At 60.6% G+C, this 57,671-nt stretch carries 48 protein-coding genes and 1 pseudogene (1 of these 49 running past the window's edge); 21 read left to right on the top strand and 28 right to left on the bottom strand.

Translation table 11 applies throughout. The features are described from left to right. Both AC1U7K_RS03825 and AC1U7K_RS03820 read left to right on the top strand, forming a co-directional pair. Window positions 1-526: the final stretch of a nucleotide sugar dehydrogenase gene (locus AC1U7K_RS03825; protein WP_480249469.1), read on the top strand. Its footprint begins 773 nt before the window's first position; only the last 526 of its 1,299 coding nucleotides appear in the window; the start codon falls outside the window, past its left edge; the stop codon is at window positions 524-526. Window positions 527-733: 207 nt separating this feature from the next. Beyond that, window positions 734-1,852: a DegT/DnrJ/EryC1/StrS family aminotransferase gene (locus AC1U7K_RS03820; RefSeq protein ID WP_480249468.1), complete on the top strand. Its 1,119-nt coding sequence runs from the start codon at window positions 734-736 to the stop codon at window positions 1,850-1,852. On the opposite strand, the gene AC1U7K_RS03815 is transcribed toward AC1U7K_RS03820, so the two are convergent. After that, window positions 1,849-2,514: a hypothetical protein gene (locus AC1U7K_RS03815; protein WP_480249467.1), complete on the bottom strand. Its 666-nt coding sequence runs from the start codon at window positions 2,512-2,514 to the stop codon at window positions 1,849-1,851. The two genes, AC1U7K_RS03820 and AC1U7K_RS03815, sit on opposite strands and share 4 nt — an antisense overlap. A 180-nt stretch (window positions 2,515-2,694) precedes the next feature. Here AC1U7K_RS03815 and AC1U7K_RS03810 point away from each other — a divergent pair, with 180 nt between their 5' ends. Then, entirely contained in the window at window positions 2,695-3,549 is an 855-nt protein-coding gene (locus AC1U7K_RS03810; protein WP_480249466.1) for a DUF6279 family lipoprotein, read from the top strand. Between the two features lie 327 nt (window positions 3,550-3,876). Further along, entirely contained in the window at window positions 3,877-4,191 is a 315-nt protein-coding gene (locus AC1U7K_RS03805) for a hypothetical protein (protein ID WP_480249465.1), read from the top strand. Window positions 4,192-4,220: 29 nt separating this feature from the next. Here AC1U7K_RS03805 and AC1U7K_RS03800 read toward each other — a convergent pair whose 3' ends face one another. From AC1U7K_RS03800 to AC1U7K_RS03765, 8 genes are all read right to left on the bottom strand, one after another. After that, window positions 4,221-5,297, bottom strand: a complete 1,077-nt coding sequence (locus AC1U7K_RS03800) for a hypothetical protein (RefSeq protein ID WP_480249464.1) — start codon at window positions 5,295-5,297, stop codon at window positions 4,221-4,223. A gap of 412 nt (window positions 5,298-5,709) precedes the next feature. Continuing rightward, a complete protein-coding gene (gene ilvD, locus AC1U7K_RS03795) occupies window positions 5,710-7,383 on the bottom strand; it encodes a dihydroxy-acid dehydratase (RefSeq protein ID WP_480249463.1) in 1,674 nt (557 codons plus the stop codon). Between the two features lie 454 nt (window positions 7,384-7,837). Further along, entirely contained in the window at window positions 7,838-8,170 is a 333-nt protein-coding gene (locus tag AC1U7K_RS03790) for a PepSY domain-containing protein (protein ID WP_480249462.1), read from the bottom strand. Between the two features lie 14 nt (window positions 8,171-8,184). Next, on the bottom strand, window positions 8,185-8,814 hold the full coding sequence (locus tag AC1U7K_RS03785) for a Spy/CpxP family protein refolding chaperone (protein WP_480249461.1): 630 nt from the start codon (window positions 8,812-8,814) through the stop codon (window positions 8,185-8,187). 52 nt (window positions 8,815-8,866) lie between these two features. Further along, a complete protein-coding gene (locus tag AC1U7K_RS03780) occupies window positions 8,867-9,502 on the bottom strand; it encodes a MarC family protein (protein WP_480249460.1) in 636 nt (211 codons plus the stop codon). A 15-nt stretch (window positions 9,503-9,517) separates the two neighbouring features. Continuing rightward, window positions 9,518-10,576 carry a DnaJ C-terminal domain-containing protein gene (locus AC1U7K_RS03775; protein ID WP_480249459.1) on the bottom strand — a complete coding sequence of 353 codons (1,059 nt, stop codon included), beginning with the start codon at window positions 10,574-10,576 and terminating at the stop codon, window positions 9,518-9,520. A gap of 97 nt (window positions 10,577-10,673) precedes the next feature. Further along, window positions 10,674-11,612 carry a PP-loop family protein gene (locus AC1U7K_RS03770; protein WP_480249458.1) on the bottom strand — a complete coding sequence of 313 codons (939 nt, stop codon included), beginning with the start codon at window positions 11,610-11,612 and terminating at the stop codon, window positions 10,674-10,676. 7 nt (window positions 11,613-11,619) lie between these two features. Further along, on the bottom strand, window positions 11,620-11,856 hold the full coding sequence (locus AC1U7K_RS03765) for a MoaD/ThiS family protein (RefSeq protein WP_480249457.1): 237 nt from the start codon (window positions 11,854-11,856) through the stop codon (window positions 11,620-11,622). Window positions 11,857-11,947: 91 nt separating this feature from the next. On the opposite strand from AC1U7K_RS03765, the gene AC1U7K_RS03760 reads away from it, so the two are divergent. After that, window positions 11,948-12,244 carry a hypothetical protein gene (locus tag AC1U7K_RS03760; RefSeq protein WP_480249456.1) on the top strand — a complete coding sequence of 99 codons (297 nt, stop codon included), beginning with the start codon at window positions 11,948-11,950 and terminating at the stop codon, window positions 12,242-12,244. A 351-nt stretch (window positions 12,245-12,595) separates the two neighbouring features. Here the strand turns inward: AC1U7K_RS03760 and galT are convergent, their stop codons facing one another. Next, window positions 12,596-13,600: a galactose-1-phosphate uridylyltransferase gene (galT, locus tag AC1U7K_RS03755; RefSeq protein ID WP_480249455.1), complete on the bottom strand. Its 1,005-nt coding sequence runs from the start codon at window positions 13,598-13,600 to the stop codon at window positions 12,596-12,598. Window positions 13,601-13,750: 150 nt separating this feature from the next. Further along, window positions 13,751-15,922 carry a glycoside hydrolase family 57 protein gene (locus AC1U7K_RS03750; protein ID WP_480249454.1) on the bottom strand — a complete coding sequence of 724 codons (2,172 nt, stop codon included), beginning with the start codon at window positions 15,920-15,922 and terminating at the stop codon, window positions 13,751-13,753. 199 nt (window positions 15,923-16,121) lie between these two features. Here AC1U7K_RS03750 and AC1U7K_RS03745 point away from each other — a divergent pair, with 199 nt between their 5' ends. Beyond that, window positions 16,122-16,529: a hypothetical protein gene (locus AC1U7K_RS03745; protein ID WP_480249453.1), complete on the top strand. Its 408-nt coding sequence runs from the start codon at window positions 16,122-16,124 to the stop codon at window positions 16,527-16,529. A gap of 200 nt (window positions 16,530-16,729) precedes the next feature. Next, window positions 16,730-17,158, top strand: a complete 429-nt coding sequence (locus AC1U7K_RS03740) for a VanZ family protein (protein WP_480249452.1) — start codon at window positions 16,730-16,732, stop codon at window positions 17,156-17,158. A gap of 10 nt (window positions 17,159-17,168) precedes the next feature. Here AC1U7K_RS03740 and AC1U7K_RS03735 read toward each other — a convergent pair whose 3' ends face one another. From AC1U7K_RS03735 to AC1U7K_RS03720, 4 genes are all read right to left on the bottom strand, one after another. Then, the gene (locus AC1U7K_RS03735; RefSeq protein WP_480249451.1) at window positions 17,169-18,137 is read right to left on the bottom strand and encodes an aldo/keto reductase; all 969 of its coding nucleotides are present in this window, start codon (window positions 18,135-18,137) and stop codon (window positions 17,169-17,171) included. Between the two features lie 297 nt (window positions 18,138-18,434). Beyond that, window positions 18,435-19,253, bottom strand: a complete 819-nt coding sequence (locus tag AC1U7K_RS03730) for an SHOCT domain-containing protein (protein ID WP_480249450.1) — start codon at window positions 19,251-19,253, stop codon at window positions 18,435-18,437. Between the two features lie 67 nt (window positions 19,254-19,320). After that, window positions 19,321-20,781, bottom strand: coding sequence for a hypothetical protein (locus tag AC1U7K_RS03725; protein ID WP_480249449.1), 1,461 nt, complete (start codon window positions 20,779-20,781; stop codon window positions 19,321-19,323). A 42-nt stretch (window positions 20,782-20,823) separates the two neighbouring features. Next, complete coding sequence (locus AC1U7K_RS03720; protein ID WP_480249448.1) at window positions 20,824-21,645, bottom strand: peptidase associated/transthyretin-like domain-containing protein; 822 nt, start codon at window positions 21,643-21,645, stop codon at window positions 20,824-20,826. A 243-nt stretch (window positions 21,646-21,888) separates the two neighbouring features. On the opposite strand from AC1U7K_RS03720, the gene AC1U7K_RS03715 reads away from it, so the two are divergent. Next, window positions 21,889-22,608: an HAD family hydrolase gene (locus tag AC1U7K_RS03715; protein ID WP_480249447.1), complete on the top strand. Its 720-nt coding sequence runs from the start codon at window positions 21,889-21,891 to the stop codon at window positions 22,606-22,608. After that, window positions 22,605-22,847, top strand: a complete 243-nt coding sequence (locus AC1U7K_RS03710; protein WP_480249446.1) for a hypothetical protein — start codon at window positions 22,605-22,607, stop codon at window positions 22,845-22,847. The genes AC1U7K_RS03715 and AC1U7K_RS03710 overlap by 4 nt, the downstream gene beginning before the upstream one ends. A gap of 13 nt (window positions 22,848-22,860) precedes the next feature. Here AC1U7K_RS03710 and AC1U7K_RS03705 read toward each other — a convergent pair whose 3' ends face one another. From AC1U7K_RS03705 to AC1U7K_RS03685, 5 genes and pseudogenes are all read right to left on the bottom strand, one after another. Next, window positions 22,861-23,415 carry a nucleotidyl transferase AbiEii/AbiGii toxin family protein gene (locus AC1U7K_RS03705; protein ID WP_480249445.1) on the bottom strand — a complete coding sequence of 185 codons (555 nt, stop codon included), beginning with the start codon at window positions 23,413-23,415 and terminating at the stop codon, window positions 22,861-22,863. Further along, window positions 23,375-23,599 (bottom strand): hypothetical protein, encoded by a 225-nt coding sequence (locus AC1U7K_RS03700; protein WP_480249444.1) that lies wholly within the window; start codon window positions 23,597-23,599, stop codon window positions 23,375-23,377. Before AC1U7K_RS03700 ends, AC1U7K_RS03705 begins: the two co-directional genes overlap by 41 nt. 39 nt (window positions 23,600-23,638) lie before the next feature. Further along, a pseudogene (locus AC1U7K_RS03695) lies at window positions 23,639-26,626 on the bottom strand (type I restriction endonuclease subunit R); the annotation flags it as partial. Further along, window positions 26,563-27,684, bottom strand: a complete 1,122-nt coding sequence (locus AC1U7K_RS03690; protein ID WP_480249443.1) for a restriction endonuclease subunit S — start codon at window positions 27,682-27,684, stop codon at window positions 26,563-26,565. The pseudogene AC1U7K_RS03695 and the gene AC1U7K_RS03690, both read right to left, overlap by 64 nt. After that, window positions 27,681-29,780: a type I restriction-modification system subunit M gene (locus AC1U7K_RS03685; RefSeq protein ID WP_480249442.1), complete on the bottom strand. Its 2,100-nt coding sequence runs from the start codon at window positions 29,778-29,780 to the stop codon at window positions 27,681-27,683. Before AC1U7K_RS03685 ends, AC1U7K_RS03690 begins: the two co-directional genes overlap by 4 nt. Window positions 29,781-30,304: 524 nt before the next feature. On the opposite strand from AC1U7K_RS03685, the gene AC1U7K_RS03680 reads away from it, so the two are divergent. From AC1U7K_RS03680 to AC1U7K_RS03660, 5 genes are all read left to right on the top strand, one after another. Further along, on the top strand, window positions 30,305-31,057 hold the full coding sequence (locus tag AC1U7K_RS03680; RefSeq protein ID WP_480249441.1) for a PEP-CTERM sorting domain-containing protein: 753 nt from the start codon (window positions 30,305-30,307) through the stop codon (window positions 31,055-31,057). A gap of 133 nt (window positions 31,058-31,190) precedes the next feature. Beyond that, window positions 31,191-32,267 carry an aminoglycoside phosphotransferase family protein gene (locus tag AC1U7K_RS03675; protein WP_480249440.1) on the top strand — a complete coding sequence of 359 codons (1,077 nt, stop codon included), beginning with the start codon at window positions 31,191-31,193 and terminating at the stop codon, window positions 32,265-32,267. Window positions 32,268-32,417: 150 nt separating this feature from the next. Further along, window positions 32,418-33,149, top strand: a complete 732-nt coding sequence (locus AC1U7K_RS03670; protein WP_480249439.1) for a nucleotidyltransferase family protein — start codon at window positions 32,418-32,420, stop codon at window positions 33,147-33,149. 20 nt (window positions 33,150-33,169) lie between these two features. Beyond that, window positions 33,170-33,946 carry a DUF72 domain-containing protein gene (locus tag AC1U7K_RS03665; RefSeq protein WP_480249438.1) on the top strand — a complete coding sequence of 259 codons (777 nt, stop codon included), beginning with the start codon at window positions 33,170-33,172 and terminating at the stop codon, window positions 33,944-33,946. Next, entirely contained in the window at window positions 33,943-35,598 is a 1,656-nt protein-coding gene (locus AC1U7K_RS03660; RefSeq protein WP_480249437.1) for an alpha-glucosidase, read from the top strand. Before AC1U7K_RS03665 ends, AC1U7K_RS03660 begins: the two co-directional genes overlap by 4 nt. Before the next feature lie 105 nt (window positions 35,599-35,703). On the opposite strand, the gene AC1U7K_RS03655 is transcribed toward AC1U7K_RS03660, so the two are convergent. The 6 genes from AC1U7K_RS03655 to AC1U7K_RS03630 all read right to left on the bottom strand — a co-directional run bounded on the left by AC1U7K_RS03655 (window position 35,704) and on the right by AC1U7K_RS03630 (window position 44,806). After that, window positions 35,704-35,862: a hypothetical protein gene (locus AC1U7K_RS03655; protein ID WP_480249436.1), complete on the bottom strand. Its 159-nt coding sequence runs from the start codon at window positions 35,860-35,862 to the stop codon at window positions 35,704-35,706. A 24-nt stretch (window positions 35,863-35,886) separates the two neighbouring features. Next, window positions 35,887-37,743, bottom strand: coding sequence for an AsmA family protein (locus tag AC1U7K_RS03650; RefSeq protein WP_480249435.1), 1,857 nt, complete (start codon window positions 37,741-37,743; stop codon window positions 35,887-35,889). Between the two features lie 73 nt (window positions 37,744-37,816). Continuing rightward, window positions 37,817-40,363, bottom strand: coding sequence for a heavy metal translocating P-type ATPase (locus AC1U7K_RS03645; RefSeq protein WP_480249434.1), 2,547 nt, complete (start codon window positions 40,361-40,363; stop codon window positions 37,817-37,819). Window positions 40,364-40,507: 144 nt separating this feature from the next. Continuing rightward, the gene (locus AC1U7K_RS03640) at window positions 40,508-41,893 is read right to left on the bottom strand and encodes a sigma-54-dependent transcriptional regulator (protein WP_480249433.1); all 1,386 of its coding nucleotides are present in this window, start codon (window positions 41,891-41,893) and stop codon (window positions 40,508-40,510) included. Between the two features lie 105 nt (window positions 41,894-41,998). Then, entirely contained in the window at window positions 41,999-43,321 is a 1,323-nt protein-coding gene (locus AC1U7K_RS03635; RefSeq protein WP_480249432.1) for a DUF1015 domain-containing protein, read from the bottom strand. 480 nt (window positions 43,322-43,801) lie between these two features. After that, the gene (locus AC1U7K_RS03630) at window positions 43,802-44,806 is read right to left on the bottom strand and encodes a polyprenyl synthetase family protein (protein ID WP_480249431.1); all 1,005 of its coding nucleotides are present in this window, start codon (window positions 44,804-44,806) and stop codon (window positions 43,802-43,804) included. Between the two features lie 206 nt (window positions 44,807-45,012). Between AC1U7K_RS03630 and gltB the strand changes: the two genes are divergently transcribed. The 5 genes from gltB (at window position 45,013) to AC1U7K_RS03605 (ending at window position 53,811) form a co-directional block, all read left to right on the top strand. Then, on the top strand, window positions 45,013-49,557 hold the full coding sequence (gltB, locus tag AC1U7K_RS03625) for a glutamate synthase large subunit (protein ID WP_480249430.1): 4,545 nt from the start codon (window positions 45,013-45,015) through the stop codon (window positions 49,555-49,557). Beyond that, on the top strand, window positions 49,550-50,980 hold the full coding sequence (locus AC1U7K_RS03620; RefSeq protein ID WP_480249429.1) for a glutamate synthase subunit beta: 1,431 nt from the start codon (window positions 49,550-49,552) through the stop codon (window positions 50,978-50,980). Before gltB ends, AC1U7K_RS03620 begins: the two co-directional genes overlap by 8 nt. After that, window positions 50,977-51,969: a PIG-L deacetylase family protein gene (locus AC1U7K_RS03615; protein WP_480249428.1), complete on the top strand. Its 993-nt coding sequence runs from the start codon at window positions 50,977-50,979 to the stop codon at window positions 51,967-51,969. The genes AC1U7K_RS03620 and AC1U7K_RS03615 overlap by 4 nt, the downstream gene beginning before the upstream one ends. A 13-nt stretch (window positions 51,970-51,982) precedes the next feature. Continuing rightward, complete coding sequence (locus AC1U7K_RS03610) at window positions 51,983-53,101, top strand: hypothetical protein (protein WP_480249427.1); 1,119 nt, start codon at window positions 51,983-51,985, stop codon at window positions 53,099-53,101. Window positions 53,102-53,247: 146 nt separating this feature from the next. Beyond that, window positions 53,248-53,811, top strand: coding sequence for a peroxiredoxin (locus AC1U7K_RS03605; protein WP_480249426.1), 564 nt, complete (start codon window positions 53,248-53,250; stop codon window positions 53,809-53,811). A gap of 73 nt (window positions 53,812-53,884) precedes the next feature. Here AC1U7K_RS03605 and AC1U7K_RS03600 read toward each other — a convergent pair whose 3' ends face one another. Beyond that, complete coding sequence (locus tag AC1U7K_RS03600) at window positions 53,885-55,114, bottom strand: PD-(D/E)XK nuclease domain-containing protein (RefSeq protein ID WP_480249425.1); 1,230 nt, start codon at window positions 55,112-55,114, stop codon at window positions 53,885-53,887. 136 nt (window positions 55,115-55,250) lie between these two features. Then, window positions 55,251-55,871: a hypothetical protein gene (locus AC1U7K_RS03595; RefSeq protein WP_480249424.1), complete on the bottom strand. Its 621-nt coding sequence runs from the start codon at window positions 55,869-55,871 to the stop codon at window positions 55,251-55,253. 309 nt (window positions 55,872-56,180) lie between these two features. On the opposite strand from AC1U7K_RS03595, the gene AC1U7K_RS03590 reads away from it, so the two are divergent. Then, complete coding sequence (locus AC1U7K_RS03590; protein ID WP_480249423.1) at window positions 56,181-56,756, top strand: hypothetical protein; 576 nt, start codon at window positions 56,181-56,183, stop codon at window positions 56,754-56,756. Between the two features lie 156 nt (window positions 56,757-56,912). Further along, window positions 56,913-57,554 (top strand): MBL fold metallo-hydrolase, encoded by a 642-nt coding sequence (locus AC1U7K_RS03585; RefSeq protein WP_480249422.1) that lies wholly within the window; start codon window positions 56,913-56,915, stop codon window positions 57,552-57,554. The last annotated feature ends 117 nt before the right edge of the window (window positions 57,555-57,671 follow it).

The following is a 57,671-nucleotide window of genomic DNA, read 5'->3' as shown; positions in this document are numbered from 1 at the left end:
GTTCTACCCTGGACCCGGGGTCGGGGGCCATTGTATTCCGCTCGATCCCTATTACTTGGCATGGAAGTCCAAGGAGTACGATCTCCATACCCGGTTCATCGAACTTGCCGGTGAGATCAATGAGGGCATGCCGTACTATGTTGTGGCGAAGCTACAGCGGGTGCTGAACCGGTTCGGTCGATGTCTGAATGGCGCCAATGTGTTGGTCCTCGGCGTGACGTACAAAGCCGATGTTGGCGATCCTCGGGAGACACCGGCCATCAAGGTGATGGAATTATTGCAACGCGAAGGCGTCAAGCTCTCGTATGCGGATCCGTTTGTCCCTCAGGTGACGCTGGAGGGACGCACCTACGATGGCACGCAGCTGACGAAAGACACCGTCGAAAAAGCCGATGCGGTGCTGATCCTGACGGCGCATTCAGCCTTTGATTATGAGTTGGTCGCCCGCCATGCCAAAGTCGTCTTCGATACGAGAAACGCAACCAAGCAGGTGAAAACTAATCGGGACAACATCGTCCTGCTCTAGTGCTCGCATCCGCACCTCTTCAAAACAACCGCCGGCCGACGCTGCAGTCGTCGCGCCGGCTCCCTCCTCCGTCACTCAGCTACCGTAAAGAGACCTGACTCTCGCCATTCTTCACACATCGCCACAGCCCTGTCTTGACGGCAATTGCAAATGCGGGTAATCGTGGTAGCGTCGTGTGGTGGCACGGTTTCTAACCAGGGAGATCCCGTGAATATTCCGCTCCTCGATCTCAAAGCCCAGTATCGGTCCATCCGCGCCGAAGTGCTCGCGGCGATTGAAGCGGTCTGTGACGAACAAGGTTTCATTCTCGGCCCACGGGTCGCCGACTTCGAACGCGCAGTTGCCGACTATACCGGGACTCGGCACGCCATTGGCGTCGCGTCGGGCAGCGACGCGCTGTTGCTCTCATTGATGGCCCTTGGCGTGGAGGCCGGTGATGAGGTGATTACGGTGCCGTTCACGTTCTTCGCCACGGCAGGAGCGGTATCGAGACTTGGTGCGAAGCCGGTGTTCATCGATATCGTGCCGGACACGTTTAACATGGACCCGCATCTGCTCGAACGCGCGATCACGCCCCGAACCAAGGCGATTATTCCCGTGCATCTGTTCGGCCAATGCGCCGATATGGAGGCGATCCTGTCCATTGCCCGGCGGCGAGGCGTGCCGGTGATCGAGGATGCGTGTCAGGCGATTGGCGCATCACGAAACGGGCACCGGGCGGGAGCGATGGGAACAACCGGATGTTTTAGCTTCTTTCCCTCAAAGAACTTGGGAGGCTTTGGCGACGGCGGTGTGATTACGACCCAAGAGGCGGCACTGAGTGAACGACTGGGCATGCTGCGCGTGCACGGGAGCAAGGTCCGCTACGTGCATGAAGTGATCGGCATCAACAGTCGTCTGGACGCGCTTCAGGCGGCGGTGTTGCACGTGAAGCTCAAATATTTGGACCGATGGGCGGACGGTCGCCGGCGAAACACCGCCCGCTACGAGCAGCTCTTCAGAGACGCCAAGCTGACCGAACGCATCACCTTGCCGACCACCGAGAAGGGCAATGAACACGTGTTCAACCAATATACGATTCGCGTTCCCAACCGTGATGCGCTGAGGGCGTATTTGAAGGAACGCGGCGTCGGAACCGAGGTCTACTACCCCGTCCCGTTACATCTCCAGCCGTGTTATCGTGACCTCGGCTATCGAGCCGGCTCGCTACTGGTCTCGGAGCGAGCGGCGGAGGAAGTGTTGTCGCTCCCCATCTATGCCGAGCTGTTGGATCGGGAGTTGACGTACGTGGTGGAGACGATCAAATCGTTCTACGATCGGCACTAACGACCATTCGGATCAATGGGGAGCTGAACCGGCTTCGTGATGGCAAGGCTGGAACCGATGGTTTCCGGAGAGGGCGCGGACCCGATAGGCCTCCACCCCGCCACGAGGAACTGCCGATCAAACTCTACGATCAATCCCACCCGTCGATATTCCCACGTGAGTTGATTGCCCCTTCGTAACGTGAGTGAGGAGGGTCGACCAAGGCGATCGAAGACTTGATCACGGGTCATTCCGATCCAAAGGGCTGGCGGCTGAGTCGCCGGCTTGGTGTATAACGTGTTTGGGCTCTTCGCCTCTCCCCGCCATGTCAACCGGCCCCCGCGCATCTTCACGAGGCGCCACACGCTGACCGTCCCGCTCTCACAGCCGCGGCTGTTCCATTCCTCATAAGTCATTTGGGTCTCCGCGAGCGCCGGCACGGCGGTGCTCGCTTGGCTGTAGTTTCGAAATTCCTGAACCGCATGAAGGAAAGCCCGCTGTCGGCCTTCTTCCACGCTGGCGGCGCACGACGCCTGGCCGACGAACAAGAGGTCGTCCCCGAACCGAAGCATCGCCTGTTCGGTCCAGAAGGGCCGGCTGGTGTCGCTGGCGAAGATGGCGGTGGGGGAGAGAGCCAGCACCGTGCCAAGTACGGCAACCGATCTCAGAAAACGGCCGGCCATAGGCGTACTCACGTGGAGGCGAAGGGACTGAGATCTGCTGCATCGTACTCTCGTTCGACATCCATCGGCAAGCGCTTCTCTCGATGAATACGACAAAAGTCTTAAGTGAATCAATCTGAAGATGGTCTCAGGATCCGCATGGTACGATACAGGGACCCGCTAAGGCGGGCCTTCCACTCAATGTTCAGAGCTTCTCCTGCCCGGTCGGCCTGTATTTTTTGCCTGCTCGTGCTCGTTCTGTTGGCGTCGTGCGCGCCAACGTTCCTGTATCGGCATGCGGATCGGCTCGTCACCTGGAAGGTCGACGACTACTTTGACCTGCGATCCGAGCAAAAGCAGTTCGTGCGCAGCCGGGTGCAGTCGATCCTTGCCAGCCATCGTCGAGAAGCGCTGCCGGTCTACGAGGCCTTTCTCGCCGAGGTGAAGCACCGGAGCGCCGACGGGATCACCCGCCAAGAGGTCGACTGGGCCTTTGCACGCTACGAGCAATTGAAGCAGGATCTCTTTCAGCGCGTCAGCGGGGATGCGGTGCTCTTCCTGACATCGATCAACGAGGGGCAGGTCCGGTACTTGGAGCATGTCTTCCGGAAAGAGCAAGACAAGTGGCAACATCTTCTCGGCGTCCCGGTAAGCGAGCGGTTGGACCGGCGCGCCTCGGATACCGTGCGATGGCTCACGGACTGGCTCGGGACTCTTACCAAGGACCAACGTGACCGCGTGGTGGAGTTAAGCCGGCGGTTGCCGGATGTTCAGCGAATTCGCCTGGAATACCGGAGCGCGCGACAGCGGCAATTCGTCGAGACGCTGTGGAAAACGCGGGAGCCGGCCGCGCTCATCCACGGCTTGGCCAATTTGATGCTCGCCCCCATGAACGAGGCGCCTCCGACCTATCGCGTCGCGATGGAGCGCTTCGAGCACGCGGTGCGTGACATGATCGTCGAAGTGGATCAGATCATTACGCCGCAACAGCGTAGCCATGCACTCGGGAAACTGCAGGAATTGATCGATGACATTCATCAATTGCGGGTCTCATGACGCGCTATGGTAGCCACGGCACCGTCTCGCCGACCGGAGAGTTCTCGTTCCCTTCCGGAGTGAGTGTCAGAGATGCGAGGATGGTTGTGTCAGTGCCAGGCCGGATTGACGGCGGTTCGAAGAGGGATTAGAGTGGTGCCAGATTCAGGGTGAACGATTGAGCAGGGGTTGCGTGGGTGTGACGACCCGGGACCGGCAATATTTTATTCCTTCAGAACCAAGGGGCGAGTCTTGAGGAACAGAAGCGGCCCATCACTGCTCGCGTGGCTCTCTCTGCTGGTCTGTATGGGGATACTGGGCTGTGCCGGCGCGCCGTCAGAGAGAGTGGTGCCCGCGTCTTCTATCCAGCAAGCGCTCATCGGAAAGACGAAGCACGAGTTGATGAATTGCACGAGCAGCCCGCCGGTTGAGGAGCGCACCGTCGGTGATGTGGTGGTGCTCAGGTACTACCAGGAAGCCTCGGTCCTCGAAGAATCATTTGCCGCTTCCAAAAGCAGCGTCCCGCGCGTACACCACGGCTGTTGGGCCACGCTCGGACTCAAGAATGATCGCGTCGACGGTGTACAGTACGACTCCGTCCCTCCCTTCTATCAGGATGAGGAGCATTGCGACGACATCTTCGAGAATTGCGTCGGCAAGTGATGCGGTGACATACAGAGGGAACGGCGCTCCTATTTTCCTAACGCGCCGAGCTTCCGCATGGCCTTTTGTACAACCCCCTTTGGCAGATCGAACGCATAGCGAAGCTGGACCGCGTAATAGGCTTGGATGAACCCTGATCGATCCACGGGTCGGTCCTGCTCGCGGTAGACGCTCAGTTCTACATCCCTCCAGCGAACGGCCAGTCCCACGATCCAATCGAGCTCGGACGGTCGAATCGCATGCCCATTCGTTCGGTCCGTGAACATGTTGATATCCCCGTAGAGGATGATCCGCTCCCGATAGAGGTCCAGATCCACATGGGCGACGTACCGGTAGAGAGCCGACCCCGTATTATCGGGTCGCGCAAAGTAATTGTGGTTGAAGAACAGCCAACCGACGCCGGCGTACGCGGTCAGATTTTGATTGGGAAACTGTTTGCGAAACCATGTCCAATCGTGTTCCGCTTGCAGCCGATAGGTGACGAGCGTGTCAGCATAGATCTGTTGCAAGCCGCTCTGATCCAGGGGTTTATCGCGCTCGTACTGAATCCGCCAGTTCCAATGATGAATGATCCCGGTTAGCGCGTAGGTATCGTCCCATTCACTCAGCTTGATCCATCCGGTGTCTCGATCCGAAAAGAAGTTCTGGTCCGTGTAGAACGTCAGATATTGCTTGTACAGGTCCGTCTCCAAGTGCAGCATGTGCCGCATCGCCACTCGGCCGGTGTTGTTCGGGCGCGCGGTAAACGAGGGATTGGAGACAAAGGGGGCGGTCAGGAAATAGCCGCCAAGAAACGTTTCCTCTTCCTCTCGCCCATTGGGCGTCTGTTCCTCCTTGCCTGGTTCCAACCCGGGCAGGGGGCGGCCATATTTTTCGAGCGCATACGCTGCAACGCCCCCCATCCCGGAAATCATCCACACGAGGCTAGGGATCATGATGCCAAGCTGCAGCCGCGTGAGCACGGTCTCGCGAATCAACTGGACCGGGGACTCAGCAACGAGATGTCCGGGTTGTGGCGTTGCGCTCGAACGCTTCAGGTATCCCTGCGCTCCCAATGCCCCGAGAATCCGATTCGGTGTGATGAGACTATCATTGAAGCGGATCAAGACATTCCCCGTCAGAGGATTGGCGTTGATATACCTGATTCCATCGAGACCGGAAAGCGCACGTTCGAATCGCCCGCACGCCGGAGCTCACAGCTTGTCGGCTCCTCTTCTCCACGCAGTGTCGTCGTCCGCTGTACGATAGCAAAAGCAAGAAGCCTGTCCAGAGGATAACCAGAGCGAACAACGATGCAGAGAGGCAATCAACCTCCCCTTCGGCTCACCGGGCGGAGAGGTCAGAGGCGGGCTACGAGGCGAGGATCTGAGAGACGACCTCTAAACCGTTCCTGACTCTGCTGGCGGCGCAAGCGGAGGCTGAATTCGTGCCGACTATCACCGGCATCATTCATCGTGAGCAACTCCATTGACGAATCGAGCGCCGTCGCTCGTACTTCAGCACACGCGTGACGTCAACTCAGCTCGTGACGGCCCCTTCGGAGGCTGAGGAGACGTGGCGGGCGTATTTCGCCATGACGCCGATGGTGTAGCGGGGAGTCGGCGGCCTCCATTGACTGAGACGTTGCTTGATCTCGTCGGTGGAGAGCTCGACCTCGAGGCGTCGCTGGCCGATGTCGAAGACGATGATATCGCCGTTGCGGACGGCCGCAATCGGCCCACCCTTTGCCGCCTCGGGCGCGACATGGCCCGCCATGAGCCCCCGCGTCGCGCCAGAAAAGCGGCCGTCGGTGAGCAGCGCCACGGATTCACCCAAGCCCTCGCCGACGATCGCCGCGGTCACGCCCAGCATCTCTCGCATGCCGGGCCCTCCGGATGGGCCTTCATAGCGGATGACGACGACGTCGCCCGCCTCGATCTCGCGACGCTGGACGGCGGCAAAGGCGTCCTCCTCGCGATCGAACACTTTCGCCGGGCCGCGGAACGTCATCATGCCGTGGCCGGCGACTTTGACCACACAGCCCTCCGGCGCCAAGTTGCCCTTCAAGATGACAAGACCGCCGGTCGACTTCAGCGGGTTGGACAGCGGGCGAAGGACCTGCTGCCCCGGCGTCTCGGTGGCCTGCTTGGCTTCCTCGCCGATGGTCTTGCCCGTGACCGTCGGCTGATTGGGATGGAGCAGGCCGGCATCGAACAGCCGCTTGGCCACGAGCGTCGTGCCGCCCGCGGCGTACAGGTCGGCGGCCATGAACCGACCACCGGGCTTGAGGTCGGCCAACAGCGGGACGCGACGGTTGATGGTATCAAAATCATCAATCGTGAGTGGCACACCGGCTTCCCGCGCCACCGCGAGCAGGTGCAGGACGGCATTCGTCGAGCCACCGGTCGTCGCAACCGCGGCGATCGCATTTTCCAAGGCCTCACGCGTGATGATCTGTTTGGGCCGGAGATCCTTCCGCAACAGCTCCATCACCAACTGGCCGCAGCGTACGGCCACTTCATCCTTGCGCGGGTCCATCGCCGGGATGCCATTGAAGCCCATGGGCGACACGCCGAGAAATTCGAACGCGATCGCCATGGTGTTCGCCGTGAATTGCCCGCCGCAGGCGCCAGGCCCCGGGCATGCGTGGTCCTCGAGGTCCTTCAATTCCTCGGTGCTCATTTTCCCCGCTGCATGGGCGCCGACCGCTTCGAAGACATCCTGAATGGTGACGTTGTGTCCTTGAAACTGCCCGGGCATGATCGAGCCGCCGTACAGCATCAGCGACGGAACGTTGAGGCGGGCGAGGGCCATCACGGTACCGGGAATGGTCTTGTCACAGCCGGAGAGCGCGATGACCGCATCGAACAAATGGCCTCGGGCGACCAGCTCGATCGAGTCGGCGATGACTTCTCGACTGATCAGCGACGCCTTCATGCCTTCGGTGCCCATCGAAATGCCGTCGGAGACTGCGATGGTGTTGTACTCGATCGGCGTCCCGCCGGCGGCGCGAATACCCGCCTTCACTTGTTCAGCCAACCGCCGCAGGTGGTAGTTGCACGGCATGACCTCGATCCAGGTATTCGCGACCCCGATCAACGGACGTGCGAGGTCCTCGTCGGTGTAGCCGACTGCCTTCAACATAGCGCGGGCGGGCGCGCGGCCCGGTCCTTCTGTCAAGTCGTGACTCTTGTGTTTCAATCGATCCATCATTCCTCCTGGGCCGCCGGCGTGCCGGAACATGGTTACGACGGCCAGCCTAGGGCAGACACTGTCGCACAGACGACGCCGAAGGGTCAACGGCGCAGAGCCGATGTGAGCGGGTGTTGAGGCGAGAACCCGATCTCAAAATCATCTTCCTGCAGTCGGAACGCGGGCAGTGGCGGAGCGACATCAGAGGTCCGCGACGCGAAGAATAATGAGCGTCACGCCTTGCGGACGCCGGCGAATGGTGAGCCGGCCGTGTCTTGGTCAGGCGCCAAGCCGTCCCGAGCGTCAGAGCGATCCACGCCGCTCTGTCTTCAAGCGGAGTCATTGCCCCCGTTTCGAGTACTCTCCGCGGTTGTAAATGACTTTGAGATAAGTTCGAGGACGAACGGAGAAACCGCCTTGGATGCCGATGGGGTGAGCGACGCGCGCGGCAGCGCCCGGCGCGTCGCTCCCGTCACTATTTCTTTCCTTTCTTGCCTTCCTTCTTCTCTTCCTTCTTCTCGGTATCGATCACGTCGCCGGTCGAGGCATCGATATGGACTTCCATCACGGTGTTGGCGGCGTCCACGATTTCCACTTCCCAGACCGTCTTGTCGTGCTTCTTCTCCAGCTCCGCTTCCACGACGGTTCCCTGTACCTTCTCGGATGCCGTCTTGATGGCTTGGTCGATCGTGACCTTGGCGTCTTTCACGAGATCCGTCACCTTGGCCTTCTGATCGCTCCAAGCGGGGACTGTTGCCACGAGGGCCATGGCTCCGACGAGCAATGCAACGAGGCTGACCGGCTTCATGTGCGCACCTCCTGTTATTGTGGTTTCTGCTGCGTGCCGCTCTCTTTCTTCTCGCCCTTCGATCGCTGGCCACCCATCATCATCCGATGCTCCTGCATCATCTTTTCGTGCACGGCCTTTTCCTTCTCGCGCTGCTCGGGCGTCAGGAGCGCCATCGCATCGCGCCGGGTCTTGATCGCAAGCATCCGAAGCGCAACCTCGAGGTCTTCGCTCTGCTTCAGCTTGGATTCGATGGCCCCCAGGTCCGATTTGTCGTCTTCCATCAGCGCCTTGACCTCGCGCTGGAGCACCATGATGTCCGCTTCCATCTTGATCCGGGCCTTGTCCAAGTTGAGCTGCATGTCCTTTAGCTTGGCGACTTGATCCTCCTTGAGCCCGATGTCCTTCTCGTGCTTGATCATGTGGCGGAGCAGATGCGTCGTGCTGCCGTGCATCATGCCGCTCATCATGCCCATACCATAGCCGTGGCCACCATCTTTCTCGTAGCCGCCGTCGCCGTATCGGCCGTGTCCGTATTCGCTTTCCCCGTACCCCTTCCCGTCACGGTGCCCATCGGGCGGATCCGCCCACACCGGGCTTGCGACAACCAGCGCACATAGGGCCACGCCGATGCTCACTGCTCTGCCGATTCCTGTCCTCCGCATAGCTCCTCCCTTTCCTGGTTGAATGCCTGTTTCATGGTACTCCATCGCCGCCTCATCGCGCGAGCAAGCCACCCTCGCCCCGGAGCGCATTGATGATGAATTGAATGGCGACCGCCGCCAATAGCAGTCCCATCAACCGCGTGATGATCTTGATGGCGATCGGTCCCAGCCACTGCGCGCCCCGGCCGGCAATGGCAAACGTCAAGTAGCTCGCCACGCCGACGGCGACGAGGGAGAGCAACAGAACCACCTGCTGCGCCCACGTCTGAGCTTGCGCGTCGAGGAGGATGATCGTGGACAATGCGCCGGGGCCGGCGAGCATGGGCATCGCCAACGGTGTGATCGCCACGTCGTCCTTCGTGACGCCCTCCGCGGTTTCTTCCGCCGTTTCCTGGACCGCCGACCGTTGCGCGCGCAACATGTCGAGGGCGACGAGCAGGAGCACGAGGGCGGCCGCAATCTCGAACGCCGGCATGGTGATGCCTAAAATCCGGAACAAGGTCGGGCCGAGCAGCGCAAAGCCGGCCAAAATGCCGACCGCGGCCATGCAGGCGACACGGGCCGTCCGCAGGCGACTCATCACGGGTTCGCGGGCCGTCATCGCGAGGAAGGCGGGCACGGCGGCGATCGGATCGACGATGATGAAGAGCGAGCCGAAGGAGAACAGGGTATATTCGACGAGGGTCACCGGCCGGCCTCCAGCTCAGACTCGGGCGGTGCGAAGGAGGTCGGCGCGGGGGTCGGGGTGCGGGATCCGCGCGAGCTGCTCGTAGAGCTTGCGCTCCTCATCGGTCACGGCGGGTGACATCGCGATCTGGAGCGTGACGAAAAGGTCGCCGTGCCCGCCGGATGCGGTGGGGAGTCCTTTTCCCCGGAGTCGGAGCTTGGCCCCGGCACGGCTGGCCGGCGGGACTTTGATGCGGACGGGATCGGTCAACGTCGGCGCGAGGACGTCCGCGCCCAAGGCGGCTTCCCATGGCCAGACCGGCAGGCTCACATGAATATCGGAGCCCTGCCGTTGGAAGACCGGATGTGCCTCGATGTGGACCAACAGGTAGAGATCGCCGGGCTTCCCGCCATTGTGACCGGGCGCGCCCTTGCCCGCCACGCGGACGCGCGTGCCTTCCTGCACGCCCGCCGGAATTTTCACGTCGATGGTTTTGAGTTCCGTTCGGGTCCCGCTCCCACCACACGTCGGGCAGGCCTTCCCGCGGACCACGCCGCTGCCCTGACACGTCGGACACGGTGTGGGCTGGGAAAGTTGTACCCGCCGACTGACGCCGGTCAGCACCTCTCGTAACGTCAAGCGTACCGTGGCCTCGAGGTCTTCGCCCTGCACGGCAAAGCCTTCGAACGGCGAGCGCGCCCGTGCCCGACCGCCGCCGAAAATATTTTGGAAGAAGTCGCCGAAGTCCTGCCCCTCGCCGCCGGAGTATTCTTGGCTCCACTGAAAGCCGCCACTCGGCCGTGCGCCCGACCAGCCGGCCGCGCCCGCCTGCTCGCGCGCCTTTTCATACGCCTCGGCTTCCTGCCACCGGTGGCCCCAGCGATCGTATTTCTTGCGCTTCTCCGGATCCCCGAGCACCTCGTTCGCCTCGTTCAATTCTTTGAACTTCTTCTCCATCTCGGTCTTCTTCGCGCCCGAGTGGAGATCGGGATGGTATTGGCGGGCGAGGCGGCGGTACGCCTTCTTGATGTCATCCGCGCTCGCCGTGCGCGGTACGCCGAGGATCGCGTAATAATCACGTTCAGTCGTTGGCATCAGACACTCCGATCAACGTCTACGTAAAGCTTACGGGCTGCCCGGGACGTTTTCAAGGCAGACGGCCGCGCGGTGCAGCACACAGATCGACGGGACTTCAGGAGTGCCGCCCCGCCTTCGCGCGCGCCATCATCTTACAGTAGGAGCAGACGTTCGCCGTGGTCGGTTGGCCGCATGATGCACACGGATGGAGCGCGGCTTGATCTTTCTCCGTCATCGACGCGGCCGAGCCGGCGTCCGCGTTCCGGCGATCGAGGAATCCCCAATAGAAACGCTGCTTGGTGCCCGGCGATTCCGTTTCCAACCGGTTGAGCACGTCCTTGTACAGGAGCATCTTGGAGCCCTTCGCCATCGGACATTCTTCGACGATGTAATCGATGCGGTTCAGCACGGCATAGGCGGCGATTTCACGCTCCGAGAGGCGGTAGAGCGGCTTGACCTTCTTGGCAAATCCTTCAACCGACGCCGGCAAGCTCGGCCCCTGCTTGTCCAAATAGTCGGTCTGCCAGTGAAGCACGTTCCCGAGCAGGCGCGCGGCTTCATCGTCCAGGTTGTGCCCGGTCGCCATCACGTCGTAGTCCGCCTCGACTGCGGCACGGTTGAATTGATACCGCTTGATCGTCCCGCAGGTCGAGCAGGTCGGGCGATGGATCGCCATCGCGAGCTCCCGAATGCCGGCACCTTCTTCCTCCTGTACGGTGTGAATCAGCAGCTTCGCGCCATGCGCGGCCGCCGTCGCCTGTGCAAATCGTTCGACTTTCTCCCGCGACTGCTCCGAGTAGTTCGGGATGCCAAGATCGACATAGAGCGCGTCCGCCCGGTAGCCGAGCGCGAGCAGAATGTGCCAGAGTGCAAGGCTGTCCTTCCCGCCGGAGACTGCCACGAGAATCCGATCCTCCTTGCCGAACATGCGCTCCGACTTGATGGCTCGCACCACTTGGTCGTGCGTGAACTCATTGAAGCAGGGCTTACAGAAGGAGGCATTGTGCCGGGGAAGGCCGATGACGGCTTTGGTATGGCACTTGGTACAGTTCATGTGAACGTCAATGATGAATGTTCAATGTTGAATGATGGACCGGCGGTGCTGCGCCGCCAGAGATCACCGGCCTGATCTCCACGTCATCGGTGTCTTTGAGGACTTCGTCCTCCGTCACGAGTTCATCGCCGCGGATGACGAGATGGGCCTCTTGGACGAGTTTCAGCTCGCGCAAGAGGTCTTTCACGCGTTTCGGGCCTGGCACCTCCACGGTCCGGTGCGGATAGCTGAGCTGCACGCGCATGGGACGATGATACGGTGATTCTTGGATGGCCAGCAAGGGGATTCGGCAAGAACCTGTTATACTGCGCTTCCTACAGTGAACAGGAGGGCCTATGGATTTCAAAGCCGCGCGTACCATGCTCCAAGGGCTGATCGACGAAGCGGGCGAGCGGCCGACGCTCGCCGTGCCGGTCGAGGCGCTCAAAGAGATCCTCAGCGGGTTTGACAACGACGAGCAGGTCCTGATCATGCACAACACCGCGGTCTCCTTGCTGCTAAAGCTCGGCGGTCGCGCGGAGCTGAACGCGAAGGACACGTTGGAGATTCACCGGCGGTTCACGATGCAATTCGGTAAGGCGGCGGAAGGTGTGATGGTGCTACAGGCGGTGGAGAAGGTGCAGCAGAACTAGAGCAGGATGTTGAAAAAGGCCGCCAGCTTCAAGACACTGGGCGCTCACCAACTCGCGCCCGTGCGCGAACGTGAGGCGAGTTACTCCTTGCCTCGCGCACCTCGCCTCGCTCGGAGGCTCAACGTACCTCGCCCCAAGACACGGCCGGCTCACCATCTCGCCGGCGCGCACAAACGTGGCGTCACTTATCCGTGACGCCGTGCGCCTCGCTGGGGCCTTGGCCGGGAAGGGGCGCGTCTTGGCGCGCCTGGGGCGGGCGGGTGAAATATAGGCCTTTTTGAACATCCTGTAATATTCAGATGAGCACTGATGGACGTCTGAGATTTCCAATTAGCAGGACCGCGACAAACATCACAACTCCACTTCCTGCAAAAACTTCGCGGACTCTTCCGGCGTGACGGGATTGATGTAGAAGCCCGTCCCCCATTCGAAGCCGGCGACCTGGGTCAGTTTCGGAATTACTTCGAGATGCCAATGGAAGAAGTCGCCGGTCTTCTCGTGCAGCGGCGAGGTGTGCAGGATAAAGTTATAGGCCGGTTTGGCGAGCGCACGATCCAGGCGTCGCAGCGCCTCGGACAGCACCCGCGCGAGCAGTTCGAATTGCATCTTTTGGCTCTCTTCGAAATAGGCCGCGTGCCGCTTCGGGAGGATCCACATCTCGAACGGAAAGCGGGCCGCAAACGGCGTGACGACGATGAACTCCGCATTGTCCGCCACCACCCGCACTCGATCCTGTAGCTCCTGGCGGATGACATCACAATAGATGCACCGCTCCTTCTGTTGAAAATGGCTGCGGCAGCCGTCGAGTTCACCCATGACACTGGTCGGCACGATGGGCAGCGCGATCAATTGCGAATGGCTGTGCTCCAGCGTGGCGCCTGCGGCCGCGCCGTGATTCTTGAAAATCAGAATGTACCGAAAGCGAATGTCGCGCTTGAGATCGACGATCCGGTCGCGGTACGCCCACAGGACGTTTTCAATTTCCTTCGGCGTGAGATCCGCCAAGGCCGTCTTATGGTCGGGGGTTTCGATGATGACTTCATGCGCGCCAATGCCGTTCATCCGGTCGTAGAGTCCGATGCCTTCGCGGCCCATCTCTCCTTCCACTTTGAGCGCCGGGAACTTGTTGGGCACGACCCGAATGGTCCAGCTCGAACCATTGGGATGGCCGTTGTGCTGACGATAGGCAAGGACCTCGCGCGGAGTCAGATGCTCCTGGCCCGGACAGAACGGGCAGATGTCGGCGTGCGGATGGAGCGCGTGACTGGTCTCGAGAAAATCACGCGGCCGGCCGGCTCGGTCCGTTGAAATGATCACCCAACGTCCGACGATGGGATCACGTCTCAGCTCCGGCATTGCCCTCCCTATTGCGAAGTGCTGAGTGCTGAGTGCTGGGTGATGAGCGATCGGTCGTAGTTACTCTTCGACTTGACTCATTACTGGTACGCTTCCGCTGCCTTCGGAAAATGTCCGTTAACTCAGCACTCAGAACTCACCACTCTCTTCTCACACTCGCCACATCCGTGCCTCGAAGTTGTGATCCGGCACGGTCGCGGCGACCGCCTGATAGCGCGGGTGGCGTTCGACCTCACGGCCGCGTTCGGTCACGACCAGCACGAACGTGAAGGCCTGACCGGGTTGAAGGCCCAAGTCTTTGAACGGCACGGCCACCTCAACGATCTTCCGCCGCGCGATCGTACGATAGGTGCCGATGAGGACCTCTCGCTCGCCGTCACGGCGGGAGAGCGTAAAACCGTTCGAGCCTGAGACCCGAAGGGGAAAGACCGCTTTGTAGTGCTGTCCCCCTCCAGACAGGTGAATCTCGGCATCGAGGCTCGGTTGCACGGTGCCTTTGATGTCGAGCCGTAGGTACAAGGCCTCTACATTGTAGCCGAAACCCAAAAACGTGAAGACGTCGCTCGCGCGCCACATGGCGCCGAGGGGAGGCGCGGGGTCGATCCAGCCCGCCCCGCGCCACTCGAAAAAATCCGTGACCACGCCGTCCACCGTTGGGTTCAGGAGACGCACCGGATAGCGAACGGGCTGTGCCTCGGCGGCGTGTGCCCCCGTGACGGGCGTGAGGAGCGAATCGGGAACCGGCTCATCGAGTCGCAGAAACACATTACGGAGGTGCGCGCGAAACAGGGCGTCGAATTCGGCCTTGTAATCGGTCTGAAAGTCATCGCCGTACCACCAAAACCAGTCGCTGCCCTCCGCCGCATACAGCTCGTCCCACGCCTGCTGCACCCGCGCTTCGGGGACGCGGGAGGCCGCTTCCATGAGCCGCCCTCGTGTATCCCGGAGCAGTTCCCACCCGCGATTGTCTTCCGGATGGCCGATCCAAATTTTGTAGTCTGCATTGATCCAGGAGCCGGAGTGGAGATGATGGAGCGACTTGGTAGCGGGGTGACGGTGGAGAGAGTCGCTGACCGTGCTCGTCTCAATCCGATGGCCCGCCGTGTGCAGGCCGTTCTGGAGTGCCTTGTACAAGCCGGTGAGAAACGGCTCTCCCCCCTCATGATAGTGCTCCCACGGATTTTCGCCGTCGAGAATGATGGCGATCAACAGATGATCCGCGCGGCTGTGTTCTACGATCCCAGTCAGGCGCCGGAGCACGTCCTCCACGGCCGCATCGGGCGTCCATTTCGAGTAGACGAAACCAAACGCATCCGAGATTTCGCGGTCGCGAAAGATCATGGTGATGTCCTGTCCTTCGTGCGCCACGCGATAGGGATGGTAGAGATCGTCGGCTCGATTCCAGTGCCCGAGCGAGCGGGCGAGAATCCCTTCATCTGTCGCCATCCACGAGAGCCCCGCCTTCCGCACCAATGGCACCATTTCGGGACACACCGATCCTTCCGCCGGCCAGAGGCCGTGCGGCCGATGGCCGAACACCGACTCGTGCAACGCAATGGCCCGGTGCAGGTGGGCCTCGGCATCGCGTGGCGCCTGAAATCGAGGCGGCAACGTCGCGTGCGGCTGGCAGCGCCGTGCGATCTCCGTATCGAGAATCAGCGGGAGAATGGGATGGTAGAACGGCGTCGTCGTGAGCTCGATCTGTCCGCGCTCCGTCAAGCGCCGGTACAAGGGAACAATGTCGGCGATGACCTGTTGCTGAAGGGCGAGGACCTCTTGCTTGTGCTCCTCGGTAAAACCGCGATCCTTCAGCCGCAGCGCCGCAAGCCGCGGATAGCGGGCCACGGCGCCATAGCCAAACCACGCGAGGTTGTGCCAGACCTGCAAATCGAGGAACTCCTGCGTGGTAAAGTGGCGGGCGAGCCGCTCGAGGTCCTGGCCCTGCACGTCGAGGCCCCGCTTCACGAGCAACTCGTGATAGCGCGGATAGGGCCGGACCATCGTCGTCCAGTTGGCCGAGAAAAAATGTCGCAACAGGAACGCTTGCTCGACGAGCGACAGGTCGGCCGCCGGGCGCTTGGCGTATTCGAGGAAGAGATCGACGACGGTGCCCAATGCCAATTCTTGAAGTTGCAGGAGCAGGGATGGGGTAAAGTTGAACGTCGCCTGCACGCCGGGAAATCGTTCCAGCGCGGCCGCCATGTCGTAATAGGCCTTCACGGCATGGAGCCTGACCCACGGCATGCTGGCCGTCCCGGCCACGCGATCGGTGTAGTAAGGCTGATGCATGTGCAAGAGAAAGCAAAGGTCGGCGGTTTTCATGGTTCTTATCTGCGCGAGGATGGTGACAAGCGTGAGGCGAGTATGTCATAGGGGGCACGGGCTTTCAACGAACCGCGCTCAATGATACAGGGAGTTAATTCGTACACATCACTAAGTCCATCCATAGATAACGATGATTAGACGTCCTCTCATTGACGGCTACCACGGCTCTTGGTACTGTTCGTTACGGTGAGTGTAGATGCTGATCCTGATCGTAGCGTTTGTGCTCAGTCTGACGCAGTCAGTCCTTGCGATAGCTGAAGCCGAAACCCCGAGACATGTCATCGATGGCAATGAATGGCTTCACATGCCTGAAGGTCCACAAGTTTCCTTCGTGGTCGGCGCACTAGAAGCCTGGACACAGGCGGTGTTGATGATGGAATTGGGGCACGAAGCTCTAAAGCGGCAAGGTGTCGACGCGCCACTTTCATCGCCGGAGACGATGTACAAGAATATCGTCTACTGCATTACTCAACGCCAGAATTCCTATAGTCAGCTCCACAGTATGGTTAAGAAGTACGTCGATGACCATCCGCAGGACTGGGATTCCCTAATGTCGGTCCTCGTGATCTCTGCGTTCCGCGCAATATGCAACGAGGGACATTGATAGCGTCAGCAGTGACTGGTCCGTAGCGCCTCCTAATCTTCGGAGATCGACGGGTAGATTCACCACCTAGAGTGCGGCTTCATTGAGAACTGCTCAGTCTGTTCATGGTCGGCGCCACGTCATTCGGCTCTCCACCAAAGTCAGCACATACCACAACTACGGAGGAACGGTTTTCGCTTAGAGCGAGAAAGAGACGAGACATGGAGAAGTCATTCGATGGCACGACGGGACCGCAGTGGGGGCAACTCGGCTATTGGCTGCCGCCGATCGTGTACGCGGCGACCATCTTTTATCTGTCCTCGCTGAGCCATCCGGAAACGCTCGTGCCCGGCCTCCTGCCCCTGTTCGGCGATAAGCTCATCCATGCCGGGGAATACGGCCTGCTCAGCATTCTCTGCTATCGCGCGTTTCGGTATGGAAGCGGTCTGGCTGCCGGGACGGCTGTGCTGATGGCCATCGCGGCGGCCACGCTCTATGGCGTGACGGATGAGATTCATCAGGCCTTCGTTCCGTTGCGCGAGGCCGATCCCTGGGACCTCGTTGCCGATCTGGCCGGGTCCACCGTCGCGGCTTTGCTATGGATGTGGGGGAGCGAAGCGGCTGTGTCGACAGGCAGCCCAGTGCCGTAGCAATCAGAGATCACCAGGCATAGGCTTCAGGCGCGGGCCCACCGGGCCCGGGGAAGATCGCATCCAGCCGCGCCAGCGTTTCACGCGTCAGGGTCAGCTTGAGCGCGCGAACCCCGCCGTGGAGCTGTTCAATGGTGCGAGGACCGATGATGACCGACGTGATGCCACGCTGCTGCAACACCCAGGCATGAGCGACGTCGGCGGGCGGGGCACCGATCTCCTCGCACAGCGCTTCATAGGCGACGATCTTCGACTTGTGTCGCTCCAGTTCCTTTTGAATGTCCTCCGAGGCGCGCCGGCCCTCCTTCACGCGTTGCAACACGCCACCGAGTAGCCCGCCCGCCAAGGGGCTATAGGGAATGACACCGACGCCGTAGGCCTCGCAGGCCGGGATCACCTCCAGCTCGATCATGCGATCACGCAGGTTGTAGAGGCTTTGCTCCGACACGAGGCCCATGAACCGGCGCGCTTTGGCCATCTCTTGTGCTTGCGCAATATGCCATCCGGCGAAGTTGCTGCTGCCCACGTAGAGAATCTTGCCTTCCCGGTAGAGTTGCTCCATTGCCTGCCAGATCTCGTCCCATGGCGTCTCGCGATCGATGTGGTGCATTTGATAGAGGTCGATGTAGTCGGTCTTGAGACGGCGCAGGCTTCCTTCACACGCCTGGCGAATGTGGAGCGCCGAGAGCCGCGAGTGATTCGGCCAATCCCCCATCCGCCCGTAGACCTTGGTCGCGAGCACGATCTTGTCACGACGGCCGAGCTGCGCCAGCCACCGCCCAATGATCTGCTCCGTGATCCCTTCACCGACCTTCCACCCATAGACGTTCGCGGTATCGAAAAAATTGATCCCCGCTTCGAGCGCCTGGTCCATGATGCGGCCGCTGTCGGCTTCGGACGTCTCCGGGCCGAAATTCATGCACCCTAGGCAGAGCCGGCTCACCTTCACGCCTGACCGACCGAGATGGACGTATTCCATGGCGTCTATCGTGCGGCACGCAGGCACGAATTGCAATCAGACGGCTGGCCGAGAGGATCGAAAATGATGCAGCGGCATCATTGGGGAGCGGCGCTCAAGCGAGTACAAAGAAGGCACCACGATAAGAGGCGAGCTTCAAAAGAGAACGAGCATCCGGCGTGGTCTGAGGTGACGTATGGTGCCGTGGAGCCATCTCTCTGTCCCATGTGACTCCTCGATTCCCGCCTCGGCCCACAGGCGCCCTGGCCGCGGCGTTGGCCTACGGGCTACAGGGACGCTTGGTGTAGTGCCGCGCTACTAGAGCGAGTTGAGGATTTCGCGCCGCTTGCTCTTGTATTCCTCCTCCGTGATCAAGTTCCGCTCCTTCAAGCGTTCCAGTGTTTGCAATCGCTCTTCTATGTGCAAAGGGGAAGGAGCGGAGCGCTGGGATGATCCCATGGCTTCCTCCGACGCTGGCTTTGCGCTCAACATCGCATGGTAATCAATGGCCACGTGCGTGGGATGACCTTGCACGGTCCCGCGAAGTTGCGGCGGCGGAGAGCTCACGACATGTTGCGCATCCGGGACAAATTCATAGGAGTCGTCGCCGCTGGCCCGCAGCGGATGATCCCGCAAGAGTGACTGGACTGTCGGAAGCGTCACCGCGAATCGGTACTGCGTGAGCGTGAGATGGAGAGAACCGCCTTCCGTGAACCAGACGCCGCCTGTCAGCGAGCGCACGTCCGCCGTACGGGGCTCATTGAATCCGAAGAGGACCCATTCCTCGCTTCCGCAGGCCGCGAAGGCGCGCTGAAGCTGCTCGCTCAGATACTCGATTTCCTCATCGGTGAACGGTACTGCGAGCGTCCCATCCCCGGCTTGAAGCGGAAGCAGAGACGCCGGCCGAGATTTCAGGCGAAGGCTCTTCAGAATCATTCGCCAATGCTCGCGAGACAAGACCAAGGGATGCTCGAAATGCGCGTCGGTGCGTCCGGTGGAGGGGACGAGTGCGATTCGAACATACCGATCCGGGCCCTGGCACGTCGGGCATGGCTTGGCCGCGCTCGCGCAATTCGCCGTGAGGAGCAGAACGATCCCGAGGCCGAGGTGCGCAAGGCCACGAGTCAGCTGGATCACGTGCTTCTCCCCATGTGAGATCCTGCGTGCTCTCTCGAAAAGGGCGCGGCGTGGCTTCCCATTCTGGTTACAGCGCAAAGTCGAACCCAATGAGCATTGTTTGCCCGAGCAAGTCGCCCCCTCCCGTGCCCACGCCCTTCGTCCGATAGGTATTGTACTCCGCATGAATGGCGAGCGCCGTCCGGGCCGATTGATGAACAAAGTAGCGCACCAGAAAGGTGTGGGAGTCGACGTCGTTGAAGTTTTGAGCGAACGAGGGGTCGCCTTGGCGCTCATTGCGGATGATGTCGTACCGGTAGGCAAAGAACCATCCAGGCATCTCGGTGAACGGGAGCAGGGTGGGGTAGTAATCCAACTCTACGAATCCCCCGGTCCATTTCGCGTTCTGCGCGCTCACGATGCCTTGCGACTCGAACATATGTTTGCTGTCGTTCCCAAGCATGATGGCCCCGAACAGATTCCACTCGCCGTTCAACGTCAAGCTGACGTCCGCGCCGATTCGATTGAACGCTTGGCCATCCCCGGCCACGGCCGCGCACGTCGGGCAGGTGGGATTGACGAGGGTCGGTGCATGGCCATAGGCGCCGAATATGCCGACCCGCTGGCCGGTCACGATGCCGTATCCGCCGAACGATTGCGTGAGGTGGCCGTAGAAATTCACGCCTCGCCCGCCGGTCCCGCACGTCGTCCCCGCGGCACAGCCGGCCAGCGGTCCTGAAAAGGAATTCGTACTCAGGCCGGCAACGCTATAGCGAAAATATCCGCCGGTCCCCGACGTCTTGGTGATGCCGCTCAGCTCCACACCCGGTTGATTTTCCCCGATCGCGAACGTGTTCGGGTTCGCGTAGCTGCTGGTGGCCGTGCCGGTGATCGTCGCCGTGTACGGGGTGCCGGGCAAGTAGTGATACATGGTAATCGGCGTATTGAGCGTCGGACTGCGTTTTTCGCTGAAGGGCACGTCCAGCTCGAATTTGCCGAGCCGCAGATTGAACCAATAGTCGCCCTTCTCGCCGGAGAGGCCGAGAAAGCGTTCGAGCCGCATGAGGCGTACGAACGCGCTCTCGAGATCAGAATCCGAGGGTCCGGTACCGAACCCCGCACTGCCCAGGCCGGGGGTAAAGACGACGCCAAAGGCGAGATCGCGATGGAGCAGGCCGAAACTCAGGAGATCGAGCCCGGTAAAGCCGAACCCCCCGCTGGTCACATCGGTCCCATCGGAACGCACGGTCGCAAGTTGATACCCCACCGTGGTCCGAAGTGAGACCGGCCAGAAGCCCATCGTGATGCCCTCATAGGTGGGTAGATCGGCGTCCGATCCCAACTGGTAGCCGCGGTCGCGAAAAAGGTTGCCGAAGTCGTTGAGTTTGGGAAAGCCCGGGACGTGGCAGACGTTACAGTTGAAATTGTATTTGCGGGCAAAGGCGGGGATCGCGTCGGCGTGCTCGATGAGGGCCGTCCACTCGGAACAGACCAGGGCGATCAGCGCGATTGCGGTTGCGGCAACGGTGTGTCGGCGCCAAGCCGTCATGGAAGATTCAACTCCTTTCTGGCGATGAATGGCTGTGGTGTGTCACGGGAGTGGGACGGGTCGCGCCGGCAATGCGCCATGCACCTCAACTCGGCCGCCGGGCGGGATGTCGATGCGTTGGCGGATCACGTGCGGTGTGTCGTAGTTCGGACGCGACGACGAAAAGGAAAGAATCTTGTAGCCCTCGTGCCACATCACGAGTGTGTAAGAGCCGGGTGGGACGTCGGTGATCGAGAAGCGCCCCTCTGCATCGGTCACGGCAAAATAGGGGTGATCAAAAGCCGCGGCCCAGGCATTCATGTGCACGTGCACATCGCATTGAAGACGAAGGCCGACCCCCTGCGCACGTGTGAGCTTCTTATGGATCGTCCGATCCGGCGTCGGCAGTGCGACGTTGAAGAGGCTTGCCTGGCGGTCGTCAAAAAAATGCGGGTTGTGCAGGATCGGCTCGAAGTTGACGATCGACACGTCGGATGTCCGGACGAAGGGAAAGACGTGTTCTTCGAACAGGCAGACACGGCTGTCCGGCCGATGCGGATGCCGGCCCATGTGTAAGGGATACTGTGACGCTGGTGCTTTTCCCCGCTCGATCTGTTCGAGATAGACGAGCGTGTGTTGCACGCCACGGGTGTGCGGGTCGATGCGCAGGGCGGGCGATTCAACTTCCTCTCCGCACACGTCCATGTCGGCATAGACTTTCAACGGAGGCAGGACGGGAATGTCTCCGTTCCAGGTGACCGTCCCGGTCACGGTCGCCCCGTCCGTCACGTTGACAACTTCATACTCGGCGAAGGAGACGCCGGAGAACGGCAGGAACGGCACTGCGAAGACGATGATGTGAAAGGACCATCGTAAAGTATTCATGCTCGCACCTCGTTCACGGTCGTCTCGGCGTAACGCCATAAAAAAAGCCCGCGGGACATGAATTCCCGCGGGCTCTGGAGTCGTGCTCGCTGGCCTTGGCGCTGTTGCGGTCGCTACGTTAGATGATTCTGAGAACCAATGTCAATACGGCCGGGCGAGCATTTTCCAATGGCGGACGGAACGATGACCCTTCTTCATCCTCTGATACCCGCTGGATCGCGATAGGCGCACAATGGCAGAACCATGAAGGTAACTCAGTCAGGGGCGGGTCCGATCGTCTTCCTGTTCGACGTGGACAATACGTTGCTGGACAACGACGGCGTGACGGCCGACCTGCGTCGACATTTGGAACAGGAAGTGGGGCACGAGCGCCAGGAGCGGTATTGGGCACTCTTCGAGGAATTGCGCCGCGAGTTGGGGTATGCGGACTATCTTGGCGCACTGCAGCGATACCGGGCCGAGTACCCCCGTGATCCGCACCTGCTCACGGTCTCGCACTATTTGATCAACTATCCCTTCGCCGAGCGGCTGTTCCCAAAGGCATTCGAGGCGATCCGGCATGTCCAACAGTGGGGACAGGCTGTCATTCTCTCGGACGGCGACGTGGTCTTTCAGCCGAGAAAGATCGAGCAGGCGGGACTGGCCCGTGCCGTCGACGGCCACGTCCTCATCTACATTCACAAGGAAGATGAGCTTGCGGACGTGGAGCGCCGCTATCCCGCCGAGCATTACGTGCTGATCGACGATAAGCCGCGCATCATCGCGGCCATCAAAGAGCGCTGGCGGAACAAGGTGACAGCCGTGTTCGTGCGGCAAGGGCACTACGCCTGCGATCCGAGCGCTCCACCGCCGCCCGCCGACCTGACGCTTGAAGACATCGGCGAGTTGCTGCAGTATGATCTCTCGGCATTCCGAGGGGGCCGTAGACGATCGGATCGGGAGCAGAAAGGAATTCCAACATGACAAGCAGAGTGACGATGTCTCTTCTCACCGCTGCATTGCTGCTCGCGGTATCGGCCTGTATGAGTGACAGCCCGATCGGTCGAACCGGTCCCACCGCCTACGACCAGCGTGATGCGTATGGCCGCCCAATGCAGCCGAGACAACCCTCGCCATGGGACATGCGGCAGAATCAGCAGCAACTCGGTCCTTCTACTTGGTACGGCTGTCCGCAGCAGAGCCCGCGGTGCTTTCCGGACTGACTGGCGGAGTTCGTTAGGAAAGTCGTCGGTGGATTTCTTTGAATCGTTCGACGTACGGCTCGGTCGTCGCGTCTTGGAAGTTTTGGAGCCAGCGGCAAACGTAGCCGGTATCGACGTTCGGGTTCTTGAGCAGGACGATCTTCACGTCTTCCAGGTCCCGAGGCCGTCCCCCAATGATCTTATGGATGATTAAGTCTTCGACGGAAGTAAACCGCACGGCCGTGCGTCCCATCTGTACCGACTTCGTCCGCTGTAGCGCGTGCTGCTCATAGGGCGACCAAGAAAAAATGAAATCGACGCGCAAGCCGCTGCTCTTCTCTTCACACGGTAACACCATGGTCTTGCCGACGAATTCGGCCGGATTCGCGACGCGGGCCGCCAAGCCGATCTGTTCACAGGCCCTCAGGATATCGGGCACACGATCGGCATCGACTCCCAACGTGATGTCGATGTCGCGCGTCAGCCGAGGCTCTCCATAGAGGAGAACGGCTTGGCCGCCGATCACCATATAGGGGATGCCCGACGCGTCAAGCGCGTGGCCGATCTTTTCCAGTAGCTCTTGAAACATTGATCACCCGCGCCATGGCAATCTTCGTCTGCAAGTTCTCCGACGACTCTCCCGAAAAGGCCCCAAGCGCCCGCGCGTGCTCGTACATGGCCTCCATGATTCGCAGGTTGTGCCAGTAATCGGGCGGCGTGCGGCGGATCTCCGCCTCTTCCCATTCGTGCCAAAACTGCGTGTCGCGAATCATGCGGTTAACTCCAAGCATTTTTGGGACGTAACGCGAAAGTCACTTCTCCATGGAAGGAGATGAATCTTGAGAAGTTGATGAACTTCCTCGGACCGTTTCAAAAATCTCTCGGGCAAGGATCGGGAAGGCGGAGCCCTGAAAATCTTGGTCGGTCATGTAGCGCGTCACGATCTGATCGTTTTCGGTGAGCCTTTCGATCATGAAATCCTCAATGAGTTTCCGAATGCCGAGTTCGAACTTGTCGAGCGGGTTGGCGAGAGCCGTCTCGATCACGTGCGTATCCTTGCAGGCTTTCTCCTTGATCTGCTGAAAAAAGAGCCGGTCCTCCTCCGTGAATTGCGTGCCGAAACGCTCGTTCAATACCTGGATGATTTCCGAGAGCGGCGCCTTCTCCTCCTTCGCCTTGCCCGTTCCGACTTCCGTCGGGCTTTTCACATACTGCGCATCTCCTTCCTTTAACTCAATGGCTCCGGAGAAGACGCGTTCCAGCCGGTAATATTGCAATGCCACTTCTTCGCCCACTTTCACGACCTGCCCTTCCCGGTCCGATGGGAGATGTGGGAGGAGAAATCGACCATAGCTGTAGAGCATTTCCAATTCGGGATCGGCATACGGAATGATTTGGCTGAGGAAGGCATATACCTGCACATAGCCGCTCAGTTTGTCCCGAAATTCTCTTCGCTTCTCTTCGTCGGGAATGGTTTTGAAGCGGTCCACGGCCGGCTGAAGGTGGCGCTGCATGTGGGCATGGTCGGCCGGACTCTGCTGCTCCGGTGGCTTGTAGAAGATTCGTGCAAATGCCTCGACCTCGTTCCAGTGATACACCTGGGCCTGATCCAGTTCATGTTTCAGCGTTTCGAGTTTCGAAGGATCAGACGTCTCCTGAATGCCGGTCTTGTCGTAGTATGGTTTGAACGCTCGGTAGATGGTCTCCGAGTCGTTCACGAAATCCAGAACGAACGGGGCGTCCTTCCCCGGAATCATCCGGTTCAAGCGTGACAACGTCTGCACGGCCTGCACGCCGTCCAGTCGCTTGTCTAGATACATGGTGTGGAGCAACGGTTGATCGAAGCCGGTCTGGTACTTATTCGCGACCAATAAGATCTGGTAGTCCGCCGAATCGAAGCGTTCAGGGAGCTGCATTTCGCTGATCGGTTTGCCCGTGACTATGTCCAAATTCATGCTCGGCTCGGTGTATTCCTGTCCGGTCTCCGGGTTTTCGACCGTGCCGCTGAAGGCCACAAGGGGGCGAATATCGGTGTAACCGTGCTCCGCGATGTAATGATCGAACGCGAGTTTGTAGCGCACCGCGTGCAGCCGAGAGGAAGTGACGACCATCGCCTTCGCACGTCCGCCCAGACGATGTCGGACACTCCGCCGAAAATGCTCGACCATGACCTCGGTCTTCTGCTCGATGTTATGGGGGTGCAGGCTCATGAATTTCGCCAACGCCCGGACGGCCTTTTTCTTCGGGAGTGTCGGGTCATCCTCGGCCGCCTTCAACAGGCGAAAATAGGTGGCGTAGGTGGTGTAGTTGGCCAGCACGTCGAGGATGAAACCTTCTTCGATGGCTTGCCGCATACTATAGATGTGAAACGCTTCGGGCTTGCCGTTAGGACCGATCCTGCCGAACAGCTCGATCGTCTTTCCTTTCGGCGTGGCGGTGAAGGCGAAAAAACTCAGATTCGGCTGCCGGCCGCGTGATTGCATGACTTGGTTGAGCCTGTCTTCCCAGTCCGATTCTCCTTCTTCGGTATCCATTGCCGGTTCGCCGAGTATTGATTTCAGCTCTCGCGCGGTCTCTCCGGTTTGGCTCGAGTGCGCTTCATCGACGATGACCGCGTATTTCCTTGCGGCAATGGCAGCCTGCCAGGCCTTGGCCTGCTGCTTCTCCTCGGTGGTTGCCTTCTCTTGGTTTTCGGCACCTGCTGCATGGAGCAGACCTCGGAGCACGAACGGAAACTTCTGCAAGGTCGTGACGACGATCTTCGTGCCGTCGATCAAGGCCGCTGCGAGTTGCTTCGAATCTTCGTCGATCGCTTTCACGACGCCTTGCGCATGCTCGATCTGGTAGATCGCATCCTGTAGTTGCTGATCCAGCACACGCCGGTCGGTGATCACGATGACACAGTCGAACACCTTCTGGTCGGCTTCATCGTGGAGGCTCGCCAGCCGATGGGACAGCCAGGAAATACTGTTGGTCTTCCCGCTGCCCGCTGAATGTTGGATCAAGTAGTTGTGCCCAGGTCCCTCCTGACGAGTCGCGACCACCAGCCTCCGCACGGCATCGAGCTGATGGTAACGGGGGAAGATCAGCGTTTCTTTGGTCACCCGCTTCTTGCCGCCTTGACCGTCATCTACCTTCTCCTCTTTCTTTTCGAGGAACATGAAGTGGCCGAGAATGTCGAGGAAGCTTTCGACCTGTAAAACCTCTTCCCAGAAGTAGCCCGTGCGATAACCGGAACGATGCTGTGGATTTCCCGCCCCACACTGCACGTCCCCCGGACGGCTGCCGCGGTTGAACGGTAAGAAATGCGTGACTTCCTTCCGCAGGCAGGTCGTCATGTGGATTTCATCAGGGTCGGCGGCGAAATGGACCAACGCCCGTGCCTTGAACTGGAACAAGGGCGCCCTCGGATCCCGGTCCTCCTGATACTGCCTCACGGCGTGGCGCCAATTCTGACCCGTACCGGGGTTCTTCAACTCGCAGGTTGCCACCGGCAGACCGTTGACCGCGAAGAGCAAATCCACGGTGTGTGATGTGCCGGGATGACAGGGGACTTGCCGCGTTACGGTCAGGCGGTTCTTCCTGAAGAGTTCCAGAATCTCATAATTCAATCCATGCGCGGGCTTAAAATACGCGAGCCGAAACATCTTGCCGTAGAACTTGAAGCCATGGCGCAGAACATGAAGCGTCCCTTTGAGAGCGAGTTCTTTGACCAAGGTGGTGATGAGGAGGCTTTTCAACCCTTCCCCATGCAGCGTCCGCATCTGCTCCCACAGCTTTGGCTGCGTATCCTGAGTAAAAACAGCGGCGATAAATGAGTGAGCATGTATTGTAAGAAATGCACATCATTACCGCGGAGGTCGATACTGTAGAGAGTGGTATTGAGCGGCCAGTAATCTTCTTCGACCAGATAAAACTGCCCAATCGTGCCGTAGCGTCCGGTGATTATTCCTGGCCCTTTGGCTACTGCTTTTGAATGGCTAGCAGAGACGCCCGAAGAAGATACCACAGGAATTTTGCCCTCCTCGCGTTCGTCCGATGGCAGATCGTGACCACGTTGGAACATGATCGCCCATTTGAGTTGCTCTACCTCCCAATGCTCCGGAATGTCTCCGAGCCATTCGATGCCTGAGTGCTTGAGTTTCGGATAAGGAGTGAGGCCGGCGGCACCGGCGGCTTCGGGCGGTAGCCCGCGGGTGACTGTCTGTGAAATGAGTGCAGCTCGTTTTTCCTTCAGCTTCTCGATCAACTCCCGCTTCTTCACCACCAGCGTGTCCAGCTTCGCCGTCTCGGTATCCAGAAAATCGGCGATGGCACATTGTTCGATGAGAGATGGTAGCGGAATCTCGGCATCTCCAATTGAACTTTTCGGAAGCCCGTAGCGCGTCACTCCTGTAGCGGCAATTTGGAACTGCTGGTTTACCGCACAGGACTGAAATAATCGAAGCAGAAAACGACCAAGCAGTATTCCTTGAGCAGGTCGAACAATGGCAAGGTGGTAGCCGCATACAAGGTCTGGTGCTGATTCGACCACGAGGGCAGGAATAGCTATGTCACTCCACTCCTCGGAGTCTTTGGTAATTACAACGTCATCCACATGCAGACTAAAGCGACGAACTTCGTCTGCCGTCGCCGTCGTCTCCATCAATCCCATTTGTGGGCGGATATAGTGGTTGTAATAAACGTCTGTGTAATTGCAGAGACGGACCGGCATCTCTTTATCGGATGCGACTTTATCGACATTGCTAACATAATGAGCAGAGGCAGTTTTCAGTCGTCTTACCTCCCAATGCTCCGGCACGTCGCCAAGCCACTCGATGCCGCTTGCTTTATATTTTGGATACGCCAGGTATTTCACGCCGTCACGTCCTTCAACAACGCGAGGATTTCATTTTCCAGCGCCTTAATGTCCGCCTCGATCTGCTCCAATGGCCGCGGTGGCTCATAGCGGTAGAAGTGACGGTTGAGCGGGATTTCATACCCGATCTTGGTCTTGTCGTGATCGATCCAAGCGTCCGGTACGTGGGGCAGGATTTCGCGCTTGAAATACTCCTCGATGTTCTCCTTGAGCGGCACCGTTTCGGTGTCGCGCAGTTCGGGATCGGGTTCGGGATGACCGTCGCGGTCTCGGCAGATCTCGGCCGTGTCGTCCCGCTCACCGAGGGCGTTCAACACTGCTTTGAGTTCGGATGCGCTGAGCCGCACGGCATGCTTGCGGTCTAATTCCTTGAGGTCGGCGAGAAAATCTTGGCGGTCTTTGTACAGTTTCTCTCCGCCTGCTTTGGCCAAAGCACGCAGTAGGGTACGGATCGTTTCTTGCCGTTTCTTACCGGCTTCAATTTCTTTGAGCCGCTGGTCTTCTCTTTTCTTGTTACTGGCGGCGAGATTCTTGACGCCGCTTTCTTCTTCCAACCGGGCAATCCGCTCTTCTTTGCACTGAAAGTTGAGTCGCAGCGGGCGTTCGACCGTGATCTTGTGAAAGCCGAAGTCGGCGTTGTCGAAGACCTTGCTGACGGTCAGCGTCTTTTGTCGGCCGTCAACGGTAAAGGTGCGCATCTCGCCGTCCGTGAAGTTGCCGAAGATGCGCGTGATCTCGCCGATCTGATCCGGTTCGCCTTCATCTTTGTCTCCGATCTTGTTGCGCTTGTTGCCGAGGCTCTTGCGCATCTTGACGAAGAACTGGCGCGCGTCGATGAGCTGGACCTTGCCCTTGCGCGGCTTTTCCTTCCGGTTGGTGAGGACCCAAATGTAGGTGGAGATGCCGGTATTGTAGAAGAGCTGATCGGGCAGCGCGACGACGGCTTCCAGCCAGTCGTTCTCGATGATCCAACGGCGGATGTTGCTCTCGCCGCTCCCGGCATCGCCGGTAAAGAGCGGCGAGCCGTTGAAGACGATGGCGATGCGGCTGCCGCCGTCCTTGGGCGGCCGCATCTTGGGGAGCATGTGCTGGAGGAAGAGCAGCGATCCGTCGTTGATTCGAGGAAGGCCGGCGCCGAACCGTCCTTGGTCGCCGAGCGTCTCGTGCTCCTGTTCAATGAACCGGGCCTGCTGCTTCCACTCCACGCCGAACGGTGGATTCGCCAGCATGTAGTCGAACGTAATCTTCTTTCCGTCCTTGTCGCGATCGAAGGCGTCTTGGGTGAAGCTATCGCCAAGGCGGATATTGTCGGCATCCTCGCCTTTGATGAGCATATCGGACTTACACACCGCCCACGCTTCATCGTTCCAGTCCTGCCCGAAGAGAATCGGGTTCGCTTGGCCGTTTAGGTCGCGGATGTATTTTTCTGACACGGAGAGCATGCCGCCGGTGCCGCAGGCCGGGTCATAGATCGTTTTCACGACATGGCTGCGGCGGAGGTCCTTCTCAGGGGAGAGAAGCAGGTTGACCATCAGCTTGATGACTTCGCGCGGCGTGAAGTGCTCTCCCGCTTCCTCGTTCGATTGTTCCGCCCCGATCCGGATCAGTTCCTCGAAGACATAGCCCATCTGTACGTTGTCCACGCGGTCGGGGGAGAGATCGACGTTGCGGAATGCCTTGATGACCTCGTAGAGAAGATTTTTCTCCGCCATACGGGCGATCTGCTGATCGAACGCGAAGCGCTCCATAATGGCACGAACGTTCGGTGAGAACCCGTTGATATAGCTGTTGAGGTTTGGCGCGAGCTGATTGGGATCATCGAGCAGCTTGCCGAAATCGAGCTTCGAGAGGTTATAGAACGGCCGACCCGTAATCTTCTGAAGCAGGCGTCGAACGACGTTCTCCGGTTTGGTCTTCATCGCGGCGTGCTGCTGAAGGACCTTTGCCTTAGTTGGAGCCAACAGGCAATCGAAGCGGCGGAGCACGGTGAGCGGCAGGATAACCTTGCGGTACTCATTCCGTTTGTAAGGCCCACGCAACAAATTACAAATTTTCCAAATGAAGTCGGCGAGCTGAGAATGGGTTTCAGGACTCATGAACAATTCCTTCAATGCGCCTCAAACGAAACTACGAGGGTCGTGACACATGTTTTGAGATGTCGATTGGACTGGAAGAATAGCGTTTCTCCCTTAACGTGACAACGGGAAGATGGTGGGCAACCGAACCCATGCGCTGATATGACGATCGACATTCGGAATGCAGCCCAATCGCCGATTGTTTGGGAGGAGGTGAATCACAGATCGGGTGTAATCTAGTCGACTGTTCCGCCTCGCTTGTAAAACAATCCGACAGCCTTCCGAAGTTCGCGTCATGCCTGTTCCCTAACGCATTGCACTCCAAGTGGTATTTCTCGCTCAGCTTCCCATCTGGTCACTGTAAAGGAAGTTGACGCTTCTACAGCGTCCGCCGCGAACGCTCCGCGCCTCGGCACTTCACCATCGCGAAATCCAAGCTAGTTATAAAACACTAGTAATGGAACAGCTATTGCTTAAGTATCAAGAAGTATATCGAGCGTCGATGGTTGGCGATGTTTGGTCCATTTATGAGGAGGAAACCCATAATGTACGTCATCACACGGCTGCTGCTCGTCGTTCTTATGCTTTCCGCAGCCACTGAAGCACACGCCATCTCTTCCTTTGGTCAGCCGGTTCAGGCCCTCACCGGAGCAGGCGCCAATACTCAAGCAGTGCCGAATTGCGGATCCGGCGCGTGCTACAACAGCAGCACCGGGCAAATCGGCTTCTACATCCCGCTCAATTCCGCCGATAACGGCATCTATGGTGTTACCAATCACCCGGGCGGGAAGTCGGGGACGTTCGCCGATTCCGTCTTCGCCCCCTTCACGAATAACAATGCGTTGACCATGTATCTCCGGTTCTCTCCCGTTGCCGCACCCCCGCTGGCGTTGGCCGTCCTGTCCTTCACGTTCACCGATCTGGACCTGATCGGGGGAAACGATCCGGCGGGCTTTTTTGAAACGGTGAAATTCTTCTCCTCGACCGGCACGTTGCTGGCCGATGTCGATGCGTTAAGCGATTCGGCCTCCTCGCCCTTTGCCTTTACCGTCAGCGGGAACTCGACGTCGCAGAACATCACCTTCTCCGATGTCCGATCCATCGTCTCGAACCCGTTCTACGTCCAGCTGACGTTCGGGTCCAGGTCCACGGACAGAGGGCTGTTCACGAATACACTGGAATCGTTGACCGCAACGTTGACGACGACGACCGCAGTCCCCGAGCCGTCCTCGCTGCTCTTGTTCGGGACCGCTTTCGCGGCCATTGCCATTGCCCGTTGGCGCCTCGATAGACGGTAATGCGACATCGATAGCACGGTTGCGCCAGCATTTCATTGAACGGGAGCCGGACGGCTCCCGTTTTTTTTGGATCATGGCAGCGATCAGGTGCTGACGTGACAACCTAGGCCTTCCTCGTTATAATTTGTCTCCGATGACCGTTGCTTCACCGGCGCCGCCCGATTTGGGGTTAATCGCCGAGACCATTCACGCCAAGATTCCTTTTCACGCCGAATTCTCCCGTCTGGTGCCTCTCGCCGGCGATGCGTCCAATCGACGCTATTTCCGGGTGATTCTCAATGGCGGCTCACGCTCGCTGATCCTCATGCAGCTCGCCTCGCCGGAGGCCTTCAAGCAGTCCGAAGAAGCCATCAGCGGGGCGAAGACGGAGATTCGGGAGCTACCCTTTATTAATGTGTTGAATCACCTTGCGAAAGCCGACGTCTCCGTCCCGGTGTTGTACTACTACGATCACGCGGCGGGCTTGCTCTATCTGGAAGATTTCGGTGACGTGACGCTCGCGGAGGCGTGCCGGAAAGATCCGGGACAGAGCCGGCGTTTGTACCACGACGCCATCGATATGCTAATTCGTATCCACACACAGGCAACCGTGCCGGCGAACCCGAAGTGTATCGCGTTCGCTCGCGCTTTCGACGTCCCGCTGCTCATGTGGGAGTTCGAGCATTTCTTGGAATACGGGGTCGTGGCGAGGCAGGGCAAGCCGATGTGCGCGGATGATGCGGTGTCCATCCAAGCCGAGTTCAAAAAAATCGCGGAGCTGCTCGCCGGGCAACCGCGGGTCCTGACCCATCGTGATTATCACTCACGAAACTTGATGGTCGATCACGACCGCCTCGGGGTGATCGATTTTCAAGACGCGCTGATGGGCCCCGCGGTCTACGATGTGGCCTCCCTGCTGCGTGATGCGTACATGGCATTGGACGAGTCGTTGATCGAGGAGCTGATTGCCGCGTATGTGGACGGCATGGCGGCGGCCGGGTCTCGATTCGGAAGCCGTGACGAATTTCGTCGGCTGTTCGATCTCATGAGCATCCAGCGCAATCTCAAGGCCGCCGGCCGATTCGTCTACATCGATCGCGTGAAGCACAATCCCAAATTTCTGGCCGACATCCCGCGTGTCCTCGGCTACGTGAAAAGGAACCTCGCCAAATATCCCGAGCTGGCAACGCTCCGCCGCCACCTCACGCCGTATGTCCCGGAACTGCAATAGGAACAAACCGTTCGAGGTTCGAGGTTCGAAGTGCGAAGGTTTTGAGGGAGAGATTTATTGTTTCTCTCTGGGAATCTCGAACTTGGAATCTCCAACTTTCCTCAATCTTCGAACTTCGAACCTCGAACCTTGAACGTCTGTTTGGTTCCCATGCGCGCGATGATCCTTGCGGCCGGTCTCGGCACCCGCCTCCGGCCCTTGACGCACACCACGCCCAAGCCGCTTCTGCGTGTCGCTGGCCAGCCGTTGATCGTCTGGAATCTCCTCCTTCTGCGGCATCACGGCGTGCGCGACGTCATCATCAACCTTCACCATCTCGGACACCTGATCGAGAAAGAACTAGGCGATGGCTCGGCGCTCGGCATGCGGATCGAGTATTCCCACGAGACGACGCTGTTGGGAACCGGCGGTGGGCTGAAGCACGCGGAATGGTTTTTGCAAGGCGGGCCCGTGCTCGTGCTGAACGGTGACACGTTGGTGGAATTGGATCTCACCGAGCTGCTACGATTCCACCGGGAGCAAGGGCCGCTTGCGACGATGGTCGTTCGGCAGGATGCGGAGGTCGATCGATGGGGCGCGCTGGAAATTGACGCACGAGGGCACATCATTCGGATCAATGGTCGCGGCCGTTCCACCGGCACACCCATCCACCGGCGGATGTTTGCCGGCGTCCACGTGATCCATCCGCGGCTGCTTTGTGATGTGCCCCCCGGCGAAGAATCGTCGATCATCGATGCGTACGTTCGGGAGATTACCCGGGGCGAAACGGTCCTCGGCTACGAGATGACCGGCTACTGGTCGGATGTCGGCACGCCGGCGCGCTACGCCGACGCCCAACGGGATGCCGAGGCCGGCGTCATCAACCTTCGTGCGCGACAGTAGCAGCGATACAATGACACGGCATGGCTGCGCGCCAGGCGGGACGGCTGTGGATCGGAACGTCGGGATGGACGTATCGGAGTTGGCGTGGTCGGTTCTACCCTGAGGAACTCGCAAGCCGTGAGTATTTGGCGTTCTATAGCCGTGAGTTTGCGACGACCGAAATCAACTACTCCTTCTACCATGTGCCACGGCCCGAGACCTTCGACAAATGGGGCCGACAGGTCCCCGAGGATTTTCTCTTCTCGGTCAAAGCGAATCGACTGCTGACCCATATCAAACGCCTGCTCGATGTCGATGAAGCATGGCGCACGTTTGTTCACAATGCCCTGGCCCTGAAGGAACATTTCGGGCCGATCCTCTTACAGTTCCCGCCGAGTTTTCGAAAGGACCTGAAGCGGTTGTCGGCCTTTCTTGATGAAGCCTGGGACGTCGTGGCGACGAAGCATAGTGGCCGTGACAGGCTGCGGCTCGTGTTCGAGTTTCGACATGACTCCTGGTTCGCCACCGAGACGTATCGATTGCTGAACCGCCGCGGCGCGGCGCTGTGCATCGCTGATGGCGCGAAGTATCGGCGTCGGGACGTGGTGACCGCCGACTTCGTCTACATCCGCTATCATGGCCGCAGCCGGATGTTCGCGTCCAACTACTCCGATGATGAATTGGCTCAGGAAGCGCAGGCACTTGCTCAGTATCTCGATGACGGCCTCGACGTCTACGCCTATTTCAACAACGATGCGGAGGGGTATGCCGTGACAAATGCACGCGCGTTGAAGCGTCTACTGGAGGGCACGCGATGACCGGTACGAGCGGCCGACCGTGGTGGCAGGAGGCGGTGGTCTATCAAATTTACCCGTGGAGCTTTCAGGACTCCAATGCTGACGGAATCGGGGACCTGCCGGGCATCATCAACCGGCTCGACTATCTGAACGGCTCGCCGCATTCGCTCGGTGTCGATGCGATCTGGCTCTCACCCATCTACCCCTCGCCGATGAAAGATTTCGGCTACGACGTGGCCGACTACTGCACTATAGACCCTCGGTTCGGCACGCTCGCGGATTTTGACCACCTCGTGCGAGAGGCCCATCGCCGCGGGGTTCGCATTCTGATGGACCTCGTGCTCAATCACACCTCCGATCAGCATCCCTGGTTCCTCGAATCGCGGGCCTCACGTTCTTCGCCCAAGCGAGGCTGGTATCTGTGGGCCGACTCCGGCCCATATGGGCGGCGGCCCAGCAATTGGGTGGCGGTGTTCGGCGGCTCCGCGTGGGCGTGGGATGCGGCGACGCAGCAGTACTATCTGCACTCGTTTCTCACCGAGCAGCCCGATTTGAATTGGACCCATCCCGGCGTCCAGGCCGCAATGCATGACGTGATGCGGTTCTGGCTGGATCGCGGGGTGGCGGGCTTTCGCTTGGATGCGATCAACTGGATCGGCAAAGATCAGAACTGGCCGAACAACCCGCGCCGCTATGGCGCGCTCCGGTCCTATTTACGCCAACTGCATCACTACAACCGCGATCAGCCGTTTGTGCACGACGTCTTGAAACTGCTTCGCACATGGACCGATGCGTACCCGGATGCGGTGATGGTCGGCGAGGCGTCTTCGGACACGCGTGGAGGGCCGGCGACCTTTTACGGCAACGGCAGCGATGAGCTGCACATGGTCTTCAACTTTCGGCTGCTGAAATCCGCCTGGGACCCCGAGCGATTCCGGCGGATCATCCGAGAGTGGGATGGCGCGATCCCGCCGGGGGGATGGCCCACGCAGGTCTTGAGCAATCACGATCAGAGCCGGCACTACACGCGTTATGGCCGGGCGGTCGATTCGGCCACCGCCGCTCGGCGCGCACGCGCGGCGGCCGTCCTGCTGTTGACCTTGCGGGGCACGCCGTTTCTCTATTACGGCGAGGAGATCGGGATGCGCGACGTCAAGCTCCGCTACCGCGACCTGCGCGATCCTTACACCAAACGCTACTGGCTGCTGCAATCGGGGCGCGATCCGGCGCGCACGCCGATGCAATGGGACGGTACGCGCCACGCGGGGTTCACGTCCGGCACGCCCTGGTTGCCCATCTCACCCGACTCTCCGTCTGTGAACGTCGCGGTCGAGTCCGGCGACCCGACATCGCTTCTCTCCCTCTACCGGAGACTCATCGCATTGCGGAAAGCCTCGCCGGCGTTGCGTGCCGGCCGGTATCGCGAAGTGGAAGGCGCGCCACTGTCCTGCCTGGTCTATCTCCGTGAGCACGACGGCCCGCCGGCGGCCCACATGCTCGTCGCGATTAATTTCACCGCCGCCCGCCAGGCATTCTCGCTGCCGGGCGTTACAGCAGGCGGTGAGGTTCTCCTCACGACGTCTCTCGACTCGACTCAGAAACGCTTCGACCCGTCGCACATCACCTTGCTGCCCGATGAAGCGATCGTCGTTGTACTTGACGCAGGTACTTGACGCGACAGGACCCATCGGATGAACCACCGACGGGCAATGGCGCGTCAGAGTTTCCAACCGGTCATTGCATTTGATCACCGGGAACGGTGTCGCCCGGAGGCGACATCAAATAGAGGCGTCGCGAAGCGACACCGCTTCCGGCGTTCGATCGCCATTGACGGTCGGAAACTCTGGCGCGTCACGGCCGGCAGGGTGATCGACCGATGGTCCCTGTCGCGCCAAGACGTCGGTATCTGGCGCGCCACGGCCGGCTGGGTTATCCACCCGCGGTTCCTGTCGCGCCAAAAACTACTGGCCAAAGAGCCGCTTCAGGCCTTTATCGAGATCGACTTTCTTCCCCTTCAGCAGATCGTCCACCGTCTCTTTGACCTGTTCCTTGACGCGCTGCTCGACCTTTCCGGTGAGCGCTTTCGAGTCCAGCCGATAGACAGGCGCCTGCGTCGTGCCGGTGATCACGAGCGGGACCGTCAGCCTGCTTCCGTTCATCGCCAGGCGCACGGCCGGCGCGGTGGCCGCAATCTGCCTACTCAGCTCTTCCGACAGAGTCAGGTTCGCCTTCAGGTTCAACGCTTGGTCGAAGGTGACCGTGCCCGTCGCCGTACCGTGAAAGTCCCGGCTATCGATCAAGAGACGATCCACATGGATCACCCCGTTCTTGACGCCGAAGGCTCCGTCGACGGACGAAAATACCGTGGCAGGTTGCGTCGACACCTTCACGCCGACGGCCTTCAACAAGGTCATCGCCTCTTGCAGCACATTGATGCCTTCGATCGTCCCGTCCTTGACGGTAAAGGATCCGGTCCCACGCAGGTCGGACGTGAGCGCGGGGCGCGAGAAACCCTGGCCCTGCAGGGTGAGATCGGCTTGCGCAACTCCGCTGACGTTCACCTTATCCGTCATCGCAGCGAGAAGCGAACCCAACTGGACGCCTTGCACGAGCACGTGACTATCGAACAATGGCTGCGCCGAGCCGAGCGTCAGGCCGCCTTGCGAGGCCATGTGACCGCCTAAGAGCGACAGCTTCAATGAATCCACGGTGGCGCGCTGGCCCTTCAGATGAGCCCCGAGCTTGAGATCGGTGACCTCGATGGATTGCTTCAGCGGGAGGGTGACGGGGAGATCGGACGAGTGGATCACAGGTGACGTGGCCGTGACAGTGGCTTCACCATTGACGAGGGCCCCGGCGACGTTGATCACCGACTGTCCCATCACGACGGCCAGCGTGGCGCTCTTGATCGTTGCGGACTCCAATGGCGGTGTGTTCAGTTTGGTCGGGTAATCCGCTTCCGCTTGGATCCGCAGATCTTTCACCTGGACCGGCTTCGTCAGCGGCAAGGCGAGCGGGAGGTCCGCTGTGTTGATCAGTGGTGACGCGATCGTGACCGCGGCGTGGCCGGCGACCGCACTACCGGTGACGGACGCGTGCGCTTTTCCTGCCGCGATCTGAAGGTCGATGGACTTGAAGTCCAGGGACTCGGCGAGCGGCCCGAGCGTCCCCTCGATGGTGATCGGCAACTGGAACGGCTGGAGCGTGGCGGCAAGATGCACGCGCGCCATGCGGCCGAGCCGGACGGATTCCATGGACACATTCAAATCCTCGAGCCGGTATTCGGCGGTCTTCGTCTGTGAGCGATCCGTGAAGGTCAAGGCGCCGTTCGCCACGCCGACCTGATCGACCGCCAGCATGGCGAGCACGCGCAGCGGCCCCTCGGGAGCCGGCAGCGGGGCTTCTTTCTCCGCCGATGGCGACGCCGGCCCTTGTTTCCCAAGCGTCGACACGTTCATCACCCCGTGCTGATTCTTCAGCACGGTAATCGCCGGCTGTTTCAGCGCGATCTCTTCGATTTCGACGCGGCCACTCAACAGCGGAACGAGCTTGATTCCAATATCGAGTGACGCCAACGAGGCGAAGGGCCCCGTCCCGAACGCGGGATCCTCGAGTACCGTGAAGCCGGCGATCCGCACGCCGAGGCGCGGAATGATGGTCAGCCGGACGTCTTCGAGCGTGATCTTCCGATTGAGCGCATCTTCGATCAGCGGCCGGTACCGGTCCTGATATTTGTTGAGATCAATGAGGAACGGGAGCGAGAGGAGCGCGAGAGCGAGCAGAATCAGGAACAGCACGAGACCCAGCACGATCTTCATCCGTCCTCCTTTCGGCGAGACGCAGCGGCAGTGTAGGGACGAGGACCGGAAAAAACAAGAACGAGCGCGCGGGTCAGGGGTGTCTGAGCGGCGTGAACCGACGCAGGCGGAGCGCATTGCCGACGACGCTCACGGAGGACAGCGCCATCGCCGCCGCGGCCCACATGGGGTTGAGCAGGCCGAGCGCCGCGGCCGGGATGAGCAGGACGTTATAGAGGAACGCGGCAAACAGATTTTGTTTGATGTTACGCGTCGTCGCGCGTGACAGCGCGATGGCCGTCACGACGCCGCGCAGGTCGCCGCTGATCAGGGTCACGTCGGCCGCTTCCATGGCGACGTCGGTGCCTGTGCCGATTGCGATCCCGACGTCGGCTTGGGCGAGGGCCGGCGCGTCATTGATACCGTCCCCCACCATCGCAACCACTTGGCCCTGTTCCTGGAGTTTCTTGATCTCGCGCGCCTTCTGCTCCGGGAGCACCTCCGCGAGCACACGATCGACGCCCGCTTGCCGGCCGATGGCTTCGGCCGTGCGCCGATTGTCGCCGGTGAGCAAGATCACGGTAAGGCCCAGTTGGTGAAGCGCCTCCACGGCGTCTCGCGCATGGTCTTTGATGGTGTCGCTGACGGCGATGATCCCGATGACCTCGGCCGTCTCATCCTGCTGCCGACCTCGTGACGCCAGGTATATGGACGTCAAGCCCCGACCGGATAATTCCGCGACGCGCGCCTGCGCTTGTGGAGTCATGGCGATGCCGTCCACTTCCAGCAACCGCAGATTGCCCAACACTAAGGAAACATCGCGCCACGACGCGCGCACGCCATGTCCCGGTACGGCAGCGAAGTCGTGGACGTCTTCGAGTTTCAGGCCGCGCCGCTCGGCCTCTCGCACAATAGCTTTGCCGATCGGATGCTCCGACCCACGCTCCAGGCTCGCCGCCACGCGGAGCACGTCGTCCTCGGGCCATTGGGGTGACAGCGACACCACGGCTTCGACGGACAGCCGGCCCTGCGTCAGGGTGCCGGTCTTGTCGAACACGACGGTGGTGAGATCGCGTGACCGCTCCAATGCCGCCCCGCGGCGAATGAGAATCCCATGCTCGGCGCCTTTGCCGATCCCCACCATGATCGAGGTCGGCGTCGCGAGGCCCAGCGCGCACGGACACGCAATGATGAGCACCGCCACAAAATTGATCAGCGCATGAGGCAAGGCCGGCGCGGGCCCAAAGAGGAGCCACAAGACGAAGGTCAGCGTGGCGACGCCGAGAACCGCCGGAACGAACACCGAGGCGACCCGGTCGGCCAACTGCGCGATCGGGGGCTTGGCCGCTTGCGCGTCCTCGACGATCCGCATGATGCGTGCGAGCACGCTGTCCTTGCCCACTGTCGTCGCCTGAATCTTGAGGCTGCCGACCTCATTGAGCGTCGCGCCGATGACGCGATCGCCGGGCTTTTTCTCGACCGGCAGGCTTTCTCCCGTCAGCACGGATTCATCGACGGTTGAGGTGCCGGACAAAATCACACCGTCGACGGGAACGGCTTCGCCGGGGCGGACGAGGACGAGGTCGCCGAGTACCACATCGGCGATCGGGACATCGGATTCGCGCCCGCCCCGGATGACGCGGGCCTCCTTTAGCTGAAGACCGGCCAGTTTCCGAATCGCCGCGGACGCTCGGCCTTTCGCGCGGGCCTCCAACAGGCGACCGAGCAGGATCAGCGTGACGATCGTGGCCGACGTGTCGAAGTAGACCGCGGGTGGGATGCCGTGCTCGGCAAAGAACTGTGGAGCGACGGTCACAGCCACGCTGTAGAAATACGCGGCCGACGTCCCGACCGCGATCAGCGTGTTCATGTCGCTCGCACCGTGACGAGCCACCGCAAACGCGCCCCGGTAGAATCGCCAGCCCGCCCAGAACTGGATCGGCGTGGCAAGGAGCAGTTGGGCCCAAAACGAGGCGGCTTGCGACATGGGCAACCCGAGATGGTCTCCCATCCCAAGGATCATCACGGGGATCGTCAGCAGCAGGGCGACCGCAAAGCGCCGTCCCAGTTCGCGATCGGGCGCTTCCGGCTCGGCGCGTGTCGCCACTTCTGACTGTCCGAGCACCGGGGTGTAGCCGAGAGACCGGATGGTTTCGGCGATCGCGGCTGGGTTTGTCCTGGCCGGTTGATATTCGACTCGGGCGTGCTCGGTCGCGAGATTTACCGATGCGTTCACCACGCCCGGCAGTTCGCGCAGCCCGCCCTCAATGCGGGCCACGCAGGACGCGCACGACATGCCTTCGACCGGCACTGTCATTGAGGCCACATCTCGATCCGACTGTGGCGAAGGTGGAGGTTCGGTGGCAACCGCTCCTGTCTCATCGAGCGCTGCTGCCGGGCGCCCCGATTCGAGAGCGGCCATTCGCGGCTGTTTAAGAGAGCCGAGCGAGACCATTTGAACGGGTTGTGCCGCACGGGCCGGCATACCTTTCGGTCCCTCTGTGAGAATCTTTTCAGGATTCGCGTCGAAGGCGCGTTTACAGCCGGGTGCACAGAAATAGTATGTGCGCCCGTTGTACTCGGACTTCGCCGGCGCACGATCTTCATCAACCGTCATTCCGCAAACGGGATCAATCGCCATGGCGACCCAAAACTAAGAGGTAAGGGAGTAAAGGGAGATAACGGGACCCACTCGCCCCTTGGTCCATCTTATCAGGCGAGTCAAGGGTGAGAAATAGGGAGCCGAGGTCTTTCCCATCCCCGCCATCTCCTTATCCCCTGCACCCTAGCTCTTCAATGAATCAAGCGAAATGTTCTTTTGGCGGATGAGGCGGGCGAGGTAGGTGCGTTGGAGTTTGAGCTGATCGGCGGCCTTCGTTTGGCTGCCGTTCGCGCATTTCAGCGCGCGGAGGATGATGGCGCGGCTGTGCTCTTCCATCGATTCATGGTACGGCAAGTGATCGTACCCGGTTCCGCGGTCGGCGCCGGTGTCTTGGCCAAACAGCGGAAGCTGGTCTGGTTCGATCTCATCCGTCGGGCTGAGGATCACTGCCCGGGCAATGATGTTGTCGATCTCACGGATGTTGCCCGGCCAGGGATACCGGGTGAGAATGGCCATCGCATCGGCGCTCAGCTTCATGTTCGGCCGTTTGGCGTCGGCCGCATGGCGCTTCAAGAAAAACTCGGCCAGTTGCTGAATGTCTTCGGGGCGCTCGCGCAGGGGCGGAAGCGTGAGCGTGACGACGTTCAGACGGAAAAAGAGATCCTCGCGGAACGCTCCCGTTTTCACTGCTTGCCGGAGATCCTTGTTGGTGGCCGCGATGACTCGGATATTCACGCGCACCAGGCGCGTCCCGCCAACGCGCGTGAACTCATGGTCCTGGAGCACGCGCAGCAACTTGGCTTGAAGACCCATCGGCATGTCGCCGATCTCATCCAAGAACACCGTGCCGCCGTCGGCGATCTCGAGCTTGCCCTTCTCCATCCGGTCGGCGCCGGTGAAGGAGCCTTTCTCGTGGCCGAACAGTTCGTTCTCGAGCAGCGACTCCGTCAGCGCGACGCAGTTGATCACCACGAACGGCGACTGTCGTCGGGGACTCCATTGGTGGATCGAGCGCGCGAACAATTCCTTGCCGGTGCCGCTCTCGCCGAGCAGGAGCACGCTGGCATCCGAATTGGCAGCTCGTTGCGCCAATTCGATCATCGCCTTGGTCTTCGGGCTGGTGCCGATGATCGTGCCATATTTGGTTTCCACCTCGCTCCGGAGGACCTCGACCTGGCGCTGCAGGGACTCGCGCTCCAAGGCCTTCCGCACGGTAATGATTAAGTGATCGAGCTCAATCGGTTTGGTGAGAAAGTCGAACGCACCTTCTTTCATCGCCTCGACGGCTTTCCTGATCGTTCCGTGCGCCGTCATCACGATGACGGGGACATCGAACCCGTCGCGGCCCCGCTGCTTGCCTTGCGAGAGTCGGTGGAGCAGTTCGAGCCCGTTGAGCTTCGGCATCTCCAAGTCCAGCAGCATCAGGTTGGGCGTCTCGCGCTCGATCACCTCGAGCGCCTGACTGCCGTCGTTGGCCGTCAACGTGTCATAGCCAAGCGATTCGAGCCGGTCTTTGAGCACGGTGAGAATGTCAGGGTCGTCATCGACGACGAGGAGTTTGGCTTTCATGAGGCACCAAAAACTTGACGCTGTTATGTCCGGTCATCGTTGGGATACTGAAGTCCCTGAGCACGGTATGTGCGTCGGCTTCCGAGTCACGGCTGGGCGCAATACTCACTCTTCCATCACGTTCATCACCAAGCCGGTGAGCGGCTTGGGGAAAAAATAGGTCGACTTGTGCGGCATGCGGCCGCCCGACGCGGCAACGGCCCGGACCTCGCCGACCTTTGTCGCATTGAGCAGGAGCGCGGCGGGCGCGCGGCCGTCGCGCACCAAGTCCAAGGCTTCATCGTCATCTTTGGTGTAGACGATGGCTTCCTGATCCGACTGAGTCGGCGCCAAGAGGCCGACCACCTCCTGCTGCAGGATCGACACGTCCAACTTGTCTCGCTCGGCTGCTTGAGCGGGTGGGCGCCGAGCCGGACGTAGTTCGAGGAGGTGGTATCCCCGCGCGCCCTTGAGCGCGAGTCCAAACACCGTTACGGTCCGACCCAGGTCTCGCAAGCGTGTCAGAAACTCTTTTCGCGCCTGCGACTCCGGTTTCCCGTCGAAGGGAATTTCGTGGATCACGAAGGCTTTGTCGAGACGGCTCTTGATGTCGTCCCGCTCCGGCAGCCGGTTCATCAGCACTCGATGGGTCGGCAGAACGGTAAGGCCGGGGTCTTCCAGCCCGGCAAACAGCATGAGGACGGCATCATACGGCTGACGTCCGGACGCTCCTGACGCCCCCGCTTGCTGGCGACGCAACGCGCGGTATTTCAGCGAGGTCTCGTACCGATGGTGGCCGTCTGCGATAAACAAGGGCTTCGCTTTCATCAAATCAGCCACGGCGCCGAGGACCGCAGGGTCGCTGATGCTCCACAGCCGTTGCCGACACCCGGTATCATCATGGAACTCGATGCGTGGTGTGTCGAGATCGACTGCTTGCTCGAGCCGCCGCAACACGGATCCCTCGGGATCGGAATACAGCGAAAAAATCGGGCTGAAATTGGCCCGGCAAGCTTCGAGCAGATTCAGCCGATCCGCCTTCGCCGCCGACCTCGTATTCTCGTGCGGGAAGATCTTCCCGGTGCCGAACTCCTCCAACTCGACCGTGGACAGAAAGCCCTTGAGCACGCGCGGCGCCGCGTCACCCGACGGCGTTCGGTAGTCGATCATGTAGAGATAGATCGACGGGGCGCTGTCGCGTCGCAACGCGCCCGTGGCGAGCCATTCCTTCATCGATTGCGCAGCTCGCGTGTAGCGGTTGTTCGTCGGGCCATCGTCGGGGTGATCCAGCCCGAGCTCCAGCCGGATGACGTTATTCGGATGACGGTCGTGCAGCACCCGCTGGTAGGCCGCATCGATGATGTCATAGGGCGGAGCCACCACCTTCGCGATGTCCTTCACCACCGCCGGATTGTACAGGACTCCTCGAAACGGAATCACGTTCGCCATGTGCCCTCTATGATAAGTAATCCTAGGTATAGAAGTCTAGCCGTGGAAACGTCTTTTTTTCCGACAACTGGGAGCCGGCCATCGCCTCCTGATCACTGCCCTACTGGCTGCTCAAAAAGGCCGCTATGTGTTTACCCGCCCACGCCGACCACTGATTTCAAGGGAGCGCGGCGACCGAGGCGTACTGATACCCAGGCGGTTCAAACAAGTCTCGCTTTTCATCAGGGGCGAGTCTTGCTCTGACCCTACAGGCTGCTCAAAAAGCCTGCTTTTCCACCTGCCCGCCCCGGCGCGCCGAGACGCGCCCTTCCCGTCAAGGTCGCAGGGAGCGCGGCGACCGAGGCATACTGATACCCAGGCGGCTCAAACAAGTCTCCAACGAGGCGGCAGGCGAGAAAAAACCGGAGGCGTACCCTCCGGGGTACGTTGAGGATTTTTTCGAGCCGACAACGAAGTTGGGGGCTTGTTTCAACCGCCTGACTAGCGATCGCGATTGACCATATAATCGGCGACTATCGACAGGGCTCGTCTGGGGCAGGACTCTTCGAACGACGCCAAATCCAGGTTGGCCGCGATCACGAATTTTCTCGCGCGCTCGAGCGCATAGGCGATCGATCCGTACTCCTCCATCAACGCGATGATCCGCCGGAGGTCGGCGTCGCTCAGCGTCCGGGTCTCCATCCGATCCTTGATCATTTGCCGGTCGGCCTCGCCGCAGTGCTGGAGCAGATGCAGCAAGGGAAGCGTGGTCTTGCCCTGGCGGAGATCCTGGCCGAGGCTTTTTCCCAACCGATCGCCGTTGGCCGCGTAGTCGAGCGTATCGTCCGCGACTTGAAACGCGATGCCGATCCGCTGTCCGAAGCGAAAGAGTGCGGCCTGTTTGTCCACATCGGCGTTGCCCGCGATCGCGCCGATGGCGCACGAGGCGGCGATCAACCCCGCCGTCTTGTTCTCGACGATGCGAAGGTACTCGGATTCGGTGATGAGCGGGTTGCCGTTGTAGTAGAGCTGCAGCACTTCGCCTTCCGCCATCTTGCGGCAGGCCTCGGACAGCACCTCGTTGATGCCCTGATTCCGGAACCCGACGATATGGCAAATGGCTTTGGAGTAGAGATAATCTCCAACCAGAATGCTGACCTGGTTGCCCCACACCTTGCGTGCCGTCTGGCGTCCCCGACGCAGATCGGCTTCGTCCACGACGTCGTCATGGAGCAGCGTGGCGGTGTGAATAAACTCGACGAGACTCCCCAAATCGAAGACGTCGGTCCCGGTATAGCCGCAGAGTCGGGCGGAGAGGACGAGCAGCAAGGGGCGGATGCGCTTTCCGCCGCTGTTCAGGATATGGGCGGCGACCGTGTTGACGAGGGTGACGGAGGAGTCGAGGTTTTTACTGACGTGTTCTTCGACCCCTTCGAGCTCGCTTCGATAGGCCTCCCACACATCGGCCATCGTGTTCATCGAAGAGATCGCGGGGCCTTCGGGCATGCGGCGATAGTAGTCAGCGGGCGGGTTCAAAGTCAAGCAACACGGCCCTACGCGGCCGCGATTCTTGACACTGCAATAGGCGATCCAGTATCGTGACGATTCATTTATCTGAGCGCGAAACACCGAGCGGCTTCCCGCTATGGGAAGCTCCCTTCAGTTTTGTTTCAGCGGACAGCCCGACCCACGATCACGAGACAGGATACACGATGAACGACCCTGGTTTCCCCAAGAAGCAAGGACTCTACGACCCGCAATTTGAAAAAGATGCGTGCGGCATCGGCTTCGTGGCGGATATCAAAGGCCGAAAATCCCACGCGATCGTCCGTCAGGGTCTGCAAGTCCTCGAGAATCTCTTCCACCGGGGCGCGCAGGGGTGCGACCCATGCACCGGTGACGGGGCCGGCATCCTCTTCCAGGTCCCCCATGACTTTCTCAAAGACGCGGGACGCGAGGCCGGTCTGCAATTACCTGGCGCCGGCGGCTATGGGGTCGGCATGGTGTTCCTGCCGCGCGATCGCGATCAACGGAAGGCCTGCGAGACGGCGTTCGAGCAGGTTGTGGCCAATGAAAGGTTACGGCTGATCGGCTGGCGTGATGTCCCGGTCAATAGCGACGCGATCGGCGTGCAAGCGCGACGTACCGAGCCCGTCATCCGCCAACTGTTCATCGCGCGCGATCGCTACAGCTCGGATGCCTTCGAGCGCAAGCTGTACGTCGTCCGGAAGGTGGCGGAAAAAACGATTCGCGAGTCCACACTTCCCGGCCGCGACTATGTTTACATCCCAAGCCTCTCGTCGAACACGATCGTCTACAAAGGGCTCCTGCTGCCGCATCAGATGACCGCCTACTACCGCGACCTCGCGGAGAGCAGCGTGACGAGCGCCTTGGCCCTCGTCCACTCCCGGTTCAGCACGAACACGTTTCCAACCTGGCCGCTCGCTCATCCGTACCGGTTCATCTGCCACAACGGCGAGATCAATACGCTCAAGGGTAACGTGAATTGGATGCGCGCCCGCCAGGGGCGGCTCCATAGCGAGCTCTTGGGCGATGACATGCCGAAGCTCTTTCCGATCGTCTACGATCAGCAAAGCGACTCGGCGTGTCTCGACAATGCGCTCGAATTCCTCGTGATGGGCGGGCGCTCGTTGCCGCACGCTATGATGATGCTGATTCCGGAGCCGTGGGTCGGCAACCCCCAGATGGATCTGGACCGCCGCGGCTTCTACGAATATCACGCCGCGATGATGGAGCCGTGGGACGGCCCGGCGGCGGTGTGCTTCACCGACGGGAAGCTGATCGGGGCGACGCTTGATCGCAACGGTCTCCGGCCCTGTCGCTATCAGGTGACGACGGACGATCTCGTCGTGCTCGCGTCGGAAGCCGGCGTGCTGCCCACCGAGGTCAAGAACATCCGGCAGAAAGGCCGCCTGCAGCCCGGCCGCATGTTCCTCGTCGATACGGTGCAAGGCCGCATCATCGACGATGAGGAAATCAAGGCCGACATCGTGAGCCGCAAGCCCTATCAGGCGTGGGTGAAACAATACAAGATTTCGCTCGATGAGCTGCCCGAGCCGCTGAACGTCCAGCAGCCCGACCACCCGACGATCCGCCAACGGCAACAGGTCTTCGGCTACACGGTCGAGGAGCTGAAGATGGTGATCACGCCGATGGTCGTGACGGGGGAGGAGCCGGTCTCCTCGATGGGCACCGATACGCCGCTCGCCGTGCTCTCGGAGCGCCCGCAGCTCTTGTTCAAGTACTTCAAACAGCTCTTCGCGCAGGTCACGAACCCGCCCATCGATCCGATCCGCGAAGAGTTGGTCATGTCGCTCGCCACGAACATCGGACCGAAACCCAATCTGATGGATGAGATGCCGGAAGCCGCGCGGCGCATCCGAGTGAAGCAGCCGATCCTGACGAACTCGGATTTGGAAAAGATTCGCGAGATCGCCGATCCGCATTTCAAGAGCAAGACGCTCCGGATGCTGTTCCGGGTAGCCGATGGGCCCGACGGATTGGCGGCCGCCGTCGATCAGCTCTGCCGGGACGCCTCGCAGGCGATCAAGGAAGGGTACAAGTTTTTGATCCTAAGCGATCGGGGGGTCGATCAGGAGTGGGCGCCGATCCCGAGCCTGCTGGGCATCTCCTCGGTGCACCATCACCTGGTCCGCGAGTGCACGCGGACGGAAGTGGGGTTGATCGTTGAGACCGGCGAGCCGCGCGACGTGCATCACTTCGCATGCTTGATCGGCTACGGTGCGGGGACGGTGAACCCGTATCTGGTGTTCGAGACTCTGGTCGACATGGAACGGGACGGCTATCTGCCGGAGGGCGTCGATGCGGCGACGGCCGAGGTGAAGTTCATCAAGGCCATCAACAAGGGTCTGCTCAAGATCTTCTCGAAGATGGGCATCTCGACCGTACAGTCGTACTGTGGCGCGCAGATCTTCGAGGCGATCGGCCTCAATCATGGCCTGATCGACCGGTACTTCACCGGCACGCCGTCTCGCATCGAAGGGATCGGGATCCGGGAAATCGGCGAAGAAACGTTGCGGCGGCACGCCCTCGCCTACGAGCCGGCCCCCATCCGTCAGCTCGACTTTGGCGGTGAGGTCCACTATCGCGTCCAGGGCGAACACCACAATTGGAACCCGGAGACCATCTACAAGCTTCAGCATGCGACGCGGAACAACGATCCGAAGACGTTCAGGGAGTTCTCGACACTCGTGAATGACGAGAGCCGACGGCGGTCGAATCTCCGCGGCCTCTTGGACTTTCAATTCGCCGAAGCGCCGATTCCGCTCGAGGAAGTCGAGCCGGCCAAGGAGATCGTCAAGCGCTTCACGACCGGGGCGATGTCGTTCGGCGCGATCAGCAAGGAGGCGCACGAGACGCTGGCGATCGCCATGAACCGGATCGGCGCGAAGAGCAACACGGGGGAAGGCGGCGAGGATCCGGAGCGTTTCCAACCGTTGTCGAACGGCGACTCCAAGAACTCCTATATTAAGCAGGTCGCCTCCGCCCGCTTCGGCGTCACCACACACTATCTCGTCAACGCGAGGGAGTTGCAGATCAAGATGGCACAGGGCGCCAAGCCTGGGGAGGGCGGCCAATTGCCCGGACACAAAGTTGATGAGGTGATTGCGCGGCTCCGGTATGCGACACCGGGCGTGCAGCTCATCTCACCGCCGCCCCACCATGACATCTATTCGATCGAAGACCTCGCGCAGTTGATCTTCGACCTCAAGAACTCAAACCCCGAAGCCGACATCTCCGTGAAGCTGGTGGCCGAAGTCGGCGTGGGCACGGTCGCCGCCGGTGTGGCGAAGGCGCACGCGGACAAGGTACTGATCAGCGGAGATTCGGGCGGGACGGGCGCCTCGCCGCTCTCATCGATCAAGTATGCCGGCATTCCGTGGGAGTTGGGTTTGGCCGAGACGCATCAAACCCTCGTTCTGAATGATCTGCGCGGGCGCATCAAAGTCGAGACCGACGGTCAGATGAAGACCGGCCGGGACGTCGCGATCGCGGCCTTATTGGGCGCCGAGGAGTTCGGCTTCTCCACGGCCCCGCTCATCGTTGAAGGCTGCATCATGATGCGCAAGTGCCACCTCAACACGTGTCCGGTCGGGATCGCGACCCAAGATCCGGTCCTCCGCAAGAAGTTCACGGGGCAACCGGAGCACGTGGTCAATTATTTCTTCTTCGTGGCTGAGGAAGTCCGCCAGCTGATGGCGAAACTCGGCTTCCGCAAGATGGATGAGATGATCGGGCGAGTGGATAAGCTCAAGGTGCAGAAGGCCGTGGATCACTGGAAGGCCAAAGGCTTGGATCTCTCGCCCTTGCTCCACATGCCGCAGGTGAGCGCGAACGTGGCGACGCACTGCAGTCAGAAGCAGGACCATGGACTCGCGCACGTGCTGGACAATCAACTCATCGAGCTGTGCCGACCGGCCCTTGAGCGTCAGGAAAAGGTCTCGCTCGACTTGCCGATTCGCAATACCAACCGAGCCGTCGGCACCATGCTGTCCAGCCGCATCGCCAAGAGGTACGGTTTGGAGGGGCTTCCCGACGATACGATCACGATCCGCTTCACGGGCTCCGCGGGTCAATCGTTCGGCGCCTTCCTCTCCAAAGGCGTGACGTTGATATTGGAAGGCGAATCCAACGACTATCTCGGCAAGGGATTGTCGGGCGGCAAGATCATCGTCGTTCCGCCCAAGGACGCGCTGTTCGTGCCCGAGGAGACGATCCTGATCGGCAACACGTCGTTGTACGGCGCGACCTCCGGCGAGTGCTATTTCTACGGCGCGGCCGGCGAGCGTTTTGCCGTGCGAAACAGCGGCGTGCGGGCCGTCATCGAAGGCACGGGGGATCACGGCTGCGAATACATGACCGGCGGCATCGTCGTCGTGCTCGGCCGAACCGGCCGCAATTTCGCCGCCGGGATGTCGGGCGGGATCGCCTACGTCTTCAACGAGGACGGGAAGTTCGAACAGCGGTGCAACATGGGCATGGTTGAGTTGGAATCGGTCCATGCGCGCGAGGATCAAGTGATGCTGCGGTCGATGATCGAGGGACATCTCAAGTACACCGGGAGCCGAAAGGCGAAGGTGATTCTCGATTCATGGAGGACCCTGCTGCCAAAGTTCGTGAAGATCATGCCGATCGACTACAAACGGGTGATGGCGGAGCGAAAGGCCGCGGCCCTGCGGGAGCAGGCGCACAAGGACATGGTGGCGCATGGCTGATCCGAAGGGCTTTTTGAAATACTCCCGTGAAGGTCCGGTGCGCCGGCCGGTGGAGTTGCGGGTGCTGGACTGGAAGGAGTTCTATGAGCCGTTCCCCGAGGAGAAGCTCAAGCTCCAAGGCGCGCGGTGCATGGATTGCGGCGTTCCCTTCTGTCAGAGCAGCAACGGCTGCCCGGTCGTCAATCTCATCCCCGAGTGGAACGATCTCGTTCACCGAGGGCGGTGGCAGGATGCCTTGAAGGCGCTGCATACGACCAATAACTTCCCGGAGTTTACCGGCCGGTTGTGCCCGGCTCCGTGTGAATCGGCCTGCGTGCTCGGCATCAACAGCGATCCGGTGTCGATCCGCGTGATCGAATGGAACATCATCGATCGCGGGTTCGACGAAGGGTGGGTGCAACCGGTTCTGCCCGTGAAGCGTACCGGAAAGACGGTCGCGGTCATCGGGTCCGGCCCCGCCGGCCTTGCTTGCGCGCAGCAACTCGCGCGCGCCGGCCATCAGGTGACGGTCTACGAGAAGGCCGACCGGATCGGCGGGTTGCTGCGCTATGGGATTCCCGACTTCAAGATGGAAAAGTGGGTGCTGGACCGGCGCCTCGATCAGATGCGGGCGGAAGGCGTGGAGTTCAAGGCCGGGGTCCACGTGGGCATCGACGTGGATGCCGAGGCGTTGCGGCACCAGTACGACGCGGTCTGTCTTGCCTTGGGGGCCGAGCAGGCCCGGGAACTTCCCGTGCCGGGTCGAGAACTCAAAGGCATCCACCTCGCGATGGAATACCTCACGCAGCAGAACAAGCGCAACGCGGGTGATGTGCTGACCGAGGAGCCGATTACGGCCAAAGGGAAGCGGGTCGTGATCATCGGCGGCGGCGATACCGGTTCGGACTGTCTGGGGACGGCGCACCGCCAAGGCTGCACGGAAGTCCATCAGTTCGAGTTGCTGCCCGAGCCGCCGCCGCAGCGGGCCTCCTCGACGCCCTGGCCGCTCTGGCCGATGCAACTGCGGACCTCGCATGCTCACGAAGAGGGCTGCGACCGGCAATGGAGTGTCTCGACCACCGCGTTCAGCGGCCGCAACGGCCACGTCACCAAGCTGCGCGCGCAGCGCGTCACGTTCAAAGATGGGAAATTCCTCCCGGTGCCGAATACGGAATTCGAGCTCGACGCCGATCTGGTCTTGCTCGCGATGGGCTTTACCGGTCCCGTGAAGAACGGCCTCCTGACCCGCCTCGGCGTTCAGTACGATGCGAGAGGCAACGTCGCCGTCGATGAGAATTTCATGACGAGCGTCGAGGGCGTGTTTGCCGGCGGTGACGTGAAGCGGGGCGCGTCGTTGATCGTCTGGGCGATCGCCGAAGGCCGCAAGATGGCGGCCGGCGTGGACCGCTACCTCTGTGCGACCCGTACTCGGAAGACCGCGTGACCTTTTCAGTGGTCCATCGACAGACCGTTCGCGCGTCCATCGTCGTCTTCGTCCTTTTTGCTCTCGCCCCATCCGTCGTCGGCTCAGCCGATTCTTCTCCGACCACCGTGCTCGATGTCTTGAAGCACTCGCAACGCGTGCTCTGGCTGGGCGCGCATCCCGATGATGAAACGTCGGCGGGTGGCTTGCTGGCTCGCGCGAAAGATATGGCCGGGACGCTGATCATGGCGACGATGACGCATGGCGAGAACAATGACAAAACGTGGAATGGCGTGCGGCGAGGCAGCGAGATGGGTAAGGCGCGAGAAGCCTTGTTCGCCCGTTCGGCCGGCATCTTTCAGGCCGACGCATACGAAGTCGGTCCGTTCGTGAACGGGCCGCGGTCGCTGGAGGAATTGGATGCGCTTCCCGCGAACGCGCCGTTTCGCGATTGGCCGTCGACCGCCACATCGGAAGACGTCATCGCGAAGTGGAACACCGAAGGCGATCCGGTCGGGTATCTCGTGCACCTCCTGCGGCAGCACAAGCCGGATGTCATCGTGGCGATGGATCATTACTGCGGTGTGAGCGGGCATGATGAGCATATCGCGGCCGCGAAGCTGTTGCTCCGCGCGCTGCCGGCCGCCGCCGACGCGACCGCGTACCCGGAAGCCGGGGAGGCGTGGAAGGTCGGACATGTGATTTTTGCGGCTTCCGTTCTCAAACCGTTGGTCGCGTGCCGCTACTGCAAGTGCGAAGGCGAGCCCTTGCCGGAAGCCGTCCAAGAAGTCTTTACCCTAGAGCCGTCCCGGACACACCATCTCACGTATCTCGGAGTCCAGTGTCTCGTCGGACGAAGCTATCAGCAAGGCATGGAAGGCAAAGAGTGGTCGGAAGCCAAGATGCGCGCCGGGTGCGAGCAGGCCCAAGCGGCCGCGAAGCGCGCCTATCGGCCGAAGGTGACAGGCCAACCGTTTTTCGAATCGTTCCGTCTGCGTACGCTGAACTGACCCGCACGATTCTGTGGCGATGCTCGCCGCGATTCCCGTGCTCGTCCTCCTGATCGCCGGCCTCCCGCTCCTTGGTGTCTATCTAGCGGGGCGGCCCCTCGCTCCGTATCTCGAATTCCCGCCGGTCACCGAACATGTCGCCCATGCCCCGTTTTCCTGGGCCGTGTTCAGTGCACTGGCCATGGTCATTGCTGTGTTCGTCCTCCCCGCGCTGTTCCGCATTGCCACGGTGCGCACGTCTTCACCGCGCATGACAGCACAACGCTCGCCGTGGTGGACGTGGCTTGGGCTGGGGCTCGTCGTCCTGTTGTGGCCGCTGGCGTGGACCCGGGCGCCGTGGTTTGAACCGTGGCAGCCATTTACCTTTACGCCCCTCTGGCTCGGCTACATTCTCATCATCAACGGCCTGACATACCGGCGCACTGGTCATTGTCTGCTGACTGATCGGCCGGCGTTCCTAATCGCCCTCTTTCCCGCCAGCGCCGCGTTCTGGTGGACCTTCGAGTATTTGAACCGGTTCGTCCAAAACTGGTACTACGTCGGAGTCCCGGGATTCACGGCCGCCGAATACGTGTTCCATGCGACGGTGTCGTTTTCGACGGTCTTGCCGGCCGTGTTTGGAACCATCGATTGGTTGCGGACCTCGCCGCGGCTCGATGCCGCCTTTCGCGACCTTCCGGCTCTACCCCTGATGCATCGAGAACGACTCGGGTGGGCGCTCTTGATCGTCGCATGCGCCGGACTCGCAGGGATCGGCATCTGGTCTGACTATCTGTTCTCACTGCTGTGGATCGGTCCGCTACTCATTCTCATCGGCTTGCAATTGGCAACGGGCCGGGAAACCGTCTTCGACGAGGTGCGACACGGCGATTGGCGGTCGATTGGAATCCCCGCACTCGCCGCGCTCCAATGCGGGTTCTTCTGGGAACTCTGGAACTCGCACAGCCTCGCTCATTGGCGGTACGCGATTCCCTATGTCCATCGATTCCAGATTTTCGAGATGCCCCTGCTGGGCTATGCGGGGTATTTGCCGTTTGGGCTCGAATGCTACGTGGTCGGTGGGCTTCTCGCGTGCGTGCTCGCCAACCGTGGACTGAGCCACGCCTCACGAAGACAAACGGTTCTGCCTTAGACACCTTGTGCCGGCTTTGCCAACCGGAACCCGCGCCCGCCCTCGCATTCGCGACATCCGTTCTCGATCAATATGCCAAGGTGAGGCCCATCCCTTGCTTACATCATCAGGAGGTGCATCGCTCAATCATCGAAGGAGAACACAACATGGCTTACATCGGTCAGACGCTTCCAACCGGACGCTATCAGGCGTTTTACCGGAACGGGATCCAGCAGATTGATTTCCATCAGTACCGAGACACATGGATCATCCTCATTTTCTACCCGGGCGACTTCACGTTCGTCTGCCCGACGGAGCTTGCCGAAGCCGGGAATCTGTATCCCGAGTTCAAGAAACTTGGTGCGGAAGTGTTTGGCGTGAGTACGGATTCGGTCTATGTCCACAAGGCCTGGCACGATACGTCGCCGGCCCTCAAAGGCGTCGACTTCCCCTTGATTGCCGATCCCACTGGATCACTCGCGCGAGACCTGGGCGTGTATGTCGAGCAAGAAGGTGTCGCGCTGCGCGGCAGTTTCATTTTCGATCCGGACGGCGTGCTCAAGGCTTACGAGGTCCACGACAACAGCATCGGACGCAGTGCCCCGGAATTGCTCCGCAAGCTCGAAGCGGCTATTCGAGTTCGAGAGGGGGAAGGAGAAGTGTGTCCGGCAAGCTGGCGGCCCGGCGAGAAGACGCTGAAGCCAGGGTTGGATCTGGTGGGGAAGATTTGAAGCCGTGCGGAGTGCGGAGTGCGGAGCGCGGATTTCCAATTGCTCAGCACTCAGGACTTAGCACTTTCTAGCGCTACTTCGGGGAGATCAATACCTCGACGCGGCGGCCGTTATAGTTCAGCGTCAGATCGCCTTCCAACCCCTTGGGGTTGCCGATGCGGCCTTCCGGGTCGTAGATGAAGCAGAACAAGAGCTTGCAATCCGGGTGACCTGCATACCGTTCGAAGTCGGCACTGATCTGCTGCGTCAAGGCTTTGGCGCCGAGACCTTGCCGCGTCTTCTTTGCCATTACGACGATCCCTTCGTCCTTGAGGCACAGGTCGGCACGCATCGTCCCTTCCGCATAGCTCGGCGTCCATTCCTCTACTTGGATGTCGTCGAACTCGATGCTGAGGAGCGCGTGAAGGAGGTCCGTCATGTCGCGTTCGTCCTCGACCTCCAGCGTCGGCCGCTCATCTCGGCGCTGTCTCAGTTGGCGGGCCACCCGGTGAAATTTCCCGCAAATTTTGCGCAACAGGGCGACCGGGTCATCGCCGGCCGCGCTGGACGGTGCGTCGACGAGGTTGCGTGCGGGCATGCTCGTCGGCGTGCCGACGGGAACGTTCAGTGAGGGCGACATGCTCTGCTCCTCGGGTTGGGGGTGCGGTGCCGGCGATTGGACGGCGGGAGGTGGCGGAGGCGCCGCCGCAGCCGGTTGCCGTGCCTCACCGCTGTCCTGAACAAGGATCGGAACTTCTGCAGACAACTTCAGCTTGGTAGCCGCGCCCGGAAGACCGGGCGGGACGTCTGGCGGCGTTGGGGCATCGGCCGCCATTGCGACGGGAGCTGGAGGCACCGGTGCAGCGGCCAGCGGGGCCGTCGCGGTCACCGGTGGGGCTGCTTCCGAGACGCCCTGCTCGATGGGTGGCGATTCGACGACCGGCGCGGATTGTTCCTCGGGCGGCGGGGCAGGCTTCGCACGAAGCCCCAATATTTCCAGGCGGCGCTCTTCGAGGCTCACCACCAGATGTTGGAGGAGGGCAATCGTCTCGTTGACGGCATGCTTGCTGTTGATTTTGATCTTGAGGTGCTGATGTTCGAGGTATTCAGGCGAGCGCTCCCCGAAAATTTCCCGAATGGTATCCCGAACCTGATATTCAGCAGTCACTCGCAAGGCGTCCCGGTAGGGAAGGCCGTCCTTTTTCAATTCTTCGACTTGGTGGATCCGCGCACGGAGTTTGACGATCGCCTGGCTGATTTCGTCCGCAGACGTGAAGATCTTCTGTTTGGGGGGGTGTGGTTCTGCCGATTTGCTCTTCGCCATCGGTTCCTCGTTCGGCCGGTGCTCAGGGCCACCAGAAAGTATAGCCGAACCTCGGTATTTCGGAGGGCGGGCAGGAAGGGTCGGGAGGCGCGACGAGTGACGGAGGGATGCTAGACCAGGAAAGCCGGGTTGTGGATTAGGCCTTCCCGCCCGGCATGGATTTGCCAATTTCCGCGATCAACCGGCGCTCGATTTCCGTCGTTTCTTCCGAGCCGGCGGGGAGGATGCGGTGCCCTTGGGCCATGCGTTCGAAATCGGCTTTGACGGTGATCCGTGTCCGAGTCGGGGAGACGGCGTGGATCGCGATCAAATATTGATTCCGGAACCCGGGCACTTCCAGAGAGGCCGGTTCCGAGACCTTTCGCTCGGTCACGTACGCGGCCTTCTGCTCGGTCTTCACACTCAACAGGACGGCATAGCCATGCTTGTTCAACGCTTCTTCAGCGGCTTTGGTCACGGCCGTCATTGACTGGGAGACCTCTTCCGAAACGCCCCCCTTTTCATCGATCCGAAGCGCCTGGGCCAAGCTCGCCGCTCTGTCGGCGATGCGCTGCGCTTCCGCCGTGAGCTTCTTGGTCTTGCCCTCCTGCTCGTCCAATTGCGCCGTCAGCGTCGTCCGTTCCGTCATCACGCGTTCGACCTGCTCCTTGGCCTCCCGCAGTTCCTTGTTGAGCAAGTCGATCTGCTGCTGCATGACCTTGTTCCCGTCTTGAAGCGACAGGATGACGGACTCCTGCTTCTCGACCTGCTTGCGCAAGTTCTCGTTTTCCACTTTCAGGGGGGATTCATCCGGCTGACAGCCCGGAAGCCAGACGCAGAAGAGGGCAGCGAGAAGGAATAGTGAACGGGAACGGGGGAGGATGCGCCGGCTCTCTCTCTCTGGGCGTATGAAGGTTGATGTCATGACGCAATGAAGCGCGGCCCGATTCTAGGACCAATCGTGTGCGAATGCAAATCGTTCCCCGAGCGTTGACCCTTCCGACCGCCGAACGTTATTCTCGACGCGATGGGATCCCGTTCATTCGGGCGATTACTGGCGGGCCTCGGCCTCGCATGGCTCGGCCTCATGGCCATACCGACACTGCCGCTCGGTGGTGAGCCAGCGTCCGCCGACAGCGAGGAGTATCTAATTTACGATCGAGTAGTGGAGGCGAAATTTTTGACCTCCGAAACGGGGCTCGTCTTGATCCGTCGTATGACGGCCACGACCGTCGGACCGTCCGAGGTCGCCTTTACCCGAAAGTTTTTCGATGAGAACCAGTTCTTTGACGGCCTCCTTCCTGCCGCGCTGCTGGCTGATTTCCTGCTCAAGGTGACCAAACCGTCCAAGCTCGATCCTCGCTTTCGTTTCGGCGTGCGGTACCGGCTGGTCACGGAATTCGAGGATGGCGGCCTTGAAGAAACCCGCACCCCGGCGCTCGGCACGGTGCGGCCGGTGCAGCCGTTGGGGAACAGGTTGATGCTCGAGTTTTCCCGTGTGGCATTCACGCCGCGTGCGGATCAGGCATTGGTCTATGTCGGCAATTATCGTCCGGACGGGACCGGGGCGGGGTTTCTCGTCTGGCTCGCGCGGCAGGGTCCGGGGTGGGCGATTCTCGACTCGGAAGTCGTGTGGTCGGCCGTCCCCGAAAGAGAGCGGTAAGGCGGTCTCTTGCGGGCGGCGGTCGCCGGGTTATAGCATGAAGCAGAGTCGGCCTTGGCCAATTTCGGGTAAGACGGGTGAGCGGCCTCGTTGGCCGTCTTCATGCTTGAAACGTTTTCCACAGCGTCTCTCGTTGCGTAACAGCGTGGCTTCCGCGTGACAACCACCTTGATCCGAAAAACGTTTCCTGTCCCCCCGCTCGGCTGCAATTGCTCAATCATTGGTGACCCGCAGACGAAAGAGGCCGTGGTCATCGATCCGGGCGGGGCCGTCGATCAGATTGTGAAGTCGGTCCAGGACCTTGGCTTGGTGGTTCGAGCGATTCTCCATACCCATGCCCATTTCGATCACTTTCTTGCTTCGGGTCGCCTGAAAGAGGCCACGGGTGCGCCGCTGTATTTGCATCCGGACGATCGGCCGCTGTGGGATATGTTGGAACTGCAGTGCCGGATGTTCGGGGTGCCGTATGTTCCCGCGCCATCCCCGGACTCCTGGCTCAAGGATGAGGACCGGCTGGCGGTGGGCGCGGTCGAAACCTTTGTCTTGCACACACCGGGACATACACCGGGTTCGCTCTGTTTCGTCTGGCCCGCGGCGCACCTTCTGGTTGCCGGCGACACCCTGTTTCGCGGCGGGATCGGACGCACCGATCTGTGGGGCGGCGATTTTGACGCAATCGAACGGTCGATTCGTGAGCGGCTCTATACGTTGGACGAGGCGACGCGCGTGGTCACGGGTCATGGTCCGGAAACCGAGATCGGCTATGAACGCGCCTTCAATCCGTTTGTTCGTGCGTAGGAGACGCGAGGTGCGCGAGGCGAGGAATAACTCCCCTCACGTTTGCGCACGGGCGCGAGTTCGTGAGCGCCCAGTGTCTTGAAGCTGGCGGCCTTTTTCAACATCCTGCTAGTGTCC

It is taken from the genome of Nitrospira sp. Vd2, assembly GCF_979581665.1.
The sequence above is the reverse complement of the archived record's forward strand: the minus strand, read 5'-3'. Positions and strand labels throughout refer to the sequence as shown.

Excerpts from the sequence above, each read along its gene's own strand:
- AC1U7K_RS03815 (WP_480249467.1), bottom strand. The coding sequence starts at position 2,514 with ATGGCCGGCCGTTTTCTGAGATCGGTTGCCGTACTTGGCACGGTGCTG.
- AC1U7K_RS03810 (WP_480249466.1), top strand. The coding sequence starts at position 2,695 with ATGTTCAGAGCTTCTCCTGCCCGGTCGGCCTGTATTTTTTGCCTGCTC.
- ilvD (WP_480249463.1), bottom strand. The coding sequence starts at position 7,383 with ATGATGGATCGATTGAAACACAAGAGTCACGACTTGACAGAAGGACCG.
- AC1U7K_RS03790 (WP_480249462.1), bottom strand. The coding sequence starts at position 8,170 with ATGAAGCCGGTCAGCCTCGTTGCATTGCTCGTCGGAGCCATGGCCCTC.
- AC1U7K_RS03785 (WP_480249461.1), bottom strand. The coding sequence starts at position 8,814 with ATGCGGAGGACAGGAATCGGCAGAGCAGTGAGCATCGGCGTGGCCCTA.
- AC1U7K_RS03775 (WP_480249459.1), bottom strand. The coding sequence starts at position 10,576 with ATGCCAACGACTGAACGTGATTATTACGCGATCCTCGGCGTACCGCGC.
- AC1U7K_RS03770 (WP_480249458.1), bottom strand. The coding sequence starts at position 11,612 with ATGAACTGTACCAAGTGCCATACCAAAGCCGTCATCGGCCTTCCCCGG.
- AC1U7K_RS03765 (WP_480249457.1), bottom strand. The coding sequence starts at position 11,856 with ATGCGCGTGCAGCTCAGCTATCCGCACCGGACCGTGGAGGTGCCAGGC.
- AC1U7K_RS03760 (WP_480249456.1), top strand. The coding sequence starts at position 11,948 with ATGGATTTCAAAGCCGCGCGTACCATGCTCCAAGGGCTGATCGACGAA.
- galT (WP_480249455.1), bottom strand. The coding sequence starts at position 13,600 with ATGCCGGAGCTGAGACGTGATCCCATCGTCGGACGTTGGGTGATCATT.
- AC1U7K_RS03750 (WP_480249454.1), bottom strand. The coding sequence starts at position 15,922 with ATGAAAACCGCCGACCTTTGCTTTCTCTTGCACATGCATCAGCCTTAC.
- AC1U7K_RS03745 (WP_480249453.1), top strand. The coding sequence starts at position 16,122 with ATGCTGATCCTGATCGTAGCGTTTGTGCTCAGTCTGACGCAGTCAGTC.
- AC1U7K_RS03740 (WP_480249452.1), top strand. The coding sequence starts at position 16,730 with ATGGAGAAGTCATTCGATGGCACGACGGGACCGCAGTGGGGGCAACTC.
- AC1U7K_RS03735 (WP_480249451.1), bottom strand. The coding sequence starts at position 18,137 with ATGGAATACGTCCATCTCGGTCGGTCAGGCGTGAAGGTGAGCCGGCTC.
- AC1U7K_RS03725 (WP_480249449.1), bottom strand. The coding sequence starts at position 20,781 with ATGACGGCTTGGCGCCGACACACCGTTGCCGCAACCGCAATCGCGCTG.
- AC1U7K_RS03720 (WP_480249448.1), bottom strand. The coding sequence starts at position 21,645 with ATGAATACTTTACGATGGTCCTTTCACATCATCGTCTTCGCAGTGCCG.
- AC1U7K_RS03715 (WP_480249447.1), top strand. The coding sequence starts at position 21,889 with ATGAAGGTAACTCAGTCAGGGGCGGGTCCGATCGTCTTCCTGTTCGAC.
- AC1U7K_RS03710 (WP_480249446.1), top strand. The coding sequence starts at position 22,605 with ATGACAAGCAGAGTGACGATGTCTCTTCTCACCGCTGCATTGCTGCTC.
- AC1U7K_RS03705 (WP_480249445.1), bottom strand. The coding sequence starts at position 23,415 with ATGTTTCAAGAGCTACTGGAAAAGATCGGCCACGCGCTTGACGCGTCG.
- AC1U7K_RS03700 (WP_480249444.1), bottom strand. The coding sequence starts at position 23,599 with ATGATTCGCGACACGCAGTTTTGGCACGAATGGGAAGAGGCGGAGATC.
- AC1U7K_RS03685 (WP_480249442.1), bottom strand. The coding sequence starts at position 29,780 with ATGAGTCCTGAAACCCATTCTCAGCTCGCCGACTTCATTTGGAAAATT.
- AC1U7K_RS03680 (WP_480249441.1), top strand. The coding sequence starts at position 30,305 with ATGTACGTCATCACACGGCTGCTGCTCGTCGTTCTTATGCTTTCCGCA.
- AC1U7K_RS03675 (WP_480249440.1), top strand. The coding sequence starts at position 31,191 with ATGACCGTTGCTTCACCGGCGCCGCCCGATTTGGGGTTAATCGCCGAG.
- AC1U7K_RS03670 (WP_480249439.1), top strand. The coding sequence starts at position 32,418 with ATGCGCGCGATGATCCTTGCGGCCGGTCTCGGCACCCGCCTCCGGCCC.
- AC1U7K_RS03665 (WP_480249438.1), top strand. The coding sequence starts at position 33,170 with ATGGCTGCGCGCCAGGCGGGACGGCTGTGGATCGGAACGTCGGGATGG.
- AC1U7K_RS03660 (WP_480249437.1), top strand. The coding sequence starts at position 33,943 with ATGACCGGTACGAGCGGCCGACCGTGGTGGCAGGAGGCGGTGGTCTAT.
- AC1U7K_RS03650 (WP_480249435.1), bottom strand. The coding sequence starts at position 37,743 with ATGAAGATCGTGCTGGGTCTCGTGCTGTTCCTGATTCTGCTCGCTCTC.
- AC1U7K_RS03645 (WP_480249434.1), bottom strand. The coding sequence starts at position 40,363 with ATGGCGATTGATCCCGTTTGCGGAATGACGGTTGATGAAGATCGTGCG.
- AC1U7K_RS03640 (WP_480249433.1), bottom strand. The coding sequence starts at position 41,893 with ATGAAAGCCAAACTCCTCGTCGTCGATGACGACCCTGACATTCTCACC.
- AC1U7K_RS03635 (WP_480249432.1), bottom strand. The coding sequence starts at position 43,321 with ATGGCGAACGTGATTCCGTTTCGAGGAGTCCTGTACAATCCGGCGGTG.
- AC1U7K_RS03630 (WP_480249431.1), bottom strand. The coding sequence starts at position 44,806 with ATGCCCGAAGGCCCCGCGATCTCTTCGATGAACACGATGGCCGATGTG.
- gltB (WP_480249430.1), top strand. The coding sequence starts at position 45,013 with ATGAACGACCCTGGTTTCCCCAAGAAGCAAGGACTCTACGACCCGCAA.
- AC1U7K_RS03620 (WP_480249429.1), top strand. The coding sequence starts at position 49,550 with ATGGCTGATCCGAAGGGCTTTTTGAAATACTCCCGTGAAGGTCCGGTG.
- AC1U7K_RS03605 (WP_480249426.1), top strand. The coding sequence starts at position 53,248 with ATGGCTTACATCGGTCAGACGCTTCCAACCGGACGCTATCAGGCGTTT.
- AC1U7K_RS03600 (WP_480249425.1), bottom strand. The coding sequence starts at position 55,114 with ATGGCGAAGAGCAAATCGGCAGAACCACACCCCCCCAAACAGAAGATC.
- AC1U7K_RS03590 (WP_480249423.1), top strand. The coding sequence starts at position 56,181 with ATGGCCATACCGACACTGCCGCTCGGTGGTGAGCCAGCGTCCGCCGAC.